Source organism: Pseudomonas sp. SYWMCR5, assembly GCF_057197165.1.
On sequence record NZ_JBXUNH010000004.1, the window covers coordinates 335,497 to 390,598 of the forward strand.

Below are 55,102 nucleotides of genomic sequence, written 5' to 3' on the forward strand. Positions count from 1 at the left end.
CGTAGGGCACGAACAGGCCGTGGTCGACATAGCGCATCAGTGCCGGGGAGAACCGCACCTGCTCGCTGATCAGGTAGTCGCGCTTGAGCAGACGCGGCAGGAACTGGCCCAGGGCGCTGTAGCCCAGGCGCTTGTCAAAGGGGCCGTCGCCTGGGTAGACGATCGCGTCGCTCGGTCCGCGCTCCAGCGAGTAGGTGAGGGTGCTGGCCAGGCGGCTGAACTCACGCGATTGCAGGTCCGAACTCTGCATCTCGTCATAGACGGCAAAGCCCACCGCAACCATGGCCACCAGCACGATCAGGATGATCAATCGCCACCACAACCGACGCTGACGAGGAGTCTTTGGCTGTGGGGGCTCGGCCAGAGGTGTTTCGGGTGCTTCCGTTCTGGTCTGTTCCGATTGCCACAGTGCGCCCATAGAGTTCAGTCCGGCCAAGTATTTTCGTCTTGCTTGTCTGAAGCTTAGACGCTGGCCGGACTTGGTGAAAAAATTGTGAGGGCGATGATCGGTGTATTCGGATCAGGCTGCGGCTTCGCTGTGCGGCTCGAAACTGTCGGCGCGGGCCAGTTGCCACATCCGCGAGTAGAACTGCCCGTCCACCTCGCCGGTCAGCAGCTCGCCGGGCTTGAGGAACACGTGCATCTGCGAGAACAGCTTGATCTCGGTGGCGGAAATACGCCGCACCAGGTGCTTGGCCTCCAGTTGCGCGGGGTGCTCGAGGCCTGCAGCAGCCAGCATTTCGGCCAGGGCGCGCAGGGTGTTGTGGTGGAAGTTGAGCACCCGCTGGGCCTTGTCGGGCACCACCAGTGCGCGCTGGCGCAGGGCGTCCTGGGTGGCAACGCCGGTCGGGCACTTGTTGGTGTGGCAGCTCTGCGACTGGATGCAACCGATGGCGAACATGAAGCCGCGTGCAGAGTTGGCCCAGTCGGCGCCGATGGCCAGCACGCTGGCGATGTCGAAGGCACTGACGATCTTGCCACTGGCGCCGAGCTTGATCTTGTCGCGCAGGTTCAGGCCGACCAGGGTGTTGTGCACGAACAGCAAGCCTTCGCGCAGGGGTACGCCGATGTGGTCGGTGAACTCCACGGGGGCCGCGCCGGTACCGCCTTCCTTGCCGTCGACGACGATGAAGTCGGGCAGGATGCCGGTTTCCAGCATGGCCTTGGCGATGCCCATGAATTCCCATGGGTGGCCCAGGCAGAACTTGAAGCCCACCGGTTTGCCGCCCGACAGCTCACGCAGTTGGGCGATGAACTGCATCATCTCGATGGGCGTGGAGAAGGCGCTGTGGCGAGACGGCGAGATGCAGTCCTCGCCCATGACGATGCCGCGGGTGTCGGCGATTTCCTGGGTCACCTTGTGCTTGGGCAGGATGCCGCCGTGGCCGGGCTTGGCGCCCTGGCTCATCTTGATCTCGATCATCCGCACTTGCGGGTTGGCGGCCTGCTCGGCGAAGCGCGCGGGATCGAAGCGTCCGTCCGCGGTGCGGCAGCCGAAGTAACCGCTGCCCAGCTCCCAGACCAGGTCGCCACCGTGCTCGCGGTGGTAGGGGCTGATGCTGCCTTCGCCGGTGTCATGGGCGAAGTTGCCGAGCCGGGCACCTTCGTTGAGGGCGCGGATGGCGTTGGCGCTGAGCGAACCGAAGCTCATGGCCGAGATGTTGAAGATCGACGCCGAGTAAGGCTGGCTGCACTGCGGGCCGCCGACGGTGATGCGAAAGCCTGCCGGGTCGGCCAGGGGGGCGGGGCGCATGGAGTGGCCGATGAACTCGAAGCCCGACTCATAGACATCGATCAGGGTGCCGAAAGGTTTGTCGGAGGCTTCGTTCTTGGCGCGGGCGTACACCAGCGAGCGCTGGGCGCGGGAGAAGGGCAGGGCATCGCTGTCGGATTCGAGCAGGTACTGGCGGATCTCCGGGCGGATGCCTTCGACCAGGTAGCGGATGTTGCCCAGGATCGGGTAGTTGCGGCGTACCGCATGGCGTTTCTGCAGCAGGTCGAACAGGCCGATCAGGCTGAGCACGGCGGTGGTCAGGGTGAAGGGCCACAGCCATTCGTGGTGCAGGAAGGGTAGGCTGGCCAAGGTGAACAGCACGCAGGCGGCGAACACGGCGTAACGGCTGAGGAGTGACAGACTCATGCGAAAATCCTTGCGAATGCTTCGGTCAATCAGGCTCAGGGGCCTGGGCAAACCCCGACCATAGCCCGGTCGGGTGACAAATGGCCAGCGGACGAAAGGCGAGGAAAAATGAAATTTCGGGTATCGAAAATCATTCTCAATATAGTATGTTATAAAGTATCAACTTTATGAGCGAGGTGATTATCATGAAAGCAGGTATCCATCCCGAGTATCGTCCGGTGCTGTTCCATGACACGGCGGCGGATGTGTTCTTCCTGATCGGGTCGACCGTGGAAACGGATCGCACCCAGGTCCACAGCGACGGCCAGACCTACCCCTACGTGGCGCTGGATGTCTCCAGCGCATCGCACCCGGTGTACACCGGGCAGCAGCGCAAAACGACCGTCGAAGGGCGAGTGGCTGGGTTCAACAAGCGTTTTGCAGGGTTTGCCGGGAAGGCGAAGTAACGCTCGGTTCGCGCGGCGGATTACCCGCAAAAAGGCCTCATCAGGTATCCTCGCCAGCCTCTGTCCAGGAATGCCCGCATGACCAAGACCATCCACATCGCCGCCGCCCTGCTCATCGACCCGGCGGGCCGTACCCTGCTGGTACGCAAGCGCGGCACCCAGGCCTTCATGCAGCCGGGTGGCAAGATCGATGCGGGTGAAACGCCGGTTCAGGCGCTGGTGCGGGAGCTGCATGAAGAGCTGGGCGTGCGTGTCGATCCTGAGCAGGCGGTGCACCTGGGGCGCTTCAGCGCTCCGGCGGCCAACGAGCCGGGGTTCGAGGTGCAGGCCGAGCTGTTTCGTGTCGAGTGTGCCGAAGCGGTGTCCCCAGCTGCGGAAATCGAAGAAGTGCATTGGCTGGCCGCTGATCAGGCGCCAGCGCTGGCCCTGGCACCCTTGACCCGCGACCTGATCCTGCCGCTGTGGCGTGAAGGCCTCAGCGCACCGCGCTGACACCGTCGAGGGTGGCGAACGAGGTATCCTTGGCGGTCAGCAGGAAATCACGCATGTACGGTGCATCGAGCATGTCGGTGCGCACCGCGGCATAGAGCGTGGCGAACAGGCCTTTTTCGCCCAGACGCTTGCCCTTCACGTAGCCACGCGAGCTGTACTCGTGCAATGCCCAGTGCGGCATGCCGCACACCCCGCGACCGCTGGCGACCAGCTGCATCATCATCACTGTCAGCTCCGAGGTGCGTACCGCGGCCGGTTCGATATCGGCCGGCTCGAGGAAGCGGGTGAAGATGTCCAGGCGATCACGCTCCACCGGGTAGGTGATGAGGGTCTGCTCGGCCAGGTCGTCCGGAACGATGTAGGGCTTGCTCGCCAGCGGGTGCTGGTTGGCCACCGCCAGCATGGCTTCATAGGTGAACAGCGGCACGTAGGTGATACCCGCCAGGTCCAGCGGGTCGGAGGTCACCACCAGGTCGAGATCGCCCCGGGCCAGGGCCGGCAAGGGGGCGAAGGCAAAGCCCGAGGCCAGGTCCAGCTCGACTTCGGGCCAGGCATCGCGGAACTGGTCGATGGTCGGCATCAGCCACTGAAAGCAGCTGTGGCATTCGATGGCCATGTGCAGGCGGCCCGCGGTGCCGCCGGCGAGGCGGGCGATGTCGCGTTCGGCGCCACGCAGCAGCGGCAGCGTGGCGTCGGCCAGTTGCAGCAGGCGCAGGCCGGCGCTGGTGAAGCGGATCGGCTTGGTCTTGCGCACGAACAGTTGCATTCCCAGGCGCTCTTCCAGCTCCTTGAACTGGTGCGACAGCGCCGACTGGGTCAGGTGCAGGCGCTCGGCGGCCTCCACCAGGCTGTCGGCTTCGCGCAGGGCATGAAGGGTTTTCAGGTGACGGATTTCCAGCACTCGCAACTCCGGGAGAAACACTTGGTAATAGATCGATTGGGTTGAGTTTCTCTCATGTTGGAGTGTCTGTCGACAGAACCCTGCAGATGACCGTTCGGCGACATTAATCAAACTGTCACGCAACTGTGGCAGCGCCACCGAATGGATTTCATCAGACTCGCGCTCTACTGGGGATTTGCATTCTGGTGTTTCCTTCCATGCGGGTTTTTCTGATCTTCTTTCTTTTGTTATGCGGGGTGCCGACAGGCTTCGCAGCCGGGCGTTGCGATGCCCATGTACCGGTGCAGCGTGCCGAGCTGGGTGAGTTGAGCCTGGTCTACCAGAGCATTGGTGCGCCGGGGGATCCGGCACTGCTGCTGGTCATGGGGCTGGGCGGGCAATTGATCCACTGGCCGGATGATGTGGTCGAGGCGTTGTGTCGCCAGGGTTTTCGGGTCATCCGTTATGACAACCGTGATGTCGGCCTGTCGCGCTGGAACCAGGCGCCGGCTTCGGCCAACCTCACCGTCGAGTTGCTGCGCTACAAGCTCGGCCTGCCAGTGGCGGCACCCTACAGCCTGACTGACATGGCCGGTGACGGCCTGCACCTGATGGATGTGCTCGGGATCGAGCAGTTCCATGTGCTTGGGGTCAGCATGGGTGGGATGATCGCCCAGCACCTGGCTGCCATGGCGCCGCAGCGTGTGCGCAGCCTGACGCTGATCATGTCCAGTTCCGGGGCCGAAGGCTTGCCGGCGCCGAATCCTGCATTGGTGCAGTTGCTTGCCCGGCGCAGCGCACCGAGCCGTGAGGTGGCGCTGGAGCAGCAGGCTGACCTGCTGGCGGCGTTGGGTAGCCCGGCGGTGCACGATGATCGCGCGGTGCTGTTGCAGCAGGCGGCGTTGGCCTATGACCGGGCGTTCAACCCGGAGGGCGTCAAGCGCCAGATCATGGCGATCCTGGCGGAGCCGAGCCGAGTGGCGCTGCTCAACCAGTTGCGTGTGCCGACGCTGGTGGTGCACGGCACGGCCGACCCGCTGCTTCCGGTGATGCATGGGGTGCATCTGGCGGCGCATATCCAGGGCAGCCAGTTGCGCTTGATTCCTGGGTTGGCGCATCGCTTCCAGGAACCGTTCAAGGCGCCGTTGCTGGCAGCGGTGCTGCCTTACCTGAAGTCGCATCGCCAGGATGTGACGCACCTGGCAGGGCTTTGAGTCGGGGGCGCGGCTCCCCCTCAGCCCAACCCGTACTTCTTCACCTTGTCGAACAAGGTGGTCTTGGCCATGCCCAGCTCCTGGCTGGCCTGGCTGAGGTTGCCGCCAGTGCGCTGCAAGGCATCGCTCAGCAGATTGCGCTCGAACGCTTCCACCGCCTCGGCAAAGCCCAGCCCCTGGCTGGCACCGCCGCCGGCCTTCTTGAACGCCGGCAAGCCCAGCGCATAGCGCTCGGCGACATTGCGCAGCTCGCGCACATTGCCGGGCCAGTCATGGGCCATCAGCCGCGACAAGGTCTGGCTGTCCAGCTCGGGGACTTCGCGGTCGAAGCGCAGCGCCGATTGCTGCAGGAAGTGCTCGAACAACTGCAGCACGTCCTCGCGGCGCTCGCGCAATGGCGGCAACTCGAGGGTGACCACGTTGAGGCGATAGTACAGGTCGCTGCGGAACTGCCCCGCCTGGCCCATGGCGTCCAGGTCCGACTTGGTGGCAGCGATCACCCGGCAGTCCACCGGGATGCTCTGGTTCGAGCCCAGGCGTTCGAGGGTGCGCTCCTGCAAGACGCGCAGCAGCTTGATCTGCAGGTTGATCGGCATGCTCTCGACTTCATCGAGGAACAGTGTCCCGCCGTTGGCATGCTCGATCTTGCCGATCCGCCGTTTGCCGGCGCCGGTGAACGCGTTGGCTTCGTGGCCGAAGATTTCGCTCTCGAACAGGTTTTCCGGCAGGCCGCCGCAGTTCAGGGCCACGAAGGGGGCTGCCTGGCGACGGCTGAAATCGTGCAGGCAGCGGGCGACCAGTTCCTTGCCCGTGCCGGTCTCGCCTTCGATCAGTACGTTGGCCGAGGTGTCGGCGACGTTGGCGATCAGTTCGCGCAGGTTCTGCATGGCGGGCGAACGGCCGATGATGCGCCCTTCCAGCGAGCTGTGACCGGCCAGTTGCCGGCGCAGGGCGACCACTTCACGCGACAGGCCGCGCTGCTCCAGCGCCCGGCGCACGACATCGACCAGTCGTTCTGGCGAGAACGGCTTTTCCATGAAGTCGTAGGCGCCGTTGCGCATGGCACCGACAGCCATGTCGATGTCGCCGTGGCCGGTGATCAGCACCACCGGCAGGCTGCGGTCGCGGGCCTTGAGGCGATTGAGCAGCTCCAGGCCGTCGATGCCCGGCAGGCGAATGTCGCTGACGACGATCCCGGCGAAATCGTCGCCGATCCGCTCCAGGGCCTGTTCGGCGCTGCCGACGCCTTCGCAGGCGATATCCTCGAGCGCCAGCGCCTGCTGGCAGCCGAGCAGCACGTGGGGGTCGTCTTCGACGATCAGGACCGTCAAGGGTGCTTGGTTCATGGGGACCCTTCGTTCATGGGACATCGGCCGAGTCGGTGGGGGAGGTGACCAGGGGCAGGGTGAGGATGAAGGCCGTGCCGCCGCCAGCGGGGTGCTCGACGCTCAAGGTGCCCTTGGCGGCTGTGGCGAGGCTGGCCGACAAGGTCAGGCCCAGACCCAGGCCATGCTCGCCCGGTTTGGTGGTGAAGAACGGTTCGAACAGGTGCTTGCGTGCCTCGACGTCAATGCCGTGGCCGTTGTCGCGAACCCTCAGGCGGTATCTGTCGCCCATCAGTTCGCCTTCCAGCCACAACTGCGGTTGGGGTTGGGCGGTCATGGCGTCGAGGGCGTTGCCGAACAGGTTGACCAGGATCTGCTCCAGGCGCGTCTGGTCGATGGCCAGCGGCTGATCTTCGAACTGGCGATGCAATTGCAGGTTGCATGCGCCGATGCGATTGCCGAGTACCTGCAGGGACGCTTCCACCGCCACGCCCAGCGAGGCGCGACCGCTGTCCTCGCCGCGCCGGGCGAAGGAGCGCAGGCTGGCGGTGATACGCCCCATGCGATCGATCAGATCATTCATGGTGCGCAGGTTGGTGCTGGCGGTCTCGAAGGCGCCGCGCTCGAGGAAGCGCACGGTGTTGCCCGACAGGGTACGCAGCGCCGCCAGCGGCTGGTTCAGTTCATGGGCGATGCTGGTCGACATCTGCCCGATGGCCGCCAGCTTGCCGGCCTGGACCAACTCGTCCTGGGCATGGCGCAGGGTCTGCTCGGCGTGACGTCGTTCGCGGATCTGCCCCTTGAGCCGTTCGTTGCTGGCACGCAGGTCGGCAGTACGTTCGGCGATCCGCCGCTCCAGCAGGCTATTGGCTTCTTCCAGGGCTTCGCGGGCGGCCAGGCGCGTGGCGATCACCTTGCGCCGTTCGTTCCAGGCGATGCCGAGGATTGCCAGCAGGGCGAAGGCAACGCCGACCAGAATGCCCTGCACCATCGACTCGCGATGCAGATCCTGCAGCGGGGTAAGCAGGGTGAAGTCCCAGGGGGTGTCTGCCAGACGCCGCGTCTGAGCCAGGTAGGCGACTTCTCGCACTTTGCCCTGGACAGTTTCGCTGCTGGTCGGGAAGGTCAGCTTTTCTACACCATCGCCCAGCGTCTCGCGAGCCAGCGGTTGCAGTTCGTTGAGTGGCCACCAGTAGTACTGCAGGCTGCGCGCCAGCTCTTCCTTGATCTGCGGGGTAAGCGGGCGCACCGACTTCAACCGCCGGGCGGGGTCGCTGGAAAGGATGATGATGCCGTTCTCGTCGCTGACGAAAGCTTCGAGACGGGCGCGCTGCCAGCGCTCTTCCAGGGTGTCCAGGCGCACCTTGATCACCGCGACGCCGATGATCTTGCCGTGCTCCTCCAAGCCATGGGCCAGATAGTAGCCGGCTTCTCCGGTGGTGCTGCCGATGCCATAGAAACGCCCAGGCTGACCGCGCACGGCGTCCTGGAAGTAGGCGCGGAAGGCCAGGTCTTCACCCAGGAAGGAGTCGGCGTCGCGCCAGTTGCTGGTAGCTTGCACTCGGCCGCTGGTGTCCAGGACGTAGATGGCCCGGCTGCGGCTGCGGCGGTTCAGGCCTTCGAGGTATTCGTTGACGACCTGCCGCGAGCCGCCGTCAGGGTCGGCGAGCAGTTGCGAGACGCTGTCTTCGAGCTCCAGCAGGCTTGGCAGGTAGGTGTACTTGCTGATTTCGCTTTCGACCGTGCGCGCGTGCAGCTCGAGCTGGCGCTCGCCGTTCTCGCTCAGGGCGCGGATGCCGTTGTTTTCGCTGATCATGTAGCCGATCAGACCCAGCCCGACCATCAGCAGGACGATCAGTGGTGGGAGGAACAGTTGGCGGATCAGGCGGGATTTCACGGCAGGCTTGGCAGGGCGAAGTAGCGAAGGATCGCATTTCATCACAGTGGCCTTGTCACGACCAGCGTCCGCTGCCCTGGCAGGCAGCGGACACCGGGATCATCAGTGCTGCAGGATCTTGCTGAGGAAGTGCTGGGTGCGTTCGTGGCGGCCTTCGGGGTTGCCGAAGAAATCTTCCTTCTGGCAGTCCTCGATGATGTTGCCCTTGTCCATGAAGATCACCCGGTTGGCGACCTTGCGTGCGAAGCCCATTTCGTGGGTCACGCACATCATGGTCATGCCTTCGTGGGCGAGCTCCACCATTACGTCCAGTACTTCGTTGACCATTTCCGGGTCCAGTGCCGAGGTTGGTTCGTCGAACAGCATGACGATCGGGTCCATCGACAGGGCGCGGGCGATCGCCACGCGCTGCTGCTGGCCGCCGGAGAGCTGGCCGGGGTGCTTCTTGGCATGGGCGCCGAGTCCGACCCGGTCGAGCAGGGCCAGGCCTTTCTTGGTGGCCTCCGCCTCGCTGCGGCCGAGCACCTTGCGCTGGGCGATGGTCAGGTTCTCGGTGATCGACAGGTGGGGGAACAGCTCGAAGTGCTGGAACACCATGCCCACCCGCGAACGCAGTTTGGGCAGGTTGGTCTTCGGATCGGCGATCGAGGTGCCGTCGACCACGATGTCGCCCTTCTGGAACGGCTCCAGCGCGTTGACGCACTTGATCAGGGTGGATTTGCCCGAGCCGGACGGGCCGCAGACCACCACCACTTCACCTTTCTTGACCTCGGTGGTGCAGTCGGTCAGCACCTGGAAGTCCCCGTACCACTTGTTGACATTCTTGATGGAAATCATACGGCGATCCTTTTTTGCAGACGCTTGACCAACCAGGAAGCGGAGAAACTGATAATGAAGTACACGACGCCGGCGAAGATCAGGAACTCGTGGGAGCGTCCGATGATGTCGCCGTTGGCGCGTGCCGAGTTGAGGAAGTCCACCAGGCCCACGGTGTAGACCAGCGAGGTGTCCTGGAACAGGATGATGCTCTGCTGCAGCAGCAGCGGGGTCATCTTGCGGAACGCCTGGGGCAGGATGATCAGGCGCATGCACTGGCCGTAGGTCATGCCCAGTGCCTGCGCGGCGCCCATCTGGCCCTTGGAGATCGACTGCACGCCGGCACGCACGATTTCGCAGAAGTAGGCTGCCTCGAACATCATGAAGGCCACGACGCAGGAGGTGAACGCGCCGATCGGGGTGTCTTCGCCGGTAATCCAGCGCAGCACGAAGGGCACGGCCAGGTAGAACCAGGTGATCACCAGCAGCAGCGGGATGGAGCGGAAGTAGTTGACGTAGGCGCCGGCGATATTGGCCAGCAGCTTGCTCGACGACAACCGCATCAGCGCCAGGACGGTCCCCAGCGCGATACCACCGACCACGCCCATGACCATCAGTTGCAAGGTCATGACCATGCCGTCCCACAAGGCGGGCAGGGCAGGGATGATTTCGCTGAAATCCATGTCCATTATTTACCTCCCACGGAAATCAGGCCAGGCACGGCGACTTTCTTCTCGACCATGCGCATCAGCAGCATCAGGCCCATGTTCAGGGTGAAGTAGATCAGCGTGGCCAGGGTGAAGGCCTCGAACAGGTTGGCGGAGAATTCGGCGGTCTGCTTGGTCTGGGCCAGCAGCTCCATCAGGCCGATCAGCGACGCCACCGAGGAGTTCTTGAACACGTTCAGGAATTCGGAGGTGAGCGGCGGAATGATGATCCGGTAGGCCTGCGGCAGCAGCACGTTCATGTAGATCTGCGGAAGGCTGAAGCCCATCGCGCGCCCGGCAGACTCCTGTCCGCGGGGCAGGGCCTGGATACCGGTGCGCACTTGTTCACAGACACGCGCGGCGGTAAACAGGCCAAGGCAGATGATCACGCTGATCAATGCCGAGGTGGTCGGGTTGAGGTCCTGCTTGAACCACTCCTGCAGGCCCTCCGGAAGCAGGTCCGGTACCAGGAAGTACCAGATGAACAGCTGCACCAGCAGCGGTACGTTGCGGAACAGTTCCACGTAGGCAGTGGCGATGCCCGAAACCAGGCGGTTCGGCACGGTGCGCATGACGCCAAGCAGCGATCCCAGCAGCAAGGCGATGATCCAGGCAGAGATGGCGATGGCGATGGTCCAGCCCAGGCCGGTGATGTACCAGTCCAGATAGACTTCGCTGCCCACGCCGGTGGACTTGAAGAACACGCCCCAGTCCCAGTTGTAATTCATCGGGATTTCCCCTCAGACGGTTGTTTCACGGGCACCTTTGAACTTCCCAGGGCGCGGGCGCCCTCGGAAGTAAAGGTTAGACACTTATGCGTGGCCCGTCGGTTCGATTCGTGCTCGTCGGAGCACACGGGCCATTTCAGCAGGGGATCAGGACTGTTTGTCGTCCGCAGCCTTGTCGGTAGGCTCTGCGATCAGTTTCTTCAGCTCATCGCTCATCGGGAACTGCAGGTTCAGGCCTTTCGGTGGGATTGGCTGCTGGAACCACTTGTCGTAGCTCTTCTGCACCGCGCCCGACTTGTAGTAGGCGATGATGGCGTCATCGACCGCTTTCTTGAACTGCGCATCGTCCTTACGGACCATGCAGCCGTAGATTTCGTAGGATTGCGGGGTGCCGGTGATGACCCAGTCGGTCGGTTTCTTGGCCTTGGCCATTTCGCCGGCCAGCAGGGCGTCGTCCATCATGAAGGCTACGGCGCGGCCGCTTTCGAGCATGTTGAAGGCTTCACCGTGGTCCTTGGCGGAAATCACGTTCATCTTCATCTGCTTGTCGGCGTTCATGACCTTGAGCAGGCGCTCGGAGGTTGTGCCGGCGGTGGTCACGACGTTCTTGCCAGCCAGGTCCGGGAAGTCTTTGTAGGAGGGCTGACCGTCCTTGACCTTGGTCAGCAGGCGGGTGCCGACTTCGAAGATGCCGACCGAGAAGCCGACTTGCTGCTGGCGCTCGACGTTGTTGGTGGTGGAGCCGCACTCAAGGTCGACGGTGCCGTTCTGCACCAGCGGGATGCGGGTCTGGGAGGTGACGAGGTTGTACTTGACCTTGATGTCGGTGCCCAGTTGCTTTTTCAGGGCCTCGACCACAGCCAGCTGGACGTCGTGGGAGTAGCCCACGGGCTCAGTGCTGCCAGCCAGGTAGGAGAACGGAATGGAGGAGTCACGGTGGCCCAGGGTGATGGTGCCGGAGTCCTTGATCTTCTTCAGGGTGCCGGTCAGTTCTTCGGCCATGACCGGCGAAGCGATAACGGCGGCGGCGATTGCAGCGCCCAGCAATTGACGAACGATACGCATCAAATTTTCCTCGACGTTTGTTTTTTTTATGGAGCCGTTGGCGGACTCTTCGTTCAACGAACACAACAAGAAGCGGTGTGCGTTCGGCTACCAAGTGTAGAGCATGACTCGTGCCAAGCCCCCATATTCATCATAACGCCGCGAATTTTCTGGAAATTAATCTTTTCTGACGAATTATTTCCAAGGGAAGGCGTGCGGATTTCCGAATGGCTGGGCTGGTGTCGTTCGGAAATCCGAATGGATGGGCGCGCGCCATGACCTACGCCCCCCCACCCCGAGTCCATCGATAGCCTGATTGCCTCTCGCCTGCCTGGTTGACCGGTGCCTCCCTCGACCGCCTCAGGGCCCTGCAGGCGGCGATGACCCGCCAGGCCAAGGCCAACGAAGCCCTGAAGCCCATACTCGATGCCATCCCGTCTCTGGATGCCTTCGCCGAGCCCTTGATCGACGCTGCGCTGCGCAGGCGCGCGATTGCACGGCCGGATGTCAGGTACAGCACCGTGAAAATTCGCCAGCGCATCGTCACGCCCAGCATCTCGGCGGCCCTGCCTGCGCCGACCTTCACCCATGTTTCCCGGCAGACGCTGCTGGCTGCGGCACTGCACAACTACCACGTCACCGAAACCAAGCCGGCACCCGGGCGCACGGGGCAACTGATCGATGCCACCGGCAAGCATCTGGGAATGGGCTTCGAAGCGTTTGCCGGGCTCTGTCGCACGCTTGACCTGGGCAAGGCGTACCAAGCCGTGTTGGCGCAGCAACTGCGCCCGTCGGATTCGCCCGCCAAGGTGCATGGTCTGTTCGAGGAGAGTCTGGCCGCGCACCTGGAGGTCGCGGTGCGCGTGGCCGTGCTCAAGGGCGAGCTGGACGAGCAGAGCTATCTGGAACTGTTGCCGTTGATCGCGCCCAGGCCGATCGCTCCGCCGGTCTCGTCGTCGGTGATTCCACGCCAGTTGTACCTGCTGGGCAAGTGCATCCGTGGTGTGGTCACGCTGGAGGTGCGCGCCAGTCCAGACGCCGCGGTGCGCGGGGTGATCGCCTGGCTACCAGGCGATGCGCGGCAGCCAGTGGCGCGATACCCTTCATGGGCCGCGCTGTACCAGGCGTTGGCCGAGAAGTTGACTGACAAATCCTATCGCACGTTCTTTTCCCGTTTTGTCAGTGAGCGTGATCGACCTCGTTTCTTCTCCCGCCTCCTCGAGTTGAACCGGGCGCTGGGCACAGGTGAAACGTTGGCGCTGGATGGACGCCATCAGGCCATCGACGGAAAGCTGTTCGCCTACTTGCGTGAATTGCACATCGCCAAGCTCTTCGACGACGCGCGGGTACTGGCGGTGCCCACCGGCGATGAAGATGAGGAGGATCGGCGCGAGCGTCTGGATGCCTACCTCGGCCTGGGGCTCGATGTACTGAACCTGGCCGGGCTGTTCGTCCCGCTGCTCGGGCAGGCCATGCTGGTGGTGGGGGCCCTGCAGATTGCCGATGAAGTGTACGAGGGCTACCTGGATTGGAGCGTCGGTGATCGGCAAGGTGCGCTGGATCACCTCTTCGGTGTGGCTGAAAACATCGCGGTCGGCGTAGCCGTTGGCATTGGGGCTTCGGCAGCGAGGGAGGCGCTGCAGCGTGTGGCCTTCGTCGATGCCCTGGTGCCGCTGCGTAACGAGGCGGGGGCGTTGCGTCTGCACGCCTGGGCATTGGTGGATGAGGTGGAGATTCGTCTTTTCTACCGGCTCAAACTGGCTTACGCCCTGGACCTGCCGATCAAACCCGAGACGATGCATTACCAGAGTTTCGCCAACGTCAACACCAGCGACTTGTTGCGGGCCCGACGGGAGGTCCTGGCGGCCGAGAACACCCAGTCGCTCGCTGATTCCCTATCGCAGCGTCCGTTCTGGGAAGCCTATGCGCGACATCATTACAACGACAGGTTCGGCGAGGTAGTAGAGCGCTTTCATACGCGCTTGGCCGATCTGGAGGCTTACGTAGGCAAGGGGGCGATCGATGAATGGACGTTCGATCTGCGCAGCAGGGCCAAGCTGCTGCGCGAACTGGCCGAAGAGGCGTTTGCTCGTGTGTAGAAACAGGGACGGGCTGGCGCGGCGCCACCCCGTCGATGGACTCAGGCCGCGCGGACCCGGGCCCGGTTCGAGGCGGCCTGCTGCAGGTAGTCGGCCAGAGCCTGTTGCTCGGCAGCACTGGTGAACAGGCCCAGTTTGGTGCGACGCCAAAGAATATCGTCCACGCTGACGGCCCATTCCGCGGCGCACAGGTAGTCCACCTCGCGGCTGAACAAGCCGCCACCGATCGACTGACCAAGATCGTCCGGCCCTTGTACACCTTCGAGCAGACGCCAGACCCGACTGCCGTAAGTCAGTACCCAGCGCTTGGCGATGTCCACCGGCAGCCAGCCGTGGCGCGCCAGAACGGCATCGACCAGGGCCTGCACGCTGGTCATGCCTTCGCCGCCTGGCAATGGCGCACTGGCAGTCCAGCTGCCGCGCATCTGGGAGAAGAAGGGCTTGAGTTCGGCCATGGCCGACTCTGCCAGCTTGCGGTAGGTGGTCAGCTTGCCGCCGAACACCGAAAGCAGGGGCGCCTGCCCCTCGCTGGCGGACAACGCCAGGGTGTAGTCGCGGGTAACGGCCGAGGGGTTGTCCGACTCGTCGTTGCACAGCGGGCGTACGCCGGAGTAAGTGTGCTGGATGTCGGCGCGTGACAATTGATGATTGAAATGTTCGTTGACCACCTTGAGCAGGTAGTCGGTTTCCGCGTCGGTGATCGCCACCTTGGCCGGGTCGCCGCTGTATTCACGGTCGGTGGTGCCGATCAGGGTGAAGCGGTCCAGATAAGGGATGCAGAAGACGATGCGCTGGTCTTCGTTCTGCAGGATGTAGGCGTGTTCGCCTTCGTACAGCCGCGGCACGATGAGATGGCTGCCCTGGATCAGGCGGATGCCGTAGGGCGCATCCAGCTTGAGGTCGTCCTTGATGAAGCTTGCCACCCAAGGGCCGGCGGCGTTCACCAGGGCGCGGGCACGAATGGTCTGCAGGCTGCCGTCGGCATGCTGCAGTTCGACCTGCCACACGCCATCGACGCGCTCGGCGCGCAAGCAGCGGGTACGGGTGTGCAGGTGGGCACCTTTTTCGCGGGCAGCCATGGCGTTGAGTACCACCAGGCGAGCGTCATCGACTGCGCAATCGGCATATTCGAAACCGCGGGTGATCGTGGGCTTGAGCGGATATCCGGCACCAAAACGCAGGCTGCGCGAGGCGCCCAGGCGTTTGCGCTTGCCCAGATGATCGTAGAGGAACAGGCCGGCGCGAATCATCCAGGCCGGACGCAGGTGCGGACGGTGTGGCAACACGAAGCGCATGGGTTTGACGATGTGCGGCGCCTTGGCCAGCAGCACTTCCCGCTCGGCCAGGGCTTCACGTACCAGGCGGAATTCGTAGTGTTCCAGGTAGCGCAGGCCACCATGGATCAGCTTGCTGCTCGCCGATGAGGTGTGCTGGGCCAGATCGTCCTTCTCGCACAGGAAGACCTTCAGGCCGCGCCCGGCAGCATCGGCGGCGATGCCGACGCCATTGATGCCACCGCCGATCACGGCGAGGTCATAGCAGTCGGCGAGGGGCGGCTGGGGCTGGACGGGCTGGGACACGGGCAAGGCCTCCTGGGAGCGGTTCACAGCGAATGTGAACATCTATGTTCGTTTCCGAAAATAGTAGCGCAACAAAATGGCCATCGCCAGTCGCTGATCATAGAAAATACTGATCAGATGGCAATAAAGTGAACATTAGTGAACATTCCATGGCGCTGTCTCACCGGCGGATCACCACCGGCGAGGTGCAGCGGTGCGCGCTCAGACCACTTCCAGGCGGATCTTGTACTGGTTCAGCAGTTGCGTGAGCGTGGGAGTGGGATGCTGGTCGGTCACCAGGCAGTCGATCAGGTTGATCGAGCCCAGGCGCACCATGGCGTTGCGCCCGAACTTGCTGGAGTCGGCAGCAAGGATGACCTGCCGGGCATTGGCGATGATGGCCTGGGATACCCGTACTTCCTGGTAGTCGAAGTCCAGCAGGCTGCCGTCTTCGTCGATGCCACTGATGCCGACCAGGGCGAAATCGACCTTGAACTGGCTGATGAAGTCGACGCTGGCCTGCCCCACCACACCGCCGTCACGGCGAACCGTACCGCCTGCCACCAGGACTTCGAAGTCATCCTTGGCACCGAGGATCGACGCCACGTGCAAGTTGTTGGTGATGACCTTCAGGTGGCTGTGGTTGAGCAGGGCCCGGGCGATGGATTCGGTGGTGGTGCCGATATTGATGAACAGCGAGGCGTGATCGGGGATCTGCCGGGCGACGGCCTCGGCGATGCGTTGTTTCTCGTCGCGCATCTGGTCGGCGCGCATGGCGTAGGCGGTGTTCTCCACGCTCGAGTCATAGGCGGCACCACCGTGATAGCGGCGCAGCAGGTTGACCTCGGCGAGTTGGTTGATGTCGCGACGGATGGTCTGGGGCGTGACGACGAACAACTGCGCCATTTCCTCGATACTGACGTAGCCGCGTTCGCGCACCAGTTCGAGGATTTGTTGTTGGCGAGGGGGCAGATTCATGGGCGGTCCTTTGGGGCTGCCGGACAAATGCTGCAATGATGCCGTAGGAAGGGGATGACGACCAGTAGACTGTTGTCGCTAGCCTGTGCTGGTACTTCTGTGGAAGCGGCCTTGCGCCGCAATCGGGCGTGCAAGGCCGTTCCTGAACGGATCGAGTGAGAGGCTGACGTCAGCCTTCGTGATCTTCCCAGTCTCGGGTGCGCTCGATGGCTTTCTTCCAGCCCGCGTACAACTTTTCTTTCTGCGCGTCATCCAGTTGCGGGCTGAACTCGCGTTCGATGATCGCCTTGTCGCGCAACTCGTCGAGGCTGCTCCAGAAGCCACAGGCCAGGCCTGCCAGGTAGGCGGCGCCGAGGGCGGTGGTTTCGCGCATTTTCGGACGCTCCACGCAGGTGCCGAGGATGTCGGCCTGGAACTGCATGAGGAAGTTGTTGGCCACCGCGCCACCGTCCACGCGCAGCTCCGAGAGGCGCTGGCCGCAGTCGTGCTGCATGGCGTCGAGCACGTCGCGGGTCTGGTAGGCGATCGATTCCAGGGCGGCACGGATGATGTGGTCGACCTTGACGCCACGGGTCAGGCCGAACAGCGCGCCGCGGGCGTACGGATCCCAGTAGGGGGCGCCGAGGCCGGTGAAGGCAGGCACCAGGTAGACGCCGTTGCTGTCCTTCACCTTGCTGGCGAAGTACTCGGTGTCGAGCGCGTCGTTGACGATCTTCAGCTCGTCGCGCAGCCACTGGACCGTAGAGCCACCGTTGAACACTGCGCCTTCGAGGGCGTAGGCCACTTCGCCACGAGGGCCGCAGGCGATGGTGGTGAGCAGGCCATGGGACGAGGTGACGGCCTTGTCGCCGGTGTTCATCAGCAGGAAGCAGCCGGTGCCATAGGTATTCTTGGCCTGGCCCGGCTCCACGCACATCTGGCCGAACAGCGCCGACTGCTGGTCGCCGGCGATACCGGCGATGGCGATACCGCTCTTGGTGTGGCCGTAGACCTCCGAGGACGGGCGCACCTGGGGCAGCATCTGCCGCGGGATGCCGAGGATGTCCAGCAGCTTGTCATCCCATTGCAGGGTGTGAATGTTGAACATCAGCGTGCGTGAGGCGTTGGTGTAGTCGGTGACGTGCACCTTGCCGCCGGAGAATTTCCAGATCAGCCAGCTGTCGACGGTGCCGAACAGCAGTTCGCCCCGTTCGGCACGTTCGCGGGCGCCTTCGACGTTGTCGAGGATCCACTTGAGCTTGGTGCCGGAGAAGTATGGGTCGGTGACCAGGCCGGTGGTTTCGCGGATGTACTGCTCGTGGCCGTCACGCTTGAGCTGGGCACAGATCTCGGTGCTGCGGCGGCACTGCCAGACGATGGCGTTGTATACCGGGCGACCGGTTTCCTTGTCCCACACCACGGTGGTTTCGCGCTGGTTGGTGATGCCGATCGCTGCCACCTGGGCGTGGCTCAGGCCTGCCTGCGCCAGGGCCTCGACCATGGTCGCGCTCTGCGTGGCGAAGATCTCCATCGGGTCGTGTTCGACCCAGCCAGCTTGCGGATAGTGTTGGGCGAACTCGCGCTGGGAGGTGCCGACCACATTGGCGTCGCGGTCGAAGATGATCGCCCGCGAACTGGTGGTGCCCTGGTCCAGGGCGATGATGTAGTTCTTATTCTGGGTGTCTGTCATGGTCGTTGCCTTGCACGAAAAGGGAGTGAGTCGGGGAGGGTGGGCGAGATCGCGCAGCGCCGGTCTCAGGAAGTTTGAGTATCGCCCTGGGTAGCAGCATCTGTCTGTGGGTTCGTGGCGTCGGCCGTCGGCAGGTTGCGGGCAATCAGGACGCGATAGCCCGCAGCCCCCAGGCACGCGCCGATGATCGGTGCGAACACCGGAACCAGGAAGTAGGGAATGTCCCGTCCACCCGTGAAGGCAATTTCGCCCCAACCCGTCAGGAATGTCATGAGTTTGGGCCCGAAATCCCGTGCCGGGTTCATCGCGAAGCCGGTGAGCGGCCCCATGGCGCTGCCGATCACCGCGATCAGCAGGCCGATCAGCAGCGGTGCGGTGGCGCCACGCGGCAGGCCGTTGTTGTCATCGGTCAGCGCCATGATCACGGCCATGAGAATGGCAGTGATCACCACTTCAACCAAGAACGCCTGGCCGATGGACAGCGACGGATGCGCATAGGTGGAAAACACCGACGCCAGCTCGAGACTGGCCTGGCTGCCCCTGACCATGCTGTGCGCCTGTTCGAAATCGAAGAACAGCGTGCTGTACAGGGTGTAGACCAATGCCGCACCACAAAACGCGCCGCAGACCTGGGCGAGTATATAGAAAGGCAGTTTGCGCCTGTCGAAACCGGCGAACAGGGCCAGCGCGATGCTGACGGCCGGGTTCAGGTGCGCACCGGAAACGCCAGCGCTGAGGTAGATCGCCATGCTGACGCCGACACCCCAGATGATGCTGATTTCCCAGAGTCCGAAGCTGGCACCCGCGACCTTGAGCGCGGCCACGCAACCGGTACCGAAGAAGATGAGCAATGCTGTACCCAGGAACTCGGCCATGCACTGGCCGGAAAGCGTTGGTTGTCGTAGAGCTGTCGTCATGTAGGGCCTTCGGTTCTTGTTGTTGTGAGGCGCTGGGCGCTCGGGTGTCGACGCCGGTTGTCCATCCCCATGAACGACCGGCGAGTGTACGGGTGTGCACTATTTATGTGCGCATTTTCTTCATAAACGAAAAAATATAGACAAGAAACGCTGATGTCAAAGGTCGAAAGTGAACGGTCGGCCACATTCTGACCCACGAACATGAACCTGCCTGCACAGGTCCGGTGCACGCCCCGAAGTCCGCTGGCTGGCCCCCGGGATTTGCCCTAAAGTAGCCGGCAAGCTGTCATTGACTGGAGCTGTACATGACCCCCGCACTCGACCTGCTGAAGAAGGCGCGCGCCGAACATCGCGTGCTCAGCTACGAACACGACCCCAAATCCGCCTCCTATGGCCTGGAAGCCGCCGAGAAGCTCGGGCTCGATCCGCAGCAGGTGTTCAAGACGCTGCTGGCCAGCAGCGAGAAAGGTGAGTTGCTGGTGGCAGTGGTGCCGGTGATCGGCACGCTCGATCTCAAGGCGCTCGCCCAGGCTGCGGGGGTAAAGAAGTGCGAGATGGCCGACCCTGCCGCGGCCCAGCGGGCCACGGGTTATCTGGTCGGTGGCATCAGCCCTTTAGGGCAGAAGAAGCGCCTGCGCACCTTCATCGATGAGTCGGCGCAGCAGTTCGCCAGCATTCATGTCAGCGCCGGACGGCGCGGGCTCGAGGTGGAGCTGGCAGCCGCGGTGCTGGCCGAGCATACCCAGGGCACGTTTGCCGGGATCGGCAGAGGCTGAGGGCGTGCAGGAAAGCGGCTTCAGGTCGCCGAGCTGTAGCGGCGCACGCCGTTTTCCTGTATCTGCAACTGCGCCGCGACACTTCCCGGTACGGCGAACAGCACCAGATGGTCAGCCGCTACGGCGATGCCTACGTCCTGGCCGACCTGGTGATCGACATGACTGGGGAAAATCGCCTCCAGCTGGCTACCGGTGGGCAATTCCAGGCGATAGAGCGTCGAGGCGCCCAGGAAGCTCTTGCCATTGATGCGCGCGCGCAGCGTGCTGTCTGGTGCGTGCACGATGTCGTCCGGACGCAGCAGGACATCCACCGAACTGCCCACCGGCATCAGGTAGGCACGATTGCCGCGCAGTTCACCGAGCTCGGTGTTCACCGATTCCGGGCTGCTCATCTGGCCGCGGATGAAGTAGCCCTGGCCGATGAAGCTGGCCACGAACGGCGTCTGTGGCTCGTGATAGAGGTTGTAGGGCGTATCCCATTGTTCCAGGCGACCTTCCTTGAACACGCCGACATGATCGCTGACGGCGAAGGCTTCTTCCTGGTCGTGGGTGACCAGAATTGCGCTGGTGCCGCGGCTCTTGAGAATGTCGCGCACCTCGTGGCTCAGGCGTCGGCGCAGCTCCACGTCGAGGTTGGAGAACGGTTCGTCGAGCAGCAGCAATTGCGGCTCTGGCGCCAGCGCGCGGGCCAGGGCGACACGCTGCTGCTGGCCGCCGGAAAGTTCATGGGGGTAGCGTGCGCCCAGACCGCCGAGCTTGACCAGCTCGAGCATTTCCTCGACCACTTCGCCTTGGCGTGGATGCTTGCCGATGCCGAAGGCAATATTCTGTGCCACGGTCAGGTGTGGGAACAGCGCGTAGTCCTGGAACACCATGCCGATCCGGCGTTTTTCGGGGGCGAGGGTGAAGCCTGCGCGGGAGATGACGTCCCCGGCCAGCTGGATCTCGCCGTCATGCACCGGCTCGAAGCCGGCGATGGCGCGCAGGGTGGTGGTTTTGCCGCAACCCGAAGAGCCCAGCAGGCAACCAATGTCGCCTGCGTTCAGGTGCAGGTTGAGGTTCTGGACGATGCGCTGCTCGCCATAGCCACAGGCGAGGTTGCGCAGGTTGAGCAGCAGGGGTTGACTCATGCGTGGTGGTAAGCCGGTTCTACAAGGAATTCAAGAAGGGCCTTCTGTGCATGCAGGCGGTTCTCGGCCTGGTCCCAGGCGACCGAACGTGGGTCGTCGAGTAGATCCTGGCTGATTTCCTCACCGCGGTGGGCGGGCAGGCAGTGCATGAACAGGGCGTCGGGTGCCGCCAGGTCGAGCAGTTCGCGGGTGACCTGGTACGGCGCGAAATGCGCCAGGCGCCGTGCAGTTTCCTCTTCCTGACCCATGGAAGTCCAGACATCCGTGGTCACTAGGTGCGCGCCGCGTACCGCTTCCTTCGGATCACGGATGATCCGTACGCGTTCGCCACCGAGCTCGAGGAAGCGTGGATCGGGCTCGTAGCCCTCCGGGCAGGCAATGTGCAGCTGGAAATCGAACTGGCGGGCCGCCTCGATGTAGGAGTTGCACATGTTGAAGCCATCGCCGATCCAGGCCACGGTCTTGCCCTGGATCGAGCCACGGTGTTCGACGAAGGTCTGCATGTCGGCCAGCAGTTGGCAGGGGTGCGATTCGTCGGACAGGCCATTGATCAACGGCACCTTCGAATGCGCGGCGAATTCGGTCAGGGTGCTGTGGGCATGGGTGCGGATCATCACCGCGTCGACCATGCTCGAGAGCACGATGGCGCTGTCGCTGATCGGCTCGCCGCGACCCAGTTGCGTGTCGCGCGGGGACAGGAAGATCGCCTGGCCGCCGAGCTGGATCATGCCCGCTTCGAACGATACGCGGGTGCGGGTCGATGACTTCTCGAAGATCATGCCCAGCACGCGGTTCTTCAGGGGTTCGAAGAGCACGCCTCGCTTGCGCAGGTCCTTCAGCTCGATGCCTCGACGGATCACGCCGAGCAATTCGTCAGCGGTGAAATCCAGCAGGGAGAGAAAGTGCCTGGTGCTCATGATTGACTACCTTATCTGCAACGGTTTGCAGGTCGACCGTATGGTTTTTTTTGACAACGGGAGTGACCTGCGGCGTAAGCCGCACGGGGCGGACGGAATAGGGAAAGGCGCAATACTATAATTAAATGTCGCCTGAAACCAAGAGGGGAAACAGCGGGGCTGTTTCAAAGGGTGTCGTAAACCCTTGTGGAAGGTCTGTTTTTTATTTTCTACAGGGGGTTGTACACGGCTTGGCAGGGCTTTGGCAAACGCCGTGTCGCGAATCGTGTGCCTGATGACGTCCGATTCACACGACTAAGCGGCGTGGCATCGGTGATCGGCCGGGGGCATAGTCGGAGCTTCCAGAACAACAAGGCAGAGGCGGCCATGACCAAGACCCTGCATCACCGTGCCTGTCACCTGTGCGAGGCCATCTGCGGCCTCAATATCGAAGTCAGCCATGCGCCCGATGGGCGGGCGTCGATCAGCGCGATCAAGGGCGATCCGCAGGACCCATTCAGCCGAGGACACATCTGTCCCAAAGCGGTGGCTCTGCAGGACATCCAGGAAGACCCTGACCGCTTGCGCCAGCCTCATCGGCGCGTGGGGGAGCGCTGGGAGCCAATCGCCTGGGATGAGGCATTTGCGCTGGCTGCCGAACGCTTGTGGAGCATCCAGCAGGCGCATGGGCGCAACGCCGTGGCGGTCTACCAGGGCAATCCCAGCGTGCACAATTACGGCCTGATGACTCACAGCAACTACTTTCTGGGGCTGCTCAAGACGCGCAACCGGTTTTCCGCCACCTCCGTCGACCAGTTGCCCCAGCACCTGACCAGCCACCTGATGTATGGCCATGGCCTGCTGCTGCCGATCCCCGATATCGACCACACCGATTTCATGCTCATCCTCGGCGGCAACCCATTGGCGTCCAATGGCAGCATCATGACCGTGCCGGACGTGGAGAAACGCTTGAAGGCGCTGCGTGCCCGCGGCGGGCGGCTGGTGGTGATCGACCCCCGACGCAGTGAAACGGCGGCGATGGCCGATCAGCACCTGTTCATCCGTCCTGGCGGTGATGCGGCGTTGCTGTGTGGCCTGCTCAACACCTTGTTCAGTGAAAACCTGGCGCGCGGCTCGCATCTGCCTATCGATGGGCTTGAGCAGGTGCGCGAGGCGATCTTGCCCTTCACGGCGCAAGCCATGAGCCCGCTGTGCGGCATCGAGGCCGGGCAGATTCGCCAGCTGGCGCGCGATTTCGCTGCGGCCGGCAGTGCCGTGTGCTACGGGCGCATGGGTGTCTCCACCCAGACCTTCGGCACGCTCTGCCATTGGCTGGTGCAACTGATCAATCTGGTCACCGGCAACCTCGATCGCCAAGGTGGGGCACTGTGCACCGAGCCTGCGGTTGACCTGGTCGCCAGTACCGCGGGCGGTCACTTCAACCAGTGGCAGAGCCGGGTCTCGGGCCTGCCAGAGTACGGCGGGGAGCTGCCAGTTGCGGCGTTGGCCGAGGAAGTGTTGACACCCGGCGAAGGTCAGGTGAGGGCGCTGGTGACCGTCGCCGGCAACCCGGTGTTGTCCACGCCCAACGGCCGCCAGCTCGACGGGGCGCTGGCGGGCCTTGAGTTCATGCTCAGCATCGACCTGTACATCAATGAAACCACGCGCCACGCCGACCTGATCCTGCCTTCCACGTCGGCGCTGGAAAACGATCACTACGACAGCACTTTCAATCTGCTGGCAGTGCGCAACGTCACCCGTTTCAACCGAGCGATCCTGGCCAAGCCAGAGGGGGCGCTACATGATTGGGAGATCTTTGTCGGGCTGGCGCGGGCGTTCGCCGAGCGTGCGGCGCTCGAGTTAAAGCCGACCCTGCCTCCGGCGCAGATGATCGACCTGGCGCTGCGCAAAGGCCCGCGCGGCGAGGCGTCGCCATGGGGGTTGTCGTTGCAGGCGCTGGACGCCTACCCTCATGGACTCGACCTGGGGCCGTTGCAACCCAATCTTGCTGCTCGGCTGCGTACCCCAGGTCAGGTTGTGCAGGCCGCGCCACAGGTGCTGCTCGACGATCTCCAGCGCTTGGCGCGGCAGGTGCCGATGGCGCAAGACCAGTTGTTGCTGATTGGCCGTCGGCATGTGCGCAGCAACAATTCCTGGATGCACAACTTCCATCGCCTGGTCAAAGGCAAGCCACGGCACCAATTGCTGATGCATCCGCAGGACTTGCAGCAGCGCCAGCTCGAGGACGGGCAATGGGTAAGGGTTCGCTCGCGTACCGGTAGCCTGGAGGTGCAGGTTCTGGCCAGTGAAGAGGTGATGCCCGGGGTGGTCAGCCTGCCGCATGGCTACGGGCATGGTCGCCAAGGTGTTCGCTTGCAGATTGCCCACGCACAGCCGGGGGTGAGTGCCAATGACCTGACCGATGAACGGCTGCGCGATGCGTTGTCGGGCAATGCCGCGCTCAATGGAGTACCGGTGCAGGTGGAGGCGGCCTGATTGCGAAATGGGGCGGCTTGACGCCCCAGATCCATTACCGAGCACGACACTCGGCTTTCCGATACAATGCGTCACCGTGCCGACGACCGTGTCGGAAAGTTCAGCCGAGGTGCTCCATGGATATCATCGAAACAATCAAAGAGCAGATTGCCAACAACACCATTCTGCTTTACATGAAAGGCTCGCCGAATGCCCCGCAGTGCGGCTTCTCGGCCCGTGCTTCGCAGGCTGTGATGGGTTGTGGCGAGAAATTCGCCTACGTCGACATCCTGCAGAACCCGGAAATCCGCGCCAACCTGCCCAAGTATGCCAACTGGCCAACCTTCCCTCAGCTGTGGGTAGGTGGTGAGCTGGTGGGGGGCAGCGACATCATGCTGGAGATGTTCGAGAAGGGTGAGCTGCAGACCCTGATCAAGGAAGCAGCCGCCAAGGCCAAGGCTTCCGAGGCCTGATCCAGGTTTACCGCCGGCATGAAAAAGCCCCGCCTAGGCGGGGCTTTTTCATGGGTGCTATCCAGGGAGGCTTATTCTTCGCCCATCTGCGACTGCAGGTAGTTCTCGATGCCGATCTTGTCGATCAGGCCCAGCTGGGTTTCCAGCCAGTCGATGTGCTCTTCCTCGGACTCGAGGATGTCTTCGAGCAATTCGCGGGAGCCGAAGTCGCCGACCGTTTCGCAGTGCGCGATGGCGGCTTTCAGGTCAACCAGGCCTTTCTGCTCGATCTTCAGGTCGCACTCGAGCATTTCCTTGGTGTGCTCGCCGATCAGCAGCTTGCCCAGGTCCTGGACGTTGGGGATGCCTTCGAGGAAGAGAATACGCTTGATCAGCTTGTCAGCGTGCTTCATCTCGTCGATGGATTCCTTGTACTCGTGCTTGCCGAGCTTGTTCAGGCCCCAATCTTCGTACATGCGTGCGTGCAGGAAGTACTGGTTGATCGCGACCAGCTCGTTTCCGAGGATCTTGTTGAGATGCTGGATGACGCTTACGTCGCCTTTCATGATCGGGTTCCTGCCCTGTAGAAGTGTGCCAATGCAGGAAGTTTGAGCCCGACAACTTCGCGTGTCAAACCTAAGTTCTTGAATAATAAGTGAAAATTAATAGGAATAAGAATGTTTGTGAACCGCGTTCGAAGGCTAACTTATTGAATTACAGGCATAAAAAAACCGGACACGAGGTCCGGTTCTTCAAAATCGGGGTGTTTCAGGCGGCGTTAAATTCTACCGGATAAGGCAGGGCGGCCGTTTGACTGAGCTGAAGGTCTGTCAATGTTTCACGGACCACCTGCTTGGCGAGGCACGCACACTTGCCGCACTGGCTGGCGACGTTGGTGGCGGCACGGACTTCCTTGTAGCTGCAGCATCCTTCGTAGATCGCATCACGGATCTGTCCATCGGTTACGCCGACGCAGAGACATACATACATAAGGTCAGACCATCGCTGGTTGAGTCGATGGGGTGGAGCTTAATGGTAATGAGAATGCTTGTCAAAGCACTTGAAGAAAGCTTCATCTTCCCGCGACCGGTGGTTCGATTCGGCCTGTCACGATAAGCCGTGTATGATGGTCGGCCTTTGTTGGATGCCGGGCGTGCCAGCCTCGCCCGGGCAACGGTTTTTCACCATCATCAGGAGATAACGAATGAGCGTGCTCGTTGGTAAACAAGCCCCGGACTTCACCGTTCCAGCCGTGCTGGGCAACGGCGAGATCGTCGACAGCTTCAACCTGGCTTCGGCCATCAAGGGCAAGTACGGCCTGGTGTTCTTCTACCCACTGGACTTCACCTTCGTCTGCCCGTCCGAGCTGATCGCCCTGGACAACCGCATTCCTGACTTCGAAGCCCGTGGCGTGGAAGTGATCGGCGTGTCGATCGACTCGCACTTCACCCACAACGCCTGGCGTAACACCCCGGTCAACAACGGCGGTATCGGTCAGGTCAAGTACACCCTGGCGGCCGACATCACCCACGAAATCTGCAAGGCCTACGACGTCGAGTCCGAAGGCGGCGTAGCCTTCCGTGGTGCCTTCCTGATCGACAAGAACGGCGTTGTTCGTTCGCAGATCGTCAACGACCTGCCACTGGGCCGTAACATGGACGAGCTGCTGCGTCTGGTTGACGCCCTGCAATTCCACGAAGAGCACGGCGAAGTCTGCCCGGCCAACTGGAAGAAAGGCGACAAGGGTATGAACGCTTCGCCGGAAGGTGTTGCGGCCTACCTGAGCGAGAACGCTGGCAAGCTGTAATCGCCACGCGTAAAAAAACCGGCCCATGTGGCCGGTTTTTTTGTGTCTGGCATCCTGGAGCGCTGCGCGCCCCAGGATTTCGACTCAGTCGTTGAAGTCGCGCCAGCCGCCCATCTCTTTCCAGCGGTTGACGATCCCGCAGAACAGCTCGGCGGTCTTCTCGGTGTCGTAACGTGCCGAATGCGCCTCGCGCCCATCGAAGTCGATATCGGCACTCTGGCAGGCCCGCGCCAGTACGGTCTGACCATAGGCCAGCCCCGCCAGCGTCGCGGTGTCGAAGCTGGAGAACGGGTGGAAGGGGTTGCGCTTGAGATCGTTGCGCGCCACCGCGGCGTTGAGGAAGCCCAAGTCGAAGCTGCTGTTATGGCCGACCAGGATCGCCCGCTTGCAGCCATTGGCCTTGAGCGCTTTGCGCACGCCGCGGAAGATATCGGTGAGCGCGCTTTCTTCGCTCACGGCCATGCGCAGCGGGTGGTCCAGCTTGATGCCGGTGAATTCCAGCGCCGCCGCTTCGATATTCGCGCCTTCGAAAGGCTCGACACGGTAGAAGTAGGTGTGTTCCGGGAACAGGAAGCCCTTCTCGTCCATGCCGATGGTGACGGCGGCGATTTCCAGCAGCGCGTCGGTGGCGCTGTTGAAGCCGCCGGTCTCGACGTCCACGACCACCGGCAGGTAGCCACGGAAGCGCTCGGCCATCGGGTGGCGCGAGCTGCTGCCTACCTGACCGTCCTGGTCGTCATCGTAAAGGTCTTCGCTCACGCGTTGTCCTCCAACAGGCGCCAGCGCAGCGTTTCGCCAGCGCGCAGCGGAACCACGGTGGTGTCGCCGAACGGCAGGCTCGCCGGGGCGGTCCAGTCCTCGCGCACCAGGGTGATGGTGTCGGTGTTTGCCGGCAGGCCGTAGAACGCCGGGCCATGCAGGCTGGCGAAACCTTCCAGCTTGTCCAGGGCGTTACGCTGTTCGAAGGCTTCGGCGTACAGCTCGATCGCCGCGTAGGCGGTGTAGCAGCCTGCGCAGCCGCAGGCAGCTTCCTTGGCGTGCTTGGCGTGTGGCGCCGAGTCGGTGCCGAGGAAGAACTTCGGATTGCCACTGGTGGCCGCGTCCAGCAATGCCAGCTGGTGGGTGTTGCGCTTGAGGATCGGCAGGCAATAGAAGTGTGGGCGAATACCGCCGACCAGCATGTGGTTGCGGTTGTACAGCAGGTGCTGGGCGGTGATGGTTGCACCGACGTGGGCTGGCGCCTCGGTGACGAACTGCGCGGCATCGCTGGTGGTGATGTGCTCGAACACCACCTTGAGTGTCGGGAAGCGTTCGACCAGGCGACGCATGTGCTCGTCGATGAAACGCTTTTCGCGGTCGAACACGTCGATCTCCGAGCGCGTCACTTCACCGTGGACCAGCAGCGGCAGGCCAGTCTCGGCCAGTGCCTCGATCGCCGGGAAAATGTTGTCGATGCTGGTCACGCCCGAGTCGGAGTTGGTCGTGGCACCGGCCGGATAAAGCTTGGCGGCATAGACGATGCCGCTGGCCTTGGCTGCGCGGATGTCCTCGGGGCTGGTACGGTCGGTCAGGTACAGCACCATCAGCGGCTCGAAGCGACTGCCGGCCGGACGGGCGGCGAGGATGCGCTGGCGGTAGGCGTCGGCTTCAGTGGCGTTGCGTACCGGTGGAACCAGGTTGGGCATGATGATGGCGCGGGCGAAGGTGCGCGCCACGTCGCCGACGGTATGTTGCAGCACAGCACCATCGCGCAGATGGATGTGCCAGTCGTCGGGACGCAGGAGGGTCAGGCGATCGGACATTGGGGTTTCCAGGCGGTTCGAACTCAGGCGTCAATGCTACCGGAAAACCCAGTGGGCAGCACGGCTATCAAGTTTTCCGACGAGCGTCCGATAGCCTGCAGGTAAGCCGTCAGAATCTGTGGAGCCGCCCGTGCGCCAGCGTTACCTACTCCTGTTCAGCCTGTGTGCCAGCCTGCCGGCTGGGGCACTCACCTTCCAGACCCGCATGGAGAACATCGCCTGGAAGGTCGAGGGCGATCAGTTCGAGTGTCGGCTGATCCAGCCGATCGACGGCTTCGGCAGCGGTGAGTTCGTGCGTCGTGCAGGCGAGCAGCCAGTCTTCCAGCTGCGCTCGGACAGCAATGCGTTGGGCGCAGGTTCCGCAACGCTGCTGGCCGCCGCTGCCCCATGGCAGCCCGGGCGTGGCGACATCAACCTGGGTGCGGTGCGCATGAGCCGCAATGGCGTGCTGTTCAGCTCTTCGCAGGGCCAGGCCAGCCGGCTGATCAATGGTCTGCTGGACGGTCGCAGTACGGTGGTGCGCAACTATGCCGGCGAGGGCGGGCGGCCGATGGAGGTGCATGTACTGCCGGTGAGTTTCGCCAAGGCCTATAGCGATTACCAAGTGTGTGCCGCGAAACTGCTGCCGATGAACTATGACCAGATTCGCCAGACCCAGGTGCCGTTCCCCGGCACCGGTTTCGATCTGGACAGTGCGGCCCGTGCGCGTCTGGACGTGATCCTCGACTACCTGAAGGCCGATCCTACGGTCAATCACATCGAACTCGACGGCCATTCCGACAACAGCGGTAATCGCCTGACCAACCGCGATGCCTCGCGGCGTCGTGCGTTGGCGGTGGCTGAGTACCTCAAGGCCCATGGCGTGCCGGACGAGCAGATCACCGTGCGCTTCCACGGTGAGCGCTATCCCTTGGCCAAGAACAACACGGCTGCCAACCGGGCGCGCAACCGTCGGGTGAACATCCAGCTCGACCGCGTCACGCCGGTCGAGAAGCCCGTGGAGAAACCTCACGACGCGGCGCCCACCGCCCCGGCCCAGCCTGCAGCACACGCGCCTGCGGCGCCGGTGCCGACGACTCAGGCTCCGCCCCCGGCATTGCCAGCGGGCGCGAAGAAAGCCTGAGTGCGGCGACGGGTCGCGCTCACGACATTTCCTGTCGCTTTGTCATCACAAGCTGTCGCCCCACTGTAAATTCTTCACCGAGGTCGGTAGAATCGGCGGCTTTCCGTACAACCCCGTGGAGTGATGGCATGGCGGACGTAAAAAAGGTCGTATTGGCGTATTCCGGCGGCCTTGATACTTCGGTGATTCTCAAGTGGCTGCAAGACACCTACAACTGCGAAGTGGTGACCTTCACCGCTGACCTGGGCCAGGGCGAAGAGGTCGAGCCGGCCCGTGCCAAGGCGCAGGCAATGGGCGTCAAGGAAATCTACATCGACGATCTGCGCGAAGAGTTCGTGCGAGACTTCGTCTTCCCGATGTTCCGCGCCAACACCGTGTATGAAGGTGAGTACCTGCTGGGTACTTCCATCGCTCGTCCGCTGATCGCCAAGCGCCTGATCGAAATCGCCAACGAAACCGGCGCCGATGCCATTTCCCATGGTGCCACCGGCAAAGGTAACGACCAGGTCCGCTTCGAGCTCGGCGCCTACGCGCTCAAGCCAGGGGTCAAGGTCATCGCACCATGGCGCGAGTGGGACCTGCTGTCCCGCGAGAAGCTGATGGACTACGCCGAGAAGCACGGTATCCCGATCGAGCGCCACGGCAAGAAGAAGTCGCCCTACTCGATGGACGCCAACCTGCTGCACATCTCCTATGAAGGTGGTGTCCTGGAAGATACCTGGACCGAACACGAGGAAGACATGTGGCGTTGGAGCGTCTCTCCGGAGAACGCGCCTGACCAGGCCACCTACATCGAGCTGACCTATCGCAACGGTGACATCGTCGCCATCGACGGCGTCGAGAAGACCCCAGCTACCGTGCTGGCAGATCTCAACCGCATCGGTGGTGCCAACGGCATCGGTCGCCTGGACATCGTCGAGAACCGCTACGTCGGCATGAAGTCGCGCGGCTGCTACGAGACGCCTGGCGGCACCATCATGTTGCGTGCCCACCGCGCCATCGAGTCGATCACTCTGGACCGCGAAGTCGCTCACCTGAAGGATGAGCTGATGCCCAAGTACGCCAGTCTGATCTACACCGGCTACTGGTGGAGCCCTGAGCGTCTGATGCTGCAGCAGATGATCGACGCTTCGCAGACCAATGTGAACGGTGTCGTACGCCTGAAGCTGTACAAGGGCAATGTTACCGTGGTGGGCCGCAAGTCGGATGACTCGCTGTTCGACGCCAACATCGCGACCTTCGAGGAAGACGGCGGCGCCTACAACCAGGCGGACGCCGCTGGCTTCATCAAGCTCAACGCACTGCGCATGCGCATTGCCGCCAACAAGGGCCGTTCGCTGCTCTGAGTGTCGGTATGTGGTGAGAAACCCGGTCATTGTTGGCCGGGTTTTTTTTGCGTTCCTGTACCTACAGCGCAACCTTTTCTCCTTTCTTGATGGCCCGCACCGACAGCTGAATGCAGGAGTGGGCGCTCAGGTTGTAGAGCGTCCAGCGGCGCTCGCGCTGCGGGGGTTGAATCAACTCGGGCAGGATCTGGGTTTCGATGGCTTGGCGCACATCCTGCCCTGGCAGAGTGATGACCGTGGCTGCTTCGCTGTCGCCACGATCGTCGAGTGGCGGGTGTATGGCCCTGTGTTCCGGAATGTAGAGCGATTCGCAGTTGAAGTTGAGGGTCAGGAAGAACAGGACGGTCAGAAAGAAGGGGAACCCCATTAGAAACCAGGTGTAAATGGCCTGGCTCTCTGGATTCAGGAACGGTAGCGAGGCGAGCGCCGACGCTTCGATGATGCTAGCGAAGATGGCGATAATTCCCAAGGGTGTGATCTTTGCGGGACTGTTCATGGCATTCGATCTCCTGGCGTTAGCGCATCTGTATCGCTTCTGGCGCCCCGTGGAAAATGTCTGCTGTTTCCTCACCAGTAAAGTATTCCCGCTTATATGGCGGGTGATAAATGTTTCTTTATCAAAAGATAGAAATATCCCACCGCTTTGAAGCGCTATCCCCACCTGCTGCTTTCCCGGTTCATGCTAGCTTTCACGAGCATCTGGTCGAACGGATGGACATCGATTCGAGTCACGCAATGAATGTAGGAAGTTTCTATTAACGATGTAAGTTTCATCTTTGAATGCCCTCTGTCAGGGAATGGCTGCGCCATTACGCTATTGGCTCGGTTATCTTGGCGCGTCACAACTAGAATAATGGATCAATGGATATCCCATGAATAAAGTACTTATCGTGGATGATCATCCGGTCATTCGCTTGGCCGTACGTATGTTGATGGAGCGGCATGGATATGAAGTGGTGGCGGAAACGGACAATGGAGTGGATGCGCTGCAACTGACTCGAGAGTGTTTGCCGGATATCGTGGTGCTCGATATCGGCATACCCAAACTCGACGGGCTTGAAGTGATCGCGCGGATGACTGCTGCCAGTCCCCGCAGCAAGGTGCTGGTTCTGACATCGCAGGCGCCGGGGCATTTTTCCATGCGTTGCATGCAGGCCGGCGCCGCAGGTTATGTGTGCAAACAGCAGGAACTGACCGAGCTGCTCAGTGCAATAAAGGCCGTGCTGTCGGGCTACAGCTACTTTCCCAACCAGGCGTTGCACAAGACCCGCAGTGGTGTCAGTGGCGGCAGTGAGACGGAGATGGTCGAACGCCTTTCGGGACGCGAAATGATGGTGTTGCAACAGCTGGCGAGGGGACGTACGAACAAGGAGATCGCTGACAGCATGTTTCTCAGCAACAAGACGGTCAGCACCTACAAGACCCGGCTGTTACTCAAACTCAATGCTCGGTCACTGGTCGATCTGATCGAGCTGGCCCAGCGTCATGGCTTGGCCTGAAACACAAAAGCCTCCTTTGCGGGAGGCTTTTTCGCAGGGCTACAGGTCGTAATCGAAATCAGCCAGCTGCCGTTGCAGGCGCCGCTCTTCCAACAGATTGTCGATGGTGCGGCGCTTGCTGAGGTTGGTCTTTGCAGGTTCTACCTGAGGTTCGTCTTCGTCCTGCGCAGGGAAGTCATCTTCGATCAGCTCGTCTTTATCGGTGCTCATGTGTCACTCCAAGCCAAAGGGCCATTGGCCGTCCTTATAGCGAGAATCACGGAGTCGGTAAAAAAGATTTTTTCAATCGAATTGGTTGATTTTTCGCTATTGCCTCAATCGTCAGAGGTCTTGCCCCTGTACTCGCACAAGTCTTCGATCCTGCAGCTGCCGCAGCGTGGCTTGCGGGCCTGGCAGACATAGCGGCCGTGGAGGATGAGCCAGTGGTGGGCGTCGAGCAGGTAATCCCTTGGTACGAATTTCAGCAGCTTCCTCTCGACCTCCAGTACCGTCTTGCCCGGCGCGATGCCGGTGCGATTGCTGACGCGGAAGATGTGCGTATCGACCGCCATGGCCAGTTGGCGGAAGGCTGTATTGAGCACCACGTTCGCCGTTTTGCGCCCCACGCCGGGCAGTGCTTCGAGTGCTTCCCGGGTTTGCGGGACTTCGCTGCCGTGTTGCTCTATCAGCAAGCGGCAGGTCTCGATGACGTTCTTCGCCTTGCTGTTGTAAAGGCCGATGGTCTTGATGTATTCGCTCAAACCCTCAACCCCCAGGGCATAAATAGCCTCGGGCGTATTGGCGATAGGGTAGAGCCGCGCGGTCGCCTTGTTGACGCTGACATCCGTTGCCTGTGCGGAAAGGATGACGGCGATCAGCAATTCGAAGGGCGTGGTATAGGCCAGTTCGGTTTTGGGTTCAGGATTGTCTTCGTGCAGCCTGCGGAAGATCTCCAGGCGTTTGGCGGCATTCATGGGGTCAAAGCGTTCCTTGACGGCTTGAGGTGGCAGGGGCCGGACGCAGGCGATTGTACAAGGCCAGGAGCAGGCCGAGCAGTATCAATGCGCCGGGTGCCAGGTTCGCCAGGTGGATGCCGGCACTCTCTCCCAGCCATTGGCGGCAGGCGCCCAGTATCAGGCACAGGCCCGTCAGGCCAAGCAGGTGCCGGATGAGCGCCGACCAGCGTCCAGGGTGCGGTGCCAGCGCATCCACCGCGAGGCATTGCAGGCTCAGCAGGGCAGGGTAATGGCCGAGGCTCAGGGCAAGGGGCAGGGCCCAGGCGTTCAGGCCCAATTGCAGGCAGCTCGCCAGGGCGGCGGCGAGTATCAGGCTGGCGATAATCCGCGGCGCGCCGATCATGCGGTGCAGAGGTCGCATCAGCGCCTGGTGGCCGAGTACCAGCAACAGGGCGGACAATCCGATTGCCAGCGCGTTCGCCAGGGTCTGGGTGGCGCCCAGCAGGGGAGCCAGGGCACTGCCCAGGAGCCAGAATCTATTCATCGCTGGTGTGCTCCAACAGGCTGCTGCGCTGTGCATCGAAGTAGCGCAGAGCGTCCTGCAAGGCCGCCATTACTGCGCGTGAGGTGACGGTGGCACCTGCCAACTGGTCGAAGTCGCCCTTATCGCGCTTCAGCGCCCAGTTGGCCGCTGCGCCCTGCCGGTCGAATTGCTCAAGCCAGTGGCTCGCGGGGTCGCCAAGTTGCCCGCCAAGCCCTGGGCTTTCTTCCTGCATCAGCACCCGGGTAGCGATCAGGCGGCCATTGGGATCGATGGCGATCGACAGCATGATGGGCCCCGCATACCCCTGGATCTGGCTGCGCAGCACGATGGCACTGGTCGTACCGGCGAGGGTTGCGCGGTAGCCGCCCAATAGCTGACTGTGCTGCAGTTGAGCGCTGGCGATCGGCAGAGGCGCTTGCAGGGGAGCGTTGTCGTACCGTTGCGGGGGCAGCACCGCGAGCCATTGTTGTTCTTGCAGCTCTCGTGCGGCATCGGCAATGGGGGCCGCGGTCCACTGCCGCCAGGCCAGGGTGGCGGCAACGGCCAGGGTAGTGACCAAGGCAAGCAAGAGCAGGTCGCGCACTCTGGCGTTCATGAGGCGAGTGCCTGGCGTCGGGCTGCAATGCGATCGAGCGCCGGTGCTCCCAGGTTCATCAGCAGCACTGCGAAGGCCGTGCCGTCCGGGTAGTTGCCCCAAGTGCGAATCAAGTAGATCAGCAATCCGCAGCCGATGCCGAATAGCAGACGGGCCAGCGGCAGGCGAGGGCCGGACACCGGCTCGGTGGCGATGAAGAAGGCTGCAAGCATGGTCGATCCGCTGAACAGGTGCAGCAACGGTGAGCCGTGGGAGTCCGACCCTGAACCGTTCCAGCACAGCAGGCTGACGACCAGCAACGCACCCAACAGTCCCGCTGGGGCATGCCAGCTGAATACGCGACGCTGCAGCAGGAACACGCCGCCCAGCAGGAACGCTAGATTGATCCATTCGCTGGCGCGCCCACCGAGGTTACCGAAGCCTGAGTTACTGGCGAACAGCTCGTCGAGGGTCAGGCTGCGGTTGTGGCGCAGCACGTCGAGTACCGTGGGGCGGGCCCAGGCATCGATCTGCGTGCCGTGGCCGAACACCAGGCTCAGGCTGTCGGTCAGGTCGAGGTGGCCCGCCGGCCAGTGGGTCATCTGCAGCGGGAAACTCAGCAGCACGAAGGCGTATCCCAGCATGGCCGGGTTGAAGGGATTGCGGCCGACGCCGCCGAATACGTGCTTGCCCAAGGTGATCGCCACCAGCGCAGCGGTTATCGGCAGCCACCAGGGCGCCAGTGCGGGCAGGGCGATTGCCAGTAGCACGGCGCTGACCAGGGCGCTGCCATCGCTGAGGAAGGGGCGTATTGGCTGACCACGCAGATACAGCGAGAGCGATTCGCAGGTCAGTGCTGTTGCGCTGCACAGCAGCAGGTTGAACAGCACGCCCCAACCCTGCAGCCAGAGCAGGCACAACAGGCCGGGAACACAGGCCAGCAGCACAAGGCCCATGGCGTTGCGCTGTCGGCGATCAGGCGCCTGCATGGCCCGGTCCGGCCAGCAGAACGTCCAGCTGTTGCTGCGCTTCTTGCGCTGCCGCCTCCAGTCGCTGGATTTGCGCAAGCTGTGTCTGGTCCGCTGTCGCACCCAGGGCGCTACGTGCAGCGTTCAACTGCGCGCGGCTCATCGCCGCCGCGACCTTGGCCCGCTTCAGTGCGATCTCCTTGGCAGTCCCTTGGGCGTCGGTGCTGCGCTGAGCCCGGGCTTGGCGCTCGGCCTGGCGTCGTGTCTCTTCGCGCTGCAGGCGTGCGGCTCGTTGCTCGTGGCGCAGTCGTGCCTGATTGCGACGATGGCTGCGCGCGATCAGGTGCTCGGCGGTCTGCGCCAGCCCGCCAACGATCGGCACCAGGTTGTCCGGCAGTGGCAGCAGCTCGATGCAATCGACCGGGCAGGGCGCCACGCACAGGTCGCAGCCGGTGCATTCGCTGGCGATCACGGTATGCATAAGCTTGCTGGCGCCAACGATGGCATCTACCGGGCAGGCCTGTATGCACTTGGTGCAGCCGATGCACTCGGCTTCGCGGATGAACGCGACCTGCGCAGGGGCTGCACGGCGCTCGGGGTCCGGGGCGATCACTGGCACCAGCAGCAGTTGGGCCAGGGCGGCAATGGTTTCGCTGCCGCCAGGCGGGCATTTGTTGATCGCTTCGCCCGCCGCGAGGCCTTCTGCGTAAGGCCGGCAGCCTGCGTGATCGCATTTGCCACACTGGGTCTGCGGTAGCAGGGCGTCGATGCGTTGAATCAGGTTCATTGTGTGAACAGTCCGTTGAAGCCGGAAAAGGCCATGGCCATGATCCCGGCGCCTATCAGTTCGATCGGCAGGCCGCGAAAGGCGCGGGGCGCATCAGGATGATCGAGACGTTGGCGCAGGTCGTCGAACAGTGCCAGTGCCAGCCAGAACCCCATTCCCAGGCCCAGCGCCCAGGCGACAGTGGCGGCTGGACGGGATTGCGATGTGGCCATGTGCAACAGCAAGCCTAGCACCGCGACATTGCTCAGCAGCAGCGTTGGCAGATTCTGTGTAGGCCAATGAGGGCGCAAGCGCGTCAATGCCGTCGGGATGCCCCACGCCAGCACTGCCAGCCATGACAAGCCCAGTAGCGGTTCCAGGCCTTCAAACTGCGGCTGGCGCAGCAACAGGGCCGCGGGCACCAGCAACAGCATCGACAGTGCGCTGCTTAGGCCAAGCAGGTGCAGGCGTGCGCGGTCGGGCGTGCCGCTGTGCAGGATCAGGTGATTGACCAGCGCAGCGCTGACCAGAACCAGGACGAAATCGCTCATGGAGGTGCCGAGGGCCGGGGATGGAACGATTATCCGGCAGGGGGGCAGGCATTGGAAATGCCCAAAGAGGGGAGGCAAGCCTGGGGATCGCAGGACGATCCCCAGGGCAAGCGGGCCTTACTTGATGCGCTGACCGGGCTTGGCGCCGCTGTCCGGGCTCAGCAGGTAGATCTCTTCGCCGCCAGGGCCGGCGGCCATGACCATGCCCTCGGAAACACCAAAGCGCATTTTCCGAGGCTTGAGGTTGGCCACCATCATGGTCAGACGGCCTTCGAGCTTCGAGGGGTCCGGGTACGCCGACTTGATGCCGGAGAACACGTTGCGACGCTCGTCGCCGATGTCGAGGGTGAGTTGCAGCAGCTTGTCGGCACCGGCCACGGCCTCGGCCTTGACGATCAGCGCCACGCGCAGGTCGACGGCGGCGAAGGTGTCGAACTCGATCTCGGCCGACAGCGGGTCCTTGCTCAGCTCGCCGTTGCCGGCTGGTGCCTTGGCTTCGGCGGCCAACAGGTCTTCCTTGCTGGCGGCGACCATGGCTTCGACCTTGGCCGGCTCGATGCGGCTCATCAGGGCCTTGAACGGGTTCAGCTTGTGGTTTTCCAGGCGCGACTGCAGGTCGTTCCACTCGAGCGGTGCGACGTTGAGGAAGGCCTCGGCGTCGGCAGCCAGCACAGGAAGTACCGGCTTGAGGAAGATCACCAGTTGGCGGAACAGGTTGATACCCTGGGCGCAGATGGCCTGGACTTCATCCTGCTTGCCTTCCTGCTTGGCCAGCGACCACGGTGCCTTGTCGGCGATCCAGGCGTTGGCGCGGTCGGCCAGGGCCATGATTTCGCGCATGGCGCGGCCAAAGTCACGGGCCTCGTAGGCTTCGGCGATCGACGGTGCGGCGGCCAGGAAGGCTTCGGTCAGCTCCGGTGCGGCGTCGCCGGCAACCATTACGCCTTCGTTGCCCTTGTGGATGAAGCCTGCGCAGCGGCTGGCAATGTTGACCACCTTGCCGACCAGGTCGGAGTTGACCTTCTGCACGAAGTCCTCGAGGTTCAGGTCGAGGTCGTCGACCCCGCGGCCCAGCTTCGCGGCATAGTAATAGCGCAGGTATTCGGGCTGCAGGTGGTCGAGGTAGGTGCGCGCCTTGATGAAGGTGCCGCGCGACTTGGACATCTTCGCGCCGTTGACGGTCAGGTAGCCGTGCACATTGACGGCGGTCGGCTTGCGGAAGCCTGCGCCTTCGAGCATGGCGGGCCAGAAGAGGGCGTGGAAGTTGACGATGTCCTTGCCGATGAAGTGGTACAGCTCGGCCTTGGAGCCTTCGTTCCAGAACGCGTCGAAGTCCAGCTCCGGGCGGCGGTCACAGAGGTTCTTGAAGCTCGCCATGTAGCCGATCGGCGCATCCAGCCAGACATAGAAGTACTTGCCCGGCTCGCCGGGAATCTCGAAGCCGAAGTACGGTGCGTCTCGGGAAATGTCCCACTCCTGCAGACCGGAATCCAGCCACTCGGCGAGTTTGTTGGCGACCGCGTCCTGCAAGGTGCCGCTGCGGGTCCACTGCTGCAGCATGGCCTGGAAATCGGGCAGCTTGAAGAAGAAGTGCTGGGAGTCGCGCAGTACCGGCGTGGCACCGGAAATCGCCGACTTGGGGTTCTTCAGCTCGGTGGGGGCGTAGGTGGCGCCGCATTTTTCGCAGTTGTCGCCGTACTGGTCCTCGGTCCCGCACTTCGGGCAGGTGCCCTTGATGAAACGGTCGGCCAGGAACATGCCCTTCTCGGGGTCGTAGTACTGGGTCACGGAGCGATTGGCGATGTGCCCGGCTTCACGCAGGCGCGTGTAGATCAGGCTCGACAGCTCGCGGTTCTCTTCGCTGTGGGTGGAGTGGAAGTTATCGAACTCGACCAGGAAGTCGGCGAAGTCACTGCTGTGCTCGGCCTGGACGTTGGCGATCAACTGCTCGGGCGTGATGCCTTCTTTCTCTGCGCGCAGCATGATCGCCGAACCGTGGGCGTCGTCGGCGCAGACGTAGATGCACTGGTTGCCACGCATTTTCTGGAAGCGTACCCACATGTCCGTCTGGATGTACTCAAGCATATGGCCAAGATGGATGGATCCATTGGCATAGGGCAGGGCGCTGGTGACGAGAATCTGGCGTGGCTCTGACATGGTGGCTCGGCTACTTATCTGGCGACGGGTAAAAATTGAGGGTGATCGGCCACTATAAAGGGCTGGGAAATATATTTCACCCCGCAGACGCATCTGCTGACGGTTGACGGGTTAGCATAGGCGCCTGATTCACTTTTTCGGAATGCCACGGGAGTCTCCATGAGTGCCGTCACACGTGCCGCCATTGAAGGCGTGCTTCGCCAGTACACCGACCCCTACCTGAACCAGGATCCGGTCAGCGCCGGTTGCGTGCGCGCGATCGACATCCAGAACGGGCAGGTCAGCGTGCAGTTGCAACTGGGCTATGCCGCTGCACTGTTTCGAAATGGCTGGGCCCAGGTGCTGCAGACGGCGATCGAGAACCTCGAAGGCGTGACGGCAGCACAGGTGAGCATCGACACGCTGATCGCCACGCACAAGGCCCAGGCCCAGGTGCCTGCGCTGGCCAATGTGAAGAATGTCATTGCAGTGGCCTCTGGCAAGGGCGGTGTCGGCAAATCGACCACTGCCGCCAACCTGGCCTTGGCCCTGGCGCGCGAGGGCGCGCGGGTCGGTATCCTCGATGCGGACATCTACGGCCCAAGCCAGGGCGTGATGTTCGGGATCCCCGAAGGCACCCGCCCGCAGGTGCGCGAGCAGAAGTGGTTCGTGCCGATCAAGGCCCATGGCGTCGAAGTGATGTCGATGGCGTTTCTGACCGATGACAACACGCCAATGGTCTGGCGCGGCCCGATGGTTTCCGGCGCCCTGTTGCAACTGGTGACCCAGACCGCCTGGGACGACCTCGACTACCTGGTGATCGACATGCCGCCGGGCACTGGCGACATTCAACTGACCCTGGCGCAGAAGGTGCCGGTAGCCGGTTCCGTGATCGTCACTACCCCGCAGGACCTGGCGCTGCTGGATGCGAAGAAGGGGGTGGAGATGTTCCGCAAGGTCAACATCCCGGTGCTCGGTGTGGTGGAGAACATGGCGGTGCACATCTGCTCGAACTGCGGCCATGCCGAGCACCTGTTCGGTGAAGGCGGCGGTGAGAAGCTGGCGGCGCAGTATGGTGTCGAGTTGCTGGCGTCGTTGCCGTTGTCGATGCTGATTCGCGAGCAGGCCGACAGCGGCAAGCCGACTGCGATCGCCGAGCCGGAAAGCCAGATTGCCATGGTCTACCAGGAGCTGGCCCGCCAGGTGGGCGCTCGGATCGTGCTGCAGGAAGCGGCGGCGCCCGCAATGCCGAGCATTACCATCAGCGAGGATTGATCCGCTGCTGGCCGCTCCTGCATTGGGGCACAAAAAAACCCGCCGGAAGGCGGGTTTTTTTTGAAAGCGAGGAAGCTAAATCGACTTAGGCGATTTGAACTTCTTCAGCCTGCATGCCTTTCTGGCCGCGGGTAGCGACGAAAGTAACAGCTTGGCCTTCTTTCAGGGTTTTGAAGCCGTCAGCCTGGATGGCTTTGAAGTGTACGAACAGGTCGTCACCCGACTGAGGAGTGATGAAGCCGTAGCCCTTCTCATCGTTGAACCACTTAACAACACCGGATTGGCGATTGGACATGTGTCTGTCTCCTTGGACAAAGTAGATTTCGGCTCAGGAATTGCCCTGGCCGGGACTGAGTGCAAAGAGAGCGGAAAATTCAGCGATGGGCCGATCAGGATCGTGCATCAAACAGATTCTCGGTGTCACGTGCAGCACAGTGGCGCCACCTTACCCCACTTTCCGCAAGCTGCCAATGGCCAACAGCGGCTTTGATGAAATTCGGATCGACGGGTGGCCCAGCCCCCGTCCGGCGCGGGATAGGGCGCGGAACTTTAACGCGCAGGCCAGGACCGGTAAGATGCGCATCTCGTTTTTTCACCTCGTACTTTCAGGACATCCCGCCATGAGCATCAAATCGGACAAGTGGATTCGCCGCATGGCGCAGGAACACGGCATGATCGAGCCGTTCGTCGAGCGCCAGGTGCGTGGCGAACAGGACAGCCGAGTCATCTCCTTCGGCGTCTCGAGCTACGGCTACGACGTGCGCTGCGCCGATGAATTCAAGGTGTTCACCAACATCAATTCGGCCACCGTCGATCCGAAGAATTTCGACGCCGGCAGCTTCGTCGACATCAAGAGCGACGTCTGCATCATCCCGCCGAACTCCTTCGCCCTGGCCCGTACCGTCGAGTACTTCCGCATTCCACGCGATGTCCTGACCATCTGCCTGGGCAAGAGCACCTATGCCCGCTGCGGCATCATCGTCAACGTCACCCCCCTGGAGCCGGAGTGGGAGGGGCACGTCACCCTCGAGTTCTCCAACACCACCACACTGCCGGCGAAGATCTACGCCAACGAAGGCGTGGCGCAGATGCTGTTCCTGCAGTCCGATGAAGAATGCGAAGTGTCGTACAAGGATCGCGGCGGCAAATACCAGGGCCAGCGCGGCGTAACGCTGCCACGTACCTGAGCCGACGAGCCGGGGGAATTAGTTTCCCTTTTGCCACTCCAACGAGGTAAGTCCCCGGCGTGCATGACGTACGCCGGCCCTCGTCAGGAGCAGCCCATGAAACTCGATCCTGCAATCAGCGCGAAGCTGGCCGTCCTGCAGCCGAACCAGATCGGCATGATGGCCTGGACTCTGCTCGCGCACCCGCATCCGCCGACGGATTTGCACGCCGGTGGCGTCCCGCACCAGCCTGATCCCGATACCCCGCAACCCCCCGAGCCTGGCGAGCACCCGCCGATGGAGCCGGGCGAGCCGACCTTGCCCGACGAGCCGCCTCCAGCGCCAGTCGCCTGATCAGGCCGGCACTGCCCAGACCCGTTGATCGCCCACGACGAACAGACGGGCGCCGGGCTCTGGTTGCACCGTCCAACCGCCGGTGAATTCGCCGAACGCCGGCAGCAGGCTGACCTTTGGGTGGAACATGAAGCACGCCAGGCGCAGGCGTTGGCGGCCACGACCGCGCAGCACGCACGCCGGATGGACATGGCCTGCGATCACCGGATGCTCAGGGTGAGCGCCGGTCTCGTGCTGTAGCGCGAATGGCGGCAGTAGCAACGGTTCGTCGACGACTTCGATAGCCAGCTCCTGCGGCGGATCGCCAGCATGACGGTCGTGATTGCCTCGCACCAGGACCACCCGTAACCCTGGGTGCCGTTCGCGCCATGCAGCTACACGGGCTAGGGTGGCAGGTGCTCGCGCAGTACGTGCGTGGAGAAAGTCGCCGAGCACGATCAACTGCTGGCAATCGTAATGCCGCAAGAGCGTGTCCAGGCGATCCAAGGTCGCCTGGGTAGTGCCACGTGGCACCGGCTGGTGCAGGGCGCGGTAGCTGGCGGCCTTGCCAATGTGCAGGTCGGCAACCAGAAGGGCGCGCCGGGCTGGCCAGTAGAGCGCTTTTCCAGGTAACAGCCACAGCGTTTCGCCGCAATGTTCGATCGCCAGGTGGTGCACGTTCAGGATTTCCTCCGTTCAGTCCCCGCAAGGTCGCTCATGGTTCGGCTCGCGGCCTTTTCGAGATCCGCCACCATCCGGGCGATGCGGTCTGCCAGTTTTTCCGTGCTCAGGGTTTCGCGCATGCCCTCGACCAATAGGGCGAAGGCCAGCGGCCCGGGCCGGCGCAATGCGTGCAGATCGAGGCGCAATCCCGCCATTTTCTGCAACTGCTGATGCAGGCGCTCGATCTCCAGCTCTTCACGCAGCACCTCGTCACGCGCCTGGCCCAGCAGCAGATTGCCAGCGTCATGCTTGCGAAACACTTCGTAGAACAGACCGCTGGAGGCCTGGAGCTGGCGCGTGCTTTTCTGCGCGGCGGGATAGCCGCCGAATATCAGCCCGGCGATCTGGGCAATTTCACGAAAGCGCCGCAATGCCATCTCGCCAGCATTCAGGCTGGCCAGTACATCTTCCAGCAAATTGTCCGCAGCCAGTGCAGCGGGCAAGTGCGCGGCCCAGTCCACAGGGCTTGCTGCGAGCAGTTCGAAGCCGTAGTCATTGACCGCGATCGATACCGACAGCGGCTGCACGCGGCTGACCCGCCAGGCGATCAGGTTGGCAAGGCCCAGATTGGCCATGCGCCCGGCAAAGGGATAGAGAAACAGGTGCCAGCCCTGGCGCGAGTGCAGGGTTTCGGCCAGCAATGTGCGCTGGGTGGGCAGGGCGGACCAGCTTGCCTGAAGTGTCAGCAAGGGGCGAACGGCATTCATTTCCGCGCCTTCGTAGCGGCCGTGGGCAGCAGCATCCAGACGCTCGACCAGCGCCTGCGCCAGCTCGCTCGACAGCGGCATGCGTCCGCCATTCCAGCGTGCTACCGCTGCTTTGCGCGCGGTGCTGCGGCGCACGTAGGCGGTCATGTTCTCGACCCTTACCAGCTCCAGGATACGTCCGCCGAACAATAGCGCGTCACCGGGCTTGAGACGGGCAATGAAAGATTCCTCCACGCTGCCCAGCGACTTGCCACCGCCCCCTTTGCTCCAGTACTTCAACTGCAGGCTGGCGTCGCTGACGATGGTGCCGATACCCAGACGATGACGCCGGGCGAGGCGCTCGCTGGCCACGCGCCAGATGCCGTCGGGGTGCGCTGCGACGCGCTGGTAGTCCGGGTAGGCGGTGAGCGAGCTGCCGCCATTGCGCACAAATGACAGTGCCCATTGCCACTGGCTCTCTTCGAGATCGCGAAAAGCCCAGGTGCTGCGAACCTCCTCGAACAGTTCGGCCGGTCGGAAACCACTGCCCAGCGCCATGCTGACCAGGTGCTGGACCAGCACGTCCATGCTCAGGCGCGGCGAATAGCGTGCCTCGATATGCCCGGAAGCCAGCGCCTGGCGTGCTGCGGCCGCTTCCACCAGTTCAAGGCTGTGGGTTGGTACCAGGGTCACCCGCGAGGTACGCCCAGGTGCGTGCCCAGAGCGGCCTGCACGTTGCAGCAGGCGGGCGATGCCTTTGGCCGAGCCAATCTGCAGGACGCGTTCGACGGGCAGGAAATCCACCCCCAGGTCGAGGCTTGAGGTGCAGATCACCGCCTTCAGCGTGCCCTGCTTGAGGCTGCGCTCGACCCAGTCACGGGCGTGCCGGGCAAGCGATGCGTGATGCAGAGCGATCAGTCCCGCCCACTCGGGATGCGCCTCGAGCAGGGCCTGGTACCAGAGCTCGGCCTGGGCGCGGGTGTTGGTGAACACCAGGCTGTTGGCGCTGGCCGCGATCTCGGCGCTGACCTGAGGGAGCATCTTCAGCCCCATGTGCCCGGCCCAGGGGAAGCGTTCGATCGCGCTCGGCACCAGGGTGTCTACCAGGATGCGCTTGTCCTGACGGCCCTGAACCAGTCGCCCGCCTGCAGGCAGCAAGACCTCAAGGGCGTGCGGCAGGTTGCCCAGTGTGGCCGACAGCCCCCACACCACCAGTTGCGGTTGCCAGCGCCGCAGCCGGGCCAGGGCCAGTTGCAACTGCACGCCGCGCTTGTTGCCGAGCAGTTCGTGCCATTCATCGACCACCACCAGGCGCAGGCTGGCGAAGTCGGCGGCAGCCTGTTCGCGGGTGAGCAGCAGGGTGAGGCTTTCGGGAGTGGTGACTAGCGTGCTGGGCAGGCGCCGGGCCTGGCGTGCACGTTCGGCACTGGTGGTATCACCGCTGCGTACGCCGATGGTCCAGTTCAGCCCCAATTCGTCCAGCGGTGCTTGCAGCGCGCGCGCGGTATCGCTGGCCAGGGCGCGCATCGGTGTGATCCACAGCACTTGGAGTGGCGCCGGTCGGCGTACGTCGTGCAACTGTGCGAAAGCGCGCAGGGCGCCGAGCCAGACGGCGTAGGTCTTGCCGCTGCCGGTGCTGGCATGCAGCAGGCCCGACTCGCCGCGCTGGATCGCCGCCCAGACGCTGCGCTGGAAGGCGAACGGCTTCCAGTTGCGGGAGGCAAACCAGGTGCTGGCGAGGTCGGAAGGGGATGGCATCGGCGGCCGGTCTCGTCGAAGGCTGTGCTTCTACAGACCGGCCGCAAGGTGCTTTGGTTTGATCGGGATCAGTTGGCCAGCAGATAGCCGCTGCGGCAGACTTTTTCCCCTGCGACATGGGCGATCACCATGCCGGTGGTGGCCATGCGCCGGACGCTGCGGGCGTAGAGCAGCCCGCCCTGGACGTTGCGGATCGGGGTCACCCGGTCGCTGAGCGGATCGATGACCTCGGCGATCAGTTGCCCAGGCTCCAGGTACTGCCCCGGTTTTGCGTGGAACACCAGCAGGCCGCCCAGCGGTGCGATCAATGGCTCCACGGCAGCCAGCGGGGTGGCGGGGTGGCGCAGCGGCGGCAATGCTGCGGGCTGACCTTCGATCACACCGCTGTGGGTGAGGAAATCGAGGATTGCCTGGCAGTCCTGGCTTGCCAGCTCGTGGTTGACGTCGGCCTGGCCGCGCAGCTCGACGGTCACCGAGAGGCTGCCCATGGGGATCGGGAAACGCTTGGCAAAACGCTGCTGCAGTTGCCACCACACCAGGCTGAAGCATTCGTCGAACGACTGCCCTCCGGAGTCGGTGGCCAGCAGGCTGGCCTGGGCGCCGAGGTAGCGTGCCAGCGGCTCGACCTGGGGCCAGGCGTCGGGAGTAGTGTAGAGGTGTTCGACGGCTTCGAAATCGCAGTGCAGGTCCAGCACCATGTCGGCATCGCAGGCCAGGCGCTGCAAGGCCAGGCGCTGGGATTGCAGGGGGGTGACGGCGGGGTGGCTGTCGAGCCCGCGGCGTAGATATTCACGGATCAGCGAGAGGTTGCGTGCCGGGTCTTGCGTGAGGTGGCTTTCGATCTGGTCGCCGATGCTGTCGGACAGGTCGACGAAATTGCGATTGAAGTTTTCCCCACTCTGCAACTCGAAGCGCCCCAATGGTGCGTCCAGCAGCACCTGTTCCAGGCCCACCGGGTTGGCCACTGGCACCAGCACCACCTCGCGGCGCAGCAGGCCTTGCTGGTGCAGTTCGTTCAAGCGCCGCTTGAGGTGCCAGGCCACCAGCATGCCGGGCAATTCGTCAGCGTGCAGCGATGCCTGGATGTATACCTTGCCGCCACCGCGCGGGCCGAAATGAAAGCTGTGCAACTGGCGGCAGATGCCGGGTACGGGGGACAGCAGTTCGTGGGTCGAGTGGTGCATGGGGGGCCTGATCTGCGCTGGGTTGTGAACGTGGACGACTGGAAATAGAAGCATAAACCAGGGATTTGTGCATGCGGGTGTGCGCAGAAGCGGCCACGGGCCTGGTTATACAGGGCCCAGCAAGCTCTGCAGGGTGGCCAGGTCGTCGGCCTCCTCGACCGGTTTGTCGAGCCGCCAGCGCAGCATGCGCGGGAAGCGCACGGCGATGCCGCTCTTGTGTCGCTTGGACAGGGCGATGCCTTCGAAACCCAACTCGAAGACCAGCGTCGGGGTGACGCTGCGCACCGGGCCGAAGGTGTCCACAGTGGTTTTGCGGATGATCGCATCGACCTTGCGCATCTCTTCGTCGCTCAAGCCTGAATAGGCTTTGGCGAAGGGCACCAGGTTGCGTTGCGCTGCTCCTGGTGGAGCATCCCAGACGGCGAAGGTGTAGTCGCTGTAGAGGCTGGCGCGTCGACCATGGCCGCGCTGGGCGTAGATCAGTACCGCATCGACGCTGAAGGGGTCGACCTTCCATTTCCACCACAGGCCCAGGTCCTTGGTGCGGCCGACGCCGTACAGGGCATCGCGCTTCTTCAGCATGAGCCCCTCCACCCCGAACTCGCGCGACTGCTCGCGTTGCTCGGCCAGGGCTGCCCAGTTCGATGCCTGCAACAGGGGTGAAAGCCGCACAGGTGCCAGGGGGTGTTCGACCAGCACGCGCTCCAGTTGCCTGCGGCGCTCATGCTGTAGGCGGTTGCGCCAGTCATCGCCGTGCCATTCCAGCAGGTCGTAGGCTTGCAGCACCACCGGCGCATCGGCCAGCAGCTTGCGGCCCAGGGTCTTGCGGCCCAGGCGCTGCTGGAGCAGGGCAAAGGGCTGCACCGCCAGGGTGTCGTCGCAGATGCCAGGCTTCCATACCAGAATCTCGCCATCGAGCACGGTGCCGTCAGGCAAGGTCTCTGTCAGGCTGTGCAATTCGGGAAAACGCTCGGTGACCAGTTCCTCGCCCCGTGACCAGATCCACAACTGGCCGTCGCGCTTGACCACCTGGGCGCGGATGCCATCCCACTTCCATTCCGCCTGCCAGTCCTCGACCGGGCCGAGCAGTGTCTCGAACTGTTCCAGCGGCGCCTGCAGGGCGTGGGCGAGAAAGAACGGGTAGGGCTGGCCGCCGCGCTGGGCGTGTTCGTCGGCGGACTCGGGGGCGATCAGCTTCAGGTAGCTTTCAGCAACGGGGCGATGAGCCAGGTCGGTGTAGCCGACCAGGCGCTGGGCTACACGCTTGGCATCCAGCCCCGACAACTGCGCCAGCGCCCGGGTGACCAGCAGCTTGGAGACGCCGACACGGAAGCTGCCGGTAATCAATTTCAGGCACAGCATCAGGCTGGGGCGGTCCAGCCGTTCCCACAGTGCCGGCAAGCGCTGGCGCACCTCGTCCGCAGGTTGCCCGCGCAAGGGCAGCAGGTGCTGCTCGACCCACAGGGCCAGGCCCTCGTCGGTATCGTGTCGGTGCTGGGGCAACAGCAGGGAAATGGTCTCGGCCAGGTCGCCGACAGCCTGGTAGCTCTCTTCGAACAGCCAGTCGGGCAGGTCTGCCAACTGTGTGGCCAGCTCGCGTAGCAGACGGGTCGGCACCAGTTGGCGCGGGCGGCCTCCGGCCAGGAAGTACACCGCCCAGGCCGCATCGGCGGCGGGAGCCTTGGCGAAATAGTCGCGCAGGGCCTGCAGCTTGGCGTTGCTCGAAGTGGTGGCGTCCAGGCGCAGGTAGAGTTCGGCGAAGGCCTTCATGTGGCGCTCTCCGACGGGGGCGTGTCGTCTTCCTCGCCGTATTCGGTGGCGAAGGCCCGAGCGTCCAGGCCCTGCTCGCACAGGTAGCGCACCAGCACGTTGACCGAGCCGTGGGTGACCATTACCCGTTCGGCACCGGTTTCGCCGATCGCCCACAACAGGCCAGGCCAGTCGGCATGGTCGGATAGGACGAAGCCGCGATCGACGCCACGCCGACGCCGGGTGCCACGCAGCAGCATCCAGCCACTGGCGAAGGCATCGCTGTAGTCGCCGAAACGACGCATCCAGCTACTGCCACCTGCCGAGGGTGGTGCCAGCACCAGGGCTTCGCGCAGCCGTGGATCGTTGCGTGGCAGATCTCCGGCGTACAGGGTGTCGGGCAGGGCGATCCCGGCTTCGCGATAGACGCGGTTGAGCGGCTCGACCGCGCCGTGCACTACGATCGGCCCTATATCTGCGTCCAGCCCGTGGAGAATGCGCTGGGCCTTGCCGAAGGCGTAGCAGAACAGCACGCTGGCCTTGCCCTGGTCACGATTGGCGCGCCACCAGGCATTGATGCCGCTGAACACCTCGGCCTGCGAGGGCCAGCGATAGATCGGCAGGCCGAAGGTGGATTCGGTGATGAAGGTGTGGCAGCGCACCGGCTCGAACGGCGCGCAGGTGCCGTCGGGCTCAACCTTGTAGTCGCCGGAGGCGACCCACACCTGGCCCTGGTATTCCAGGCGCACCTGGGCCGAGCCAAGCACATGGCCGGCAGGGTGGAAGCTCAAGGTGACACCGTGATGCTGCAGACGCTCTCCATAGGGTAGGGTCTGCAGGGCGATATCCTGGCCAAGACGGCTGCGCAGGATACCGGCGCCGGGCTCGGCGCACAGGTAATGGCCGTTGCCGGTGCGCGCATGGTCGCCGTGCCCATGGGTGATCACCGCACGGTCAACCGGGCGCCAGGGGTCGATGTAGAAGTTCCCGGGCGGGCAGTACAGCCCTTCGGGGCGGGCGATGACGAGGTCCATGGCGTTCGCGCTGGCTGGGGTTACCAGTTAGGAGCGCAGCGCTGGCCTGGAAGTTCGGATGGCGTGGTGCTGGCGAGCGGCCCGGACGAGCCGCTCGGGGTTACTGCCTACTTGCCCGGCACCAGCGTCAGGCGCTGGCTGCCATAGGCGCGGGCAAAGTTCTGTGGTTGCAGCGGCAGGCTCATGAAGCGCCCCTTGAACCAGGCGTCCAGGCCGTCACCGTAGTGAGGGCTGGCCGGGTTGCCGGACTGGCCGCTGCTGGTCAGGATCTGCAGCGGTTCGGTCTGGCCGAAGTCGACGACCATGCGCGCGGAGGCCGGCAGGCTGGTTTCGAAACCGTTGCCCCAGGCGTAAGGGGTCAGGGCCAGGGTGCTGAAGTCACCGCCAGTGGCCATCGGCGCGCGGCTGAGGCTGTCGCCGAGCCCGTGGTAGCTCGGTGCGGGCCAGCGGTACTGGTGCAGCTTGCCCCATTGCCAGGCACGCCGGTCGGCGCCCATCTGGGCGACACCGGCATCCACTGCAGCGGCCAGGCTGCGGGCGAGGATGGTCGGTTTGTCTTCTTTCTGCGGCGTGTTGCGGTCATCCCAGAACGGGCTGTCTTCGCGGCCAAGCAGGTGATCGGCCTGGGCCGAGTACGACAGCCGGGCGTTGCTGACGAACGCTTGCCAGGCCGGGGAGGACTCGGGGCCGAGCTCGTCGAGGAAGGTCTGGCGGGTGACGGCCTGGAGGAACAGTTCGTACAGCGCCGCATCGGCCGAGACCGGGCTCAGGCGGCCATCGAAGGCCTTGAGCCGGGTGAGGGCTTCGCGGGCCTTGTCGCGCTGTTCGGCGGGCAGGGCATCGATGGCCTGTTTGAGCGGCTGGGCCATGCCAGGGGCGTCGAACATGCGCTTGAGCTTGTCGGCCAGCAGGGTGACCTGGTCGTTCTGCAGGGCCATCAGGCTGCGGCTGTCATAACGCCCGTTGGCGGCCAACTGGCCCAGGCGCTCGGCGCGTTCGGGGTAGTACCAGGTGCTGGACAACTGCATGCCGTAGCCCTTGGGCAGGCTACGTTGGTTGGCATGGCCGATCCAGCCGCTGGGCGGATCCTGGTCGTAGGGGTGAAGCATTGCATCGGCGAAACCGTCCCAGTCGAAGCGTCCGTCCCAGCCCGGCGAGGGCAGCAGGCCCTGGCCTTCGCGGCGATTGGGGTAGCGGCCGCTGACCTGCCAGCCGATGTGCTCGGGCTCGGCGAAGACGAAGTTCAGCGCAGCGGCGCCGATCTCGCGGGTGCTGTCGAAAGCACGTTCGATGTTGCTGGCGCGGGTAAGGTCGAACAGCGCATCGAGGCTTTTGTCGTCCTTGAGCTGCGGCAGGTGCAGGGCCAGGCCATAGCCGTTGCCGGGTTGTCCGAGCAGGGTGCCGTGGCGGGTGTCGTACAGCACTTCGCGCACCGGGCGCTGGCCGCGCACGAAGAAGGTTTCGTTGCGCGCGCGGGCCGGCTGCCACTTGCCGTCGGCCAGGTAGGTGAGTTGGCTGCCCTGGCGGCGCAGTTGCTCGAGGAACAAGTCCTGGTTGTCGGCCATCACCGCGCTGCTGCTCCAGGCCAGCTTGCCGTTGTAGCCGGCCAGCACGATCGGCAGGCCGGGCAGCGACAGGCCGGCGACCTGGTACTTGCCGGTATGGATCTGCACCGGGCTCAGCGCCCAGGCGGCGCGGCTGTCGCTGGCCAGCAGGCTCTTGCCGCTGCGGCTGCGCAGCGGGCCCAGGGCCAGGTTCGAGGAGCCGGGGCTGCCCAGCAGGTCGAGGTCGGCAAGCTTCTGGCTGGCGGCGGCGACGTCGTTCAGGCCGGGGATCTGGCTGGCCAGGTTGATGCCCTTGAGCTTGTCGGTTTCGCCCTCGGCCAGAGGCTCGTCGGGTGCGCCGGGCAGCAGCCAGGCAAGCTTGTCGCTGCCGATCTTCTGCGCCAGGGTCAGGGCCGAGAGTTCTTCCTGCAGGTTCACCGACTGGCTGAAGGCATAGAGGCTGAAGATCAGCGCCGAGTCTTCGGGTTTCCAGTATTCGGGGCGATAGCCGCTGCGGGCGAGTTCGGCCGGCAGCTTGTCGCGGTAGCGGAACAGATAGGCGTTGACCCCGCGGGCATAGACCTCGAAGAAGCGCTTCAGGCGCGGCGAGGCGTCGGCATACAGCTGGCCGGCGCTCTGCTTGAGGTTGGCCGCGCGCATCAGGCGGTCGATGTCCAGGGCTTCGCTGCCCGCGATCTCGGCCAGTCGCCCCTGGGCGAGCAGGCGCATGGCGACCATCTGTTCGATGCGGTCGCCAGCATGGACGTAGCCGAGGCTGAACAGCGCGTCATGGAAACTGCTGCTCTCGATCAGTGGTGCGCCCATGGCGTTGCGCCGTACCGAGACGTTCTGCGCCAGGCCTTTGAGCGGCTGGACGCCGGTGGTCGGTGGCACGCTGTCCTGGTAGCCGCCCATCTGGCAGCCGGCAAGCCCGAGCATGCCGAGCAGCACGGCGCTGGTGCCGAACCGAGGGCGGAAGGGAGGAAACACGGGGGCGGCCATGACGAGGGCTCCTGGGCGGCGTGGCGGGGTCGGAAAGGCGCTAAAGGTAGGGCGGCGCGCGTCGGGCTGCAAGCGGCAAACGCTGCGCCACCCGGAGCCGCGTTACGCGCCGTGGCACTTCTTGAATTTCTTCTCGCTGCCGCATGGGCATGGATCGTTGCGTCCGACGTCCTTCAGGGCGTTGCGCACCGGTTCCTGGTGGCCGTGGTTGCAGTGCGGGCCGTGCACATGGCCGTGCTCATGATCATGGTGATGATCGTGACCGTGGTTGCAGTCGGGGCCATGGACATGGGGTTGCTGGGTCATTGCGGGTTACTCCGGTTGAAAATCGCCGGGGATTATCTCACCACTGCGCGACAAGTGCAGGTCCCGTTGACTGATCAGGCCGGTATTGAGTTCGCCTTGCAGGGTGTAGTGCAGCGGATCGCCGCTTTTCAGCAGCTTGGCGAGGGGCTTGAGGTGCTGCCACAGGTTGGTGCGCGCGGTGATCTTGAAGGTACGCCGGGCATGGCCGCCGACACTGCGCCAGACACTGGTCTCGTCCTGCACCAGCAGCAGGTCGTTGAGCCGGATTGCGTACGACAGGCTGCGGATGAACAGGCGGCTGTCGTTGGGGTTGTCGATGCGCAGGTGCAGGACGAACTCCTGCTGGTGCAGGCGCGCCTTGACGGTTTCCACCCTGACCAGGTGCACCTCGGGCTCGCGCCAGTGGTTGCCGCCCCATCCCGCACAGCCCCCCAGCAAGGCCAGGGTGAGGCCGAGCAGGAGCAGGCGGGCCAGGGCATTCATCATTGATTACCGAGGTAGCTGGCGCAGCATTTCTTGAATTTCTGCCCGCTGGCACAGGGGCAGGGGTCGTTGCGTCCGGCCTTGAGCTCGACGGTCGGGTCGATGAAGTACCAGCGCCCGCTGTTCTGTACGAATGCCGAGCGCTCGCGGTGCTGGTGGTCGCCCTGCTGGTCGTGCCAGCGTGCGGTGAAGGTGACGAACGCATGCTCCGGCTGCCCGCCCAGGACCTGTGCGCTTTCCACCTCCAACCCCAGCCAGGTGCTCTGTGCACTCCAGGCGGCAATGCCGCTACGGTCCAGCCCGGCCTGCTGGGCGGGAAGCGTGGTAGCTACCAGGTAATCCACCAGCCCCAGCACATAGGCGCTGTAGCGCGAGCGCATCAGTGCCTGGGCATCCGGTGCCGGGGTGCCGGCATGGTAGTGCCCGCAGCATGCGTCGAGAAGATTGCCGCTGCCGCAGGGGCAGACCGAGACACTCATGAAATCACCACCAGTACTTGCCAAAGTTTTGCGGATTCGCCCAGAACTGAGTGGGGTATGGCGGCAGGCCAAGCGTAGCGGGCTTCATAGAGGACCTCAAGGAGTTTGGTGACAAAGCTGGTGACAGTGTTGGTGACAGACAGCGAGACCGCAAGGGCGAATTAACCGGGGTCCTTAACGCGCCCACGGGCACCCATGCGAGGGCCTACGGGGGAGCCTGCGCGGGGAGTCTTGTAATGGTGGTCTCTCAGATTTTTCTGTCAGATTCTCAAGGGGGCCTATGAGTCCACAACCAGAACCCCAGTTGAACGGCCAGACAGACCCAGTAGAGGGCCTGTAGGTGGTCCATGAGGGGTTCTCCTATTGGTTGATGGTTATTTGATGACCCTGCCCCACTGGTCGATGCGTGAAGCCTTGGAGGCTCGCTTGGCTTTAGCCTTGAGGGCCTTCGTCTCGGACACGTTGAGGTTAATCTCTTGGGCCTTCTCACGGAGCCAGTCGAGACCACGGGGTTTTACCCGCCATCCTTCACGGTTACCGAAGTCCGATGAGACCTTTACAAAGGCCCCCACCTCAAAGCCCTTCTTGTGTGGCCGTGGTGAGCCATCTCGGGTCCCGAAGTTGTCTAAGGGGTACACGAAGGCTTTCATGGAGACCAGAGCCTCAAGGGCAAGGCGTGGCTGTTGAATACCAGCAACCCGGCAAGCCTCAGTCCATGTGAGACCAGAGCCTCGGGCTTTCATGTCGAGGGTCGAAGCCTTGGGCATGTTGGCGTCCAAGAGAGCATCCTTATGCCGAAGCTCACTGACAGCATTGTTGCGCTGTGCGACGAAGGCACCAGCGACCATCAGGTAGAAGTCCGTCGAGACCCACATGGCATAAGCAATTGTCCCCAGTTCGTCAGCGAAGGTGCCGCTGCCGTCCAAGCTCCGCAAATTTCCGGAGGTTCGTAACTCCATGGAGACCGCATTGCGCCACTCAGACGGAGACTTAGAGTCCGGGAGGTCGAGACCCTTATGGATTTCGTTGAGATGCCACATCCGGTCCTGATTGGCAGTGAAGATCTTGCCCATGAGGGCTACGGGGATTGGGTTGTTGCTCATGTTCATTGTCTTGTTCCTCTTGTTTGCTCCCTCACGTTCGCTCCCACGGCCCAGCGCAGAGACCCGACAAAGGTTCTGGACGGTGGCATGAAGAAGCAAACAGGAAGACTCTGCGATTGGGTGGGTGTGCCCAGCGACGGGCAGGTGCCCTATCACTTCAGGATAGGGGTCTGATAATTTGGCAGCTCAAATCTGAGCCACGAGATTTCAGCTCGTTGAAGCCGTGCCCCTGCCGGTCCCTCTTTAGGTCCGGCCTTACGGGGCGCTTTTAGATCAGCTCAGGGCAATGCGAGTGACCATCGGGAACGGCACTTGGACAGTCTGAAGACCATCGGTAGTCAGTTTCACCTTGACCATGCCATTGGCGATGATGTCCACCTCAGCCATGATCTCAAGGTCCCAGCCTTGGGCGTTCGGGTTACGGGTCGCTTCAATGCGCCAGATGTTGCCGTCCCGGCGCTCACGGTAGCTCAGGGAGGTGAACAGCTTGGGCAACATGAAGATGCCGTGGTCGGTCCCAGTGTACGGCTGTACGCCTGCGCCAATGAGGTCCTCAATAGAGTCCTGACCAGCACGTTGAGCAGCACGCTCAAGGACAGCCACCAGAGACACTGGGAGCAGGATCACGAAGTCACTCAGCGAGGTCCCTACAGTCTGGTTAACGTGGGTCGTGAGGATGTCGATGAGGTCCTCAGCGATCTCGGCAGGCTTGCCCGTTGGCTTGGCCTCAGAGACGCTCTCGGTGCTTGGGGCAGTCGCCAAGATGGCAGCGACCTGACCGGCTGCACTGTGCTCGATGTCACGGAGCATCTTGTCAGCGGTTTGCTCCATAGATTGGACGGTGAAGCCTGCCATCAGATTGTGGTCGAGGATGGTGACGCGGTGGCTGATGACCAATGCCGTGTCTGTTGCCTCGGTGAAGATCACAGAACCGGCCAGCACTTCACCCTTGTCGATGGTCTGGTTATCCCAGTTCTTGCGAGGGTCGAACTTAACGGAGCGGTCAGCCATGGTGATGATCTGTTGACCAGTGGCCTCAGAGCCAGCCGGACGGAACTCACAAGGAGTCGCCTCCATGGCAGCCTCTCGCCACTCATCGCCGTTTAAGTAGTCCTCAGCGGCTTCCACGAGGGCCTCCACATAGACGGAAACATCGGTGGCCGCTTGGGTCTCTGGACGGACATCGGCAGTGTTGAATCGGATTGACCCGGTGTTTCCATCGACAATGGCAGTGGAATAGGTCGAAGGCTTGGTGTACTCGAATGGTTTAGTCATGATTTTTGTCTCCTGAATAGATGAATGAAGTGGTTGTGTGTCGAGGTGCTGTTACCAGCCAGCGCTATTGGCACGGGAGGCGGCACGGATACGGGCACCATGCTCACGAATGGCAGCGTCTCGGGCTTCCTTATCGGCCTTCGCTTGGGCGATCTCACGAGGCGACCATTCACGGCACCGCTCGGCATGGGCATTGGCCTCAGCCTGCAAGCGAGCACGCTCCTGAGCCTTCTGGTATTGGTCTTGGCGGTACTCTCGGGCAACTACGGGAATCGCTTGGAGCGATAGACCGGCCTCATCGAACGCCTTAA

54 protein-coding genes and 1 pseudogene (2 of these 55 running past the window's edge) are annotated in these 55,102 nt (G+C 63.1%); 14 read left to right on the top strand and 41 right to left on the bottom strand.

Annotation, left to right across the window (positions count from 1 at the left end; genetic code table 11):
* Positions 1 to 418, bottom strand: the 5' end (the start) of a protein-coding gene (locus AC2CGW_RS14160) for a transglycosylase domain-containing protein (protein WP_484574190.1). It extends 2,699 nt beyond the left edge of the window; only the first 418 of its 3,117 coding nucleotides appear in the window; its start codon is at positions 416 to 418; the stop codon falls past the left edge of the window.
* 102 nt (positions 419 to 520) lie between these two features.
* Positions 521 to 2,140: an FMN-binding glutamate synthase family protein gene (locus AC2CGW_RS14165; protein WP_186668562.1), complete on the bottom strand. Its 1,620-nt coding sequence runs from the start codon at positions 2,138 to 2,140 to the stop codon at positions 521 to 523.
* A gap of 185 nt (positions 2,141 to 2,325) precedes the next feature.
* Between AC2CGW_RS14165 and AC2CGW_RS14170 the strand changes: the two genes are divergently transcribed.
* The gene (locus AC2CGW_RS14170; RefSeq protein WP_186668560.1) at positions 2,326 to 2,586 is read left to right on the top strand and encodes a type B 50S ribosomal protein L31; all 261 of its coding nucleotides are present in this window, start codon (positions 2,326 to 2,328) and stop codon (positions 2,584 to 2,586) included.
* Positions 2,587 to 2,664: 78 nt separating this feature from the next.
* Positions 2,665 to 3,078, top strand: coding sequence for an NUDIX hydrolase (locus AC2CGW_RS14175; protein ID WP_186668558.1), 414 nt, complete (start codon positions 2,665 to 2,667; stop codon positions 3,076 to 3,078).
* Here AC2CGW_RS14175 and metR read toward each other — a convergent pair.
* The gene (metR, locus tag AC2CGW_RS14180) at positions 3,062 to 3,979 is read right to left on the bottom strand and encodes a transcriptional regulator MetR (protein ID WP_186668556.1); all 918 of its coding nucleotides are present in this window, start codon (positions 3,977 to 3,979) and stop codon (positions 3,062 to 3,064) included. The two genes, AC2CGW_RS14175 and metR, sit on opposite strands and share 17 nt — an antisense overlap.
* 197 nt (positions 3,980 to 4,176) lie before the next feature.
* Between metR and AC2CGW_RS14185 the strand changes: the two genes are divergently transcribed.
* A complete protein-coding gene (locus AC2CGW_RS14185) occupies positions 4,177 to 5,172 on the top strand; it encodes an alpha/beta fold hydrolase (RefSeq protein WP_288374490.1) in 996 nt (331 codons plus the stop codon).
* A gap of 20 nt (positions 5,173 to 5,192) precedes the next feature.
* Here the strand turns inward: AC2CGW_RS14185 and aauR are convergent, their stop codons facing one another.
* The 6 genes from aauR to AC2CGW_RS14215 all read right to left on the bottom strand — a co-directional run bounded on the left by aauR (position 5,193) and on the right by AC2CGW_RS14215 (position 11,710).
* Positions 5,193 to 6,518, bottom strand: a complete 1,326-nt coding sequence (aauR, locus tag AC2CGW_RS14190) for a two-component response regulator AauR (RefSeq protein WP_186668552.1) — start codon at positions 6,516 to 6,518, stop codon at positions 5,193 to 5,195.
* A 13-nt stretch (positions 6,519 to 6,531) separates the two neighbouring features.
* A complete protein-coding gene (aauS, locus tag AC2CGW_RS14195) occupies positions 6,532 to 8,436 on the bottom strand; it encodes a two-component sensor histidine kinase AauS (RefSeq protein ID WP_484574191.1) in 1,905 nt (634 codons plus the stop codon).
* A 60-nt stretch (positions 8,437 to 8,496) separates the two neighbouring features.
* Positions 8,497 to 9,231 (bottom strand): amino acid ABC transporter ATP-binding protein, encoded by a 735-nt coding sequence (locus tag AC2CGW_RS14200; protein WP_186668548.1) that lies wholly within the window; start codon positions 9,229 to 9,231, stop codon positions 8,497 to 8,499.
* Positions 9,228 to 9,899 (bottom strand): amino acid ABC transporter permease, encoded by a 672-nt coding sequence (locus tag AC2CGW_RS14205; protein ID WP_186668546.1) that lies wholly within the window; start codon positions 9,897 to 9,899, stop codon positions 9,228 to 9,230. The genes AC2CGW_RS14200 and AC2CGW_RS14205 overlap by 4 nt, the downstream gene beginning before the upstream one ends.
* Positions 9,899 to 10,645, bottom strand: coding sequence for an amino acid ABC transporter permease (locus AC2CGW_RS14210; protein WP_186710623.1), 747 nt, complete (start codon positions 10,643 to 10,645; stop codon positions 9,899 to 9,901). Before AC2CGW_RS14210 ends, AC2CGW_RS14205 begins: the two co-directional genes overlap by 1 nt.
* A gap of 147 nt (positions 10,646 to 10,792) precedes the next feature.
* Entirely contained in the window at positions 10,793 to 11,710 is a 918-nt protein-coding gene (locus AC2CGW_RS14215) for a glutamate/aspartate ABC transporter substrate-binding protein (protein ID WP_484574192.1), read from the bottom strand.
* Between the two features lie 359 nt (positions 11,711 to 12,069).
* Between AC2CGW_RS14215 and AC2CGW_RS14220 the strand changes: the two genes are divergently transcribed.
* Positions 12,070 to 13,788 (top strand): dermonecrotic toxin domain-containing protein, encoded by a 1,719-nt coding sequence (locus tag AC2CGW_RS14220; protein ID WP_484574193.1) that lies wholly within the window; start codon positions 12,070 to 12,072, stop codon positions 13,786 to 13,788.
* A gap of 41 nt (positions 13,789 to 13,829) precedes the next feature.
* Here AC2CGW_RS14220 and glpD read toward each other — a convergent pair whose 3' ends face one another.
* The 4 genes from glpD to AC2CGW_RS14240 form a co-directional block, all read right to left on the bottom strand.
* On the bottom strand, positions 13,830 to 15,368 hold the full coding sequence (gene glpD, locus AC2CGW_RS14225) for a glycerol-3-phosphate dehydrogenase (protein WP_484574194.1): 1,539 nt from the start codon (positions 15,366 to 15,368) through the stop codon (positions 13,830 to 13,832).
* A gap of 201 nt (positions 15,369 to 15,569) precedes the next feature.
* Positions 15,570 to 16,325, bottom strand: coding sequence for a DNA-binding transcriptional repressor GlpR (gene glpR, locus AC2CGW_RS14230; RefSeq protein ID WP_065863095.1), 756 nt, complete (start codon positions 16,323 to 16,325; stop codon positions 15,570 to 15,572).
* A gap of 169 nt (positions 16,326 to 16,494) precedes the next feature.
* A complete protein-coding gene (gene glpK, locus AC2CGW_RS14235; protein ID WP_186668534.1) occupies positions 16,495 to 17,994 on the bottom strand; it encodes a glycerol kinase GlpK in 1,500 nt (499 codons plus the stop codon).
* Between the two features lie 65 nt (positions 17,995 to 18,059).
* Entirely contained in the window at positions 18,060 to 18,911 is an 852-nt protein-coding gene (locus AC2CGW_RS14240) for an MIP/aquaporin family protein (protein WP_186668532.1), read from the bottom strand.
* Positions 18,912 to 19,216: 305 nt separating this feature from the next.
* Between AC2CGW_RS14240 and ybaK the strand changes: the two genes are divergently transcribed.
* On the top strand, positions 19,217 to 19,687 hold the full coding sequence (gene ybaK / locus AC2CGW_RS14245; protein WP_186668530.1) for a Cys-tRNA(Pro) deacylase: 471 nt from the start codon (positions 19,217 to 19,219) through the stop codon (positions 19,685 to 19,687).
* A gap of 20 nt (positions 19,688 to 19,707) precedes the next feature.
* Here ybaK and AC2CGW_RS14250 read toward each other — a convergent pair whose 3' ends face one another.
* Both AC2CGW_RS14250 and argF read right to left on the bottom strand, forming a co-directional pair.
* Positions 19,708 to 20,817, bottom strand: coding sequence for an ABC transporter ATP-binding protein (locus AC2CGW_RS14250; protein WP_186668528.1), 1,110 nt, complete (start codon positions 20,815 to 20,817; stop codon positions 19,708 to 19,710).
* Positions 20,814 to 21,734, bottom strand: a complete 921-nt coding sequence (gene argF / locus AC2CGW_RS14255) for an ornithine carbamoyltransferase (protein WP_186668526.1) — start codon at positions 21,732 to 21,734, stop codon at positions 20,814 to 20,816. The genes AC2CGW_RS14250 and argF overlap by 4 nt, the downstream gene beginning before the upstream one ends.
* A 366-nt stretch (positions 21,735 to 22,100) precedes the next feature.
* Between argF and AC2CGW_RS14260 the strand changes: the two genes are divergently transcribed.
* Positions 22,101 to 24,209 (top strand): molybdopterin oxidoreductase family protein, encoded by a 2,109-nt coding sequence (locus AC2CGW_RS14260; RefSeq protein WP_484574195.1) that lies wholly within the window; start codon positions 22,101 to 22,103, stop codon positions 24,207 to 24,209.
* A gap of 116 nt (positions 24,210 to 24,325) precedes the next feature.
* Positions 24,326 to 24,661, top strand: a complete 336-nt coding sequence (grxD, locus tag AC2CGW_RS14265; RefSeq protein ID WP_136913238.1) for a Grx4 family monothiol glutaredoxin — start codon at positions 24,326 to 24,328, stop codon at positions 24,659 to 24,661.
* A 71-nt stretch (positions 24,662 to 24,732) separates the two neighbouring features.
* On the opposite strand, the gene bfr is transcribed toward grxD, so the two are convergent.
* Entirely contained in the window at positions 24,733 to 25,206 is a 474-nt protein-coding gene (bfr, locus tag AC2CGW_RS14270; protein ID WP_054891795.1) for a bacterioferritin, read from the bottom strand.
* A 202-nt stretch (positions 25,207 to 25,408) separates the two neighbouring features.
* A complete protein-coding gene (locus tag AC2CGW_RS14275; RefSeq protein ID WP_186668522.1) occupies positions 25,409 to 25,630 on the bottom strand; it encodes a bacterioferritin-associated ferredoxin in 222 nt (73 codons plus the stop codon).
* Between the two features lie 214 nt (positions 25,631 to 25,844).
* Between AC2CGW_RS14275 and AC2CGW_RS14280 the strand changes: the two genes are divergently transcribed.
* Positions 25,845 to 26,447 carry a peroxiredoxin gene (locus AC2CGW_RS14280; RefSeq protein ID WP_054891793.1) on the top strand — a complete coding sequence of 201 codons (603 nt, stop codon included), beginning with the start codon at positions 25,845 to 25,847 and terminating at the stop codon, positions 26,445 to 26,447.
* 84 nt (positions 26,448 to 26,531) lie between these two features.
* Here AC2CGW_RS14280 and rnt read toward each other — a convergent pair whose 3' ends face one another.
* A complete protein-coding gene (gene rnt / locus AC2CGW_RS14285; protein ID WP_186668520.1) occupies positions 26,532 to 27,206 on the bottom strand; it encodes a ribonuclease T in 675 nt (224 codons plus the stop codon).
* Positions 27,203 to 28,249, bottom strand: a complete 1,047-nt coding sequence (gene pyrC, locus AC2CGW_RS14290) for a dihydroorotase (RefSeq protein WP_186720710.1) — start codon at positions 28,247 to 28,249, stop codon at positions 27,203 to 27,205. The genes rnt and pyrC overlap by 4 nt, the downstream gene beginning before the upstream one ends.
* Before the next feature lie 130 nt (positions 28,250 to 28,379).
* On the opposite strand from pyrC, the gene AC2CGW_RS14295 reads away from it, so the two are divergent.
* Entirely contained in the window at positions 28,380 to 29,372 is a 993-nt protein-coding gene (locus AC2CGW_RS14295) for a flagellar protein MotY (RefSeq protein ID WP_484574196.1), read from the top strand.
* 128 nt (positions 29,373 to 29,500) lie between these two features.
* Positions 29,501 to 30,718, top strand: coding sequence for an argininosuccinate synthase (locus AC2CGW_RS14300; RefSeq protein ID WP_054891789.1), 1,218 nt, complete (start codon positions 29,501 to 29,503; stop codon positions 30,716 to 30,718).
* Positions 30,719 to 30,779: 61 nt separating this feature from the next.
* On the opposite strand, the gene AC2CGW_RS14305 is transcribed toward AC2CGW_RS14300, so the two are convergent.
* Positions 30,780 to 31,214 carry a hypothetical protein gene (locus tag AC2CGW_RS14305; protein ID WP_186668514.1) on the bottom strand — a complete coding sequence of 145 codons (435 nt, stop codon included), beginning with the start codon at positions 31,212 to 31,214 and terminating at the stop codon, positions 30,780 to 30,782.
* A gap of 376 nt (positions 31,215 to 31,590) precedes the next feature.
* Here AC2CGW_RS14305 and AC2CGW_RS14310 point away from each other — a divergent pair, with 376 nt between their 5' ends.
* A complete protein-coding gene (locus tag AC2CGW_RS14310; RefSeq protein ID WP_484574197.1) occupies positions 31,591 to 32,217 on the top strand; it encodes a response regulator in 627 nt (208 codons plus the stop codon).
* Positions 32,218 to 32,256: 39 nt separating this feature from the next.
* On the opposite strand, the gene AC2CGW_RS14315 is transcribed toward AC2CGW_RS14310, so the two are convergent.
* The 8 genes and pseudogenes from AC2CGW_RS14315 to metG form a co-directional block, all read right to left on the bottom strand.
* Positions 32,257 to 32,427: a PA3496 family putative envelope integrity protein gene (locus AC2CGW_RS14315; RefSeq protein ID WP_186668510.1), complete on the bottom strand. Its 171-nt coding sequence runs from the start codon at positions 32,425 to 32,427 to the stop codon at positions 32,257 to 32,259.
* Positions 32,428 to 32,531: 104 nt separating this feature from the next.
* Positions 32,532 to 33,170 carry an endonuclease III gene (gene nth, locus AC2CGW_RS14320; RefSeq protein ID WP_186720712.1) on the bottom strand — a complete coding sequence of 213 codons (639 nt, stop codon included), beginning with the start codon at positions 33,168 to 33,170 and terminating at the stop codon, positions 32,532 to 32,534.
* A gap of 4 nt (positions 33,171 to 33,174) precedes the next feature.
* Positions 33,175 to 33,696: an Rnf-Nqr domain containing protein gene (locus tag AC2CGW_RS14325; RefSeq protein ID WP_484574198.1), complete on the bottom strand. Its 522-nt coding sequence runs from the start codon at positions 33,694 to 33,696 to the stop codon at positions 33,175 to 33,177.
* Entirely contained in the window at positions 33,689 to 34,291 is a 603-nt protein-coding gene (locus tag AC2CGW_RS14330; protein WP_186711509.1) for an RnfABCDGE type electron transport complex subunit G, read from the bottom strand. Before AC2CGW_RS14330 ends, AC2CGW_RS14325 begins: the two co-directional genes overlap by 8 nt.
* On the bottom strand, positions 34,288 to 35,259 hold the full coding sequence (locus AC2CGW_RS14335; RefSeq protein ID WP_186668504.1) for an RnfABCDGE type electron transport complex subunit D: 972 nt from the start codon (positions 35,257 to 35,259) through the stop codon (positions 34,288 to 34,290). Before AC2CGW_RS14335 ends, AC2CGW_RS14330 begins: the two co-directional genes overlap by 4 nt.
* 4 nt (positions 35,260 to 35,263) lie before the next feature.
* Positions 35,264 to 36,025: pseudogene (locus tag AC2CGW_RS14340) on the bottom strand (RnfABCDGE type electron transport complex subunit B); the annotation flags it as partial.
* Positions 36,022 to 36,555, bottom strand: coding sequence for an Rnf-Nqr domain containing protein (locus tag AC2CGW_RS14345; RefSeq protein ID WP_186668502.1), 534 nt, complete (start codon positions 36,553 to 36,555; stop codon positions 36,022 to 36,024). The gene AC2CGW_RS14345 and the pseudogene AC2CGW_RS14340, both read right to left, overlap by 4 nt.
* Before the next feature lie 117 nt (positions 36,556 to 36,672).
* On the bottom strand, positions 36,673 to 38,712 hold the full coding sequence (gene metG / locus AC2CGW_RS14350) for a methionine--tRNA ligase (RefSeq protein WP_186711508.1): 2,040 nt from the start codon (positions 38,710 to 38,712) through the stop codon (positions 36,673 to 36,675).
* A 159-nt stretch (positions 38,713 to 38,871) separates the two neighbouring features.
* On the opposite strand from metG, the gene apbC reads away from it, so the two are divergent.
* Positions 38,872 to 39,966, top strand: coding sequence for an iron-sulfur cluster carrier protein ApbC (apbC, locus tag AC2CGW_RS14355; protein ID WP_484574199.1), 1,095 nt, complete (start codon positions 38,872 to 38,874; stop codon positions 39,964 to 39,966).
* Between the two features lie 85 nt (positions 39,967 to 40,051).
* Here the strand turns inward: apbC and AC2CGW_RS14360 are convergent, their stop codons facing one another.
* Positions 40,052 to 40,261 carry a cold-shock protein gene (locus AC2CGW_RS14360; RefSeq protein ID WP_003254922.1) on the bottom strand — a complete coding sequence of 70 codons (210 nt, stop codon included), beginning with the start codon at positions 40,259 to 40,261 and terminating at the stop codon, positions 40,052 to 40,054.
* A 325-nt stretch (positions 40,262 to 40,586) separates the two neighbouring features.
* Between AC2CGW_RS14360 and dcd the strand changes: the two genes are divergently transcribed.
* Both dcd and AC2CGW_RS14370 read left to right on the top strand, forming a co-directional pair.
* Positions 40,587 to 41,153 carry a dCTP deaminase gene (gene dcd / locus AC2CGW_RS14365; RefSeq protein WP_003258001.1) on the top strand — a complete coding sequence of 189 codons (567 nt, stop codon included), beginning with the start codon at positions 40,587 to 40,589 and terminating at the stop codon, positions 41,151 to 41,153.
* 96 nt (positions 41,154 to 41,249) lie between these two features.
* Complete coding sequence (locus tag AC2CGW_RS14370) at positions 41,250 to 41,486, top strand: hypothetical protein (protein ID WP_054891778.1); 237 nt, start codon at positions 41,250 to 41,252, stop codon at positions 41,484 to 41,486.
* Here AC2CGW_RS14370 and pdeM read toward each other — a convergent pair whose 3' ends face one another.
* From pdeM to AC2CGW_RS14430, 12 genes are all read right to left on the bottom strand, one after another.
* Positions 41,487 to 42,143: a ligase-associated DNA damage response endonuclease PdeM gene (gene pdeM, locus AC2CGW_RS14375; RefSeq protein ID WP_484574200.1), complete on the bottom strand. Its 657-nt coding sequence runs from the start codon at positions 42,141 to 42,143 to the stop codon at positions 41,487 to 41,489.
* 2 nt (positions 42,144 to 42,145) lie between these two features.
* Entirely contained in the window at positions 42,146 to 44,632 is a 2,487-nt protein-coding gene (locus AC2CGW_RS14380) for a ligase-associated DNA damage response DEXH box helicase (protein ID WP_484574201.1), read from the bottom strand.
* Positions 44,633 to 44,700: 68 nt separating this feature from the next.
* Positions 44,701 to 45,816: a succinylglutamate desuccinylase/aspartoacylase family protein gene (locus AC2CGW_RS14385; protein ID WP_186711179.1), complete on the bottom strand. Its 1,116-nt coding sequence runs from the start codon at positions 45,814 to 45,816 to the stop codon at positions 44,701 to 44,703.
* A gap of 105 nt (positions 45,817 to 45,921) precedes the next feature.
* Complete coding sequence (locus tag AC2CGW_RS14390; protein ID WP_484574202.1) at positions 45,922 to 47,586, bottom strand: ATP-dependent DNA ligase; 1,665 nt, start codon at positions 47,584 to 47,586, stop codon at positions 45,922 to 45,924.
* On the bottom strand, positions 47,583 to 48,599 hold the full coding sequence (locus AC2CGW_RS14395) for a ligase-associated DNA damage response exonuclease (RefSeq protein ID WP_288374524.1): 1,017 nt from the start codon (positions 48,597 to 48,599) through the stop codon (positions 47,583 to 47,585). The genes AC2CGW_RS14390 and AC2CGW_RS14395 overlap by 4 nt, the downstream gene beginning before the upstream one ends.
* Positions 48,600 to 48,706: 107 nt before the next feature.
* A complete protein-coding gene (locus tag AC2CGW_RS14400; protein WP_484574203.1) occupies positions 48,707 to 51,145 on the bottom strand; it encodes a penicillin acylase family protein in 2,439 nt (812 codons plus the stop codon).
* Between the two features lie 102 nt (positions 51,146 to 51,247).
* On the bottom strand, positions 51,248 to 51,451 hold the full coding sequence (locus AC2CGW_RS14405) for an SEC-C metal-binding domain-containing protein (RefSeq protein WP_186668487.1): 204 nt from the start codon (positions 51,449 to 51,451) through the stop codon (positions 51,248 to 51,250).
* A gap of 6 nt (positions 51,452 to 51,457) precedes the next feature.
* On the bottom strand, positions 51,458 to 51,934 hold the full coding sequence (locus tag AC2CGW_RS14410) for an LEA/WHy family protein (protein ID WP_186668485.1): 477 nt from the start codon (positions 51,932 to 51,934) through the stop codon (positions 51,458 to 51,460).
* Positions 51,934 to 52,413: a YchJ family protein gene (locus tag AC2CGW_RS14415; protein ID WP_484574204.1), complete on the bottom strand. Its 480-nt coding sequence runs from the start codon at positions 52,411 to 52,413 to the stop codon at positions 51,934 to 51,936. Before AC2CGW_RS14415 ends, AC2CGW_RS14410 begins: the two co-directional genes overlap by 1 nt.
* 374 nt (positions 52,414 to 52,787) lie before the next feature.
* A complete protein-coding gene (locus AC2CGW_RS14420) occupies positions 52,788 to 53,522 on the bottom strand; it encodes a hypothetical protein (protein ID WP_484574205.1) in 735 nt (244 codons plus the stop codon).
* 267 nt (positions 53,523 to 53,789) lie between these two features.
* On the bottom strand, positions 53,790 to 54,791 hold the full coding sequence (locus AC2CGW_RS14425) for a hypothetical protein (RefSeq protein ID WP_484574206.1): 1,002 nt from the start codon (positions 54,789 to 54,791) through the stop codon (positions 53,790 to 53,792).
* Between the two features lie 51 nt (positions 54,792 to 54,842).
* Positions 54,843 to 55,102: the 3' portion of a hypothetical protein gene (locus AC2CGW_RS14430; RefSeq protein ID WP_484574207.1), read on the bottom strand. Its footprint extends 1,249 nt past the window's final position; 260 of the gene's 1,509 nt are visible here — the last part of the coding sequence; its start codon lies off the right edge, out of view; the stop codon is at positions 54,843 to 54,845.

Excerpts from the sequence above, each read along its gene's own strand:
- AC2CGW_RS14220 (WP_484574193.1), top strand. The coding sequence starts at position 12,070 with ATGACCCGCCAGGCCAAGGCCAACGAAGCCCTGAAGCCCATACTCGAT.
- AC2CGW_RS14310 (WP_484574197.1), top strand. The coding sequence starts at position 31,591 with ATGAATAAAGTACTTATCGTGGATGATCATCCGGTCATTCGCTTGGCC.
- AC2CGW_RS14390 (WP_484574202.1), bottom strand. The coding sequence starts at position 47,586 with ATGAAGGCCTTCGCCGAACTCTACCTGCGCCTGGACGCCACCACTTCG.
- AC2CGW_RS14305 (WP_186668514.1), bottom strand. The coding sequence starts at position 31,214 with ATGAACAGTCCCGCAAAGATCACACCCTTGGGAATTATCGCCATCTTC.
- AC2CGW_RS14385 (WP_186711179.1), bottom strand. The coding sequence starts at position 45,816 with ATGCACCACTCGACCCACGAACTGCTGTCCCCCGTACCCGGCATCTGC.
- glpK (WP_186668534.1), bottom strand. The coding sequence starts at position 17,994 with ATGACAGACACCCAGAATAAGAACTACATCATCGCCCTGGACCAGGGC.
- AC2CGW_RS14415 (WP_484574204.1), bottom strand. The coding sequence starts at position 52,413 with ATGAGTGTCTCGGTCTGCCCCTGCGGCAGCGGCAATCTTCTCGACGCA.
- AC2CGW_RS14335 (WP_186668504.1), bottom strand. The coding sequence starts at position 35,259 with ATGCAGGCGCCTGATCGCCGACAGCGCAACGCCATGGGCCTTGTGCTG.
- aauS (WP_484574191.1), bottom strand. The coding sequence starts at position 8,436 with ATGAAATGCGATCCTTCGCTACTTCGCCCTGCCAAGCCTGCCGTGAAA.
- AC2CGW_RS14325 (WP_484574198.1), bottom strand. The coding sequence starts at position 33,696 with ATGAATAGATTCTGGCTCCTGGGCAGTGCCCTGGCTCCCCTGCTGGGC.
- AC2CGW_RS14205 (WP_186668546.1), bottom strand. The coding sequence starts at position 9,899 with ATGGACATGGATTTCAGCGAAATCATCCCTGCCCTGCCCGCCTTGTGG.
- AC2CGW_RS14360 (WP_003254922.1), bottom strand. The coding sequence starts at position 40,261 with ATGTCCAATCGCCAATCCGGTGTTGTTAAGTGGTTCAACGATGAGAAG.
- AC2CGW_RS14185 (WP_288374490.1), top strand. The coding sequence starts at position 4,177 with ATGCGGGTTTTTCTGATCTTCTTTCTTTTGTTATGCGGGGTGCCGACA.
- AC2CGW_RS14315 (WP_186668510.1), bottom strand. The coding sequence starts at position 32,427 with ATGAGCACCGATAAAGACGAGCTGATCGAAGATGACTTCCCTGCGCAG.
- AC2CGW_RS14200 (WP_186668548.1), bottom strand. The coding sequence starts at position 9,231 with ATGATTTCCATCAAGAATGTCAACAAGTGGTACGGGGACTTCCAGGTG.
- glpR (WP_065863095.1), bottom strand. The coding sequence starts at position 16,325 with ATGAATCTGCCCCCTCGCCAACAACAAATCCTCGAACTGGTGCGCGAA.
- nth (WP_186720712.1), bottom strand. The coding sequence starts at position 33,170 with ATGAATGCCGCCAAACGCCTGGAGATCTTCCGCAGGCTGCACGAAGAC.
- bfr (WP_054891795.1), bottom strand. The coding sequence starts at position 25,206 with ATGAAAGGCGACGTAAGCGTCATCCAGCATCTCAACAAGATCCTCGGA.
- AC2CGW_RS14395 (WP_288374524.1), bottom strand. The coding sequence starts at position 48,599 with ATGGACCTCGTCATCGCCCGCCCCGAAGGGCTGTACTGCCCGCCCGGG.
- AC2CGW_RS14405 (WP_186668487.1), bottom strand. The coding sequence starts at position 51,451 with ATGACCCAGCAACCCCATGTCCATGGCCCCGACTGCAACCACGGTCAC.
- AC2CGW_RS14410 (WP_186668485.1), bottom strand. The coding sequence starts at position 51,934 with ATGAATGCCCTGGCCCGCCTGCTCCTGCTCGGCCTCACCCTGGCCTTG.
- metG (WP_186711508.1), bottom strand. The coding sequence starts at position 38,712 with ATGTCAGAGCCACGCCAGATTCTCGTCACCAGCGCCCTGCCCTATGCC.
- AC2CGW_RS14280 (WP_054891793.1), top strand. The coding sequence starts at position 25,845 with ATGAGCGTGCTCGTTGGTAAACAAGCCCCGGACTTCACCGTTCCAGCC.
- AC2CGW_RS14370 (WP_054891778.1), top strand. The coding sequence starts at position 41,250 with ATGAAACTCGATCCTGCAATCAGCGCGAAGCTGGCCGTCCTGCAGCCG.
- AC2CGW_RS14345 (WP_186668502.1), bottom strand. The coding sequence starts at position 36,555 with ATGAGCGATTTCGTCCTGGTTCTGGTCAGCGCTGCGCTGGTCAATCAC.
- AC2CGW_RS14165 (WP_186668562.1), bottom strand. The coding sequence starts at position 2,140 with ATGAGTCTGTCACTCCTCAGCCGTTACGCCGTGTTCGCCGCCTGCGTG.
- AC2CGW_RS14260 (WP_484574195.1), top strand. The coding sequence starts at position 22,101 with ATGACCAAGACCCTGCATCACCGTGCCTGTCACCTGTGCGAGGCCATC.
- AC2CGW_RS14420 (WP_484574205.1), bottom strand. The coding sequence starts at position 53,522 with ATGAACATGAGCAACAACCCAATCCCCGTAGCCCTCATGGGCAAGATC.
- argF (WP_186668526.1), bottom strand. The coding sequence starts at position 21,734 with ATGAGCACCAGGCACTTTCTCTCCCTGCTGGATTTCACCGCTGACGAA.
- dcd (WP_003258001.1), top strand. The coding sequence starts at position 40,587 with ATGAGCATCAAATCGGACAAGTGGATTCGCCGCATGGCGCAGGAACAC.
- aauR (WP_186668552.1), bottom strand. The coding sequence starts at position 6,518 with ATGAACCAAGCACCCTTGACGGTCCTGATCGTCGAAGACGACCCCCAC.
- AC2CGW_RS14380 (WP_484574201.1), bottom strand. The coding sequence starts at position 44,632 with ATGCCATCCCCTTCCGACCTCGCCAGCACCTGGTTTGCCTCCCGCAAC.
- apbC (WP_484574199.1), top strand. The coding sequence starts at position 38,872 with ATGAGTGCCGTCACACGTGCCGCCATTGAAGGCGTGCTTCGCCAGTAC.
- AC2CGW_RS14170 (WP_186668560.1), top strand. The coding sequence starts at position 2,326 with ATGAAAGCAGGTATCCATCCCGAGTATCGTCCGGTGCTGTTCCATGAC.
- AC2CGW_RS14400 (WP_484574203.1), bottom strand. The coding sequence starts at position 51,145 with ATGGCCGCCCCCGTGTTTCCTCCCTTCCGCCCTCGGTTCGGCACCAGC.
- AC2CGW_RS14240 (WP_186668532.1), bottom strand. The coding sequence starts at position 18,911 with ATGACGACAGCTCTACGACAACCAACGCTTTCCGGCCAGTGCATGGCC.
- AC2CGW_RS14300 (WP_054891789.1), top strand. The coding sequence starts at position 29,501 with ATGGCGGACGTAAAAAAGGTCGTATTGGCGTATTCCGGCGGCCTTGAT.
- AC2CGW_RS14175 (WP_186668558.1), top strand. The coding sequence starts at position 2,665 with ATGACCAAGACCATCCACATCGCCGCCGCCCTGCTCATCGACCCGGCG.
- AC2CGW_RS14330 (WP_186711509.1), bottom strand. The coding sequence starts at position 34,291 with ATGAACGCCAGAGTGCGCGACCTGCTCTTGCTTGCCTTGGTCACTACC.
- grxD (WP_136913238.1), top strand. The coding sequence starts at position 24,326 with ATGGATATCATCGAAACAATCAAAGAGCAGATTGCCAACAACACCATT.
- AC2CGW_RS14425 (WP_484574206.1), bottom strand. The coding sequence starts at position 54,791 with ATGACTAAACCATTCGAGTACACCAAGCCTTCGACCTATTCCACTGCC.
- AC2CGW_RS14250 (WP_186668528.1), bottom strand. The coding sequence starts at position 20,817 with ATGAGTCAACCCCTGCTGCTCAACCTGCGCAACCTCGCCTGTGGCTAT.
- AC2CGW_RS14210 (WP_186710623.1), bottom strand. The coding sequence starts at position 10,645 with ATGAATTACAACTGGGACTGGGGCGTGTTCTTCAAGTCCACCGGCGTG.
- ybaK (WP_186668530.1), top strand. The coding sequence starts at position 19,217 with ATGACCCCCGCACTCGACCTGCTGAAGAAGGCGCGCGCCGAACATCGC.
- AC2CGW_RS14275 (WP_186668522.1), bottom strand. The coding sequence starts at position 25,630 with ATGTATGTATGTCTCTGCGTCGGCGTAACCGATGGACAGATCCGTGAT.
- AC2CGW_RS14215 (WP_484574192.1), bottom strand. The coding sequence starts at position 11,710 with ATGCGTATCGTTCGTCAATTGCTGGGCGCTGCAATCGCCGCCGCCGTT.
- pyrC (WP_186720710.1), bottom strand. The coding sequence starts at position 28,249 with ATGTCCGATCGCCTGACCCTCCTGCGTCCCGACGACTGGCACATCCAT.